At 36.7% G+C, this 56,436-nt stretch carries 52 protein-coding genes (1 of these 52 cut by a window edge); 31 read left to right on the top strand and 21 right to left on the bottom strand.

Annotation, left to right across the window (positions count from 1 at the left end):
- The 3 genes in view from FW778_RS17700 to FW778_RS17710 are tightly spaced (at most 42 nt apart) and all read left to right on the top strand, a layout consistent with a single transcriptional unit that may run on beyond the window.
- Positions 1 to 69, top strand: the final stretch of a protein-coding gene (locus FW778_RS17700; RefSeq protein WP_150416187.1) for a sensor histidine kinase. It extends 1,095 nt beyond the left edge of the window; the window shows 69 of its 1,164 coding nt (coding positions 1,096-1,164); its start codon lies beyond the left edge, outside the window; the stop codon is at positions 67 to 69.
- Between the two features lie 3 nt (positions 70 to 72).
- Positions 73 to 846, top strand: a complete 774-nt coding sequence (locus FW778_RS17705; RefSeq protein ID WP_150416188.1) for a LytR/AlgR family response regulator transcription factor — start codon at positions 73 to 75, stop codon at positions 844 to 846.
- Positions 847 to 888: 42 nt separating this feature from the next.
- Positions 889 to 1,974, top strand: a complete 1,086-nt coding sequence (locus FW778_RS17710; protein ID WP_150416189.1) for a hypothetical protein — start codon at positions 889 to 891, stop codon at positions 1,972 to 1,974.
- A gap of 100 nt (positions 1,975 to 2,074) precedes the next feature.
- Here FW778_RS17710 and FW778_RS17715 read toward each other — a convergent pair whose 3' ends face one another.
- Positions 2,075 to 2,887: an alpha/beta hydrolase gene (locus tag FW778_RS17715; protein WP_150416190.1), complete on the bottom strand. Its 813-nt coding sequence runs from the start codon at positions 2,885 to 2,887 to the stop codon at positions 2,075 to 2,077.
- 156 nt (positions 2,888 to 3,043) lie between these two features.
- On the opposite strand from FW778_RS17715, the gene FW778_RS17720 reads away from it, so the two are divergent.
- The 11 genes from FW778_RS17720 (at position 3,044) to FW778_RS17770 (ending at position 13,521) form a co-directional block, all read left to right on the top strand.
- Positions 3,044 to 3,997 carry an ATP-grasp domain-containing protein gene (locus FW778_RS17720; RefSeq protein ID WP_150416191.1) on the top strand — a complete coding sequence of 318 codons (954 nt, stop codon included), beginning with the start codon at positions 3,044 to 3,046 and terminating at the stop codon, positions 3,995 to 3,997.
- Between the two features lie 50 nt (positions 3,998 to 4,047).
- On the top strand, positions 4,048 to 5,160 hold the full coding sequence (locus tag FW778_RS17725; RefSeq protein ID WP_150416192.1) for a carboxylate-amine ligase: 1,113 nt from the start codon (positions 4,048 to 4,050) through the stop codon (positions 5,158 to 5,160).
- A gap of 66 nt (positions 5,161 to 5,226) precedes the next feature.
- Complete coding sequence (locus FW778_RS17730) at positions 5,227 to 5,628, top strand: ester cyclase (RefSeq protein WP_150416193.1); 402 nt, start codon at positions 5,227 to 5,229, stop codon at positions 5,626 to 5,628.
- A 13-nt stretch (positions 5,629 to 5,641) separates the two neighbouring features.
- Positions 5,642 to 6,454: an SDR family oxidoreductase gene (locus FW778_RS17735; protein WP_150416194.1), complete on the top strand. Its 813-nt coding sequence runs from the start codon at positions 5,642 to 5,644 to the stop codon at positions 6,452 to 6,454.
- 315 nt (positions 6,455 to 6,769) lie between these two features.
- Positions 6,770 to 7,096 carry a hypothetical protein gene (locus tag FW778_RS17740; RefSeq protein WP_150416195.1) on the top strand — a complete coding sequence of 109 codons (327 nt, stop codon included), beginning with the start codon at positions 6,770 to 6,772 and terminating at the stop codon, positions 7,094 to 7,096.
- A gap of 85 nt (positions 7,097 to 7,181) precedes the next feature.
- A complete protein-coding gene (locus FW778_RS17745) occupies positions 7,182 to 8,024 on the top strand; it encodes a type 1 glutamine amidotransferase (RefSeq protein WP_150416196.1) in 843 nt (280 codons plus the stop codon).
- 107 nt (positions 8,025 to 8,131) lie between these two features.
- On the top strand, positions 8,132 to 9,325 hold the full coding sequence (locus FW778_RS17750) for a hypothetical protein (RefSeq protein WP_150416197.1): 1,194 nt from the start codon (positions 8,132 to 8,134) through the stop codon (positions 9,323 to 9,325).
- Positions 9,326 to 9,461: 136 nt separating this feature from the next.
- Positions 9,462 to 10,007, top strand: a complete 546-nt coding sequence (locus FW778_RS17755; RefSeq protein WP_150416198.1) for an RNA polymerase sigma factor — start codon at positions 9,462 to 9,464, stop codon at positions 10,005 to 10,007.
- A 1-nt stretch (position 10,008) separates the two neighbouring features.
- Positions 10,009 to 10,812 carry an anti-sigma factor gene (locus tag FW778_RS17760; RefSeq protein ID WP_150416199.1) on the top strand — a complete coding sequence of 268 codons (804 nt, stop codon included), beginning with the start codon at positions 10,009 to 10,011 and terminating at the stop codon, positions 10,810 to 10,812.
- A gap of 328 nt (positions 10,813 to 11,140) precedes the next feature.
- Positions 11,141 to 11,884, top strand: a complete 744-nt coding sequence (locus FW778_RS17765; RefSeq protein ID WP_150416200.1) for a glycosyltransferase family 2 protein — start codon at positions 11,141 to 11,143, stop codon at positions 11,882 to 11,884.
- Complete coding sequence (locus FW778_RS17770; RefSeq protein WP_150416201.1) at positions 11,863 to 13,521, top strand: ArnT family glycosyltransferase; 1,659 nt, start codon at positions 11,863 to 11,865, stop codon at positions 13,519 to 13,521. Before FW778_RS17765 ends, FW778_RS17770 begins: the two co-directional genes overlap by 22 nt.
- Before the next feature lies 1 nt (position 13,522).
- Here FW778_RS17770 and sucC read toward each other — a convergent pair whose 3' ends face one another.
- The gene (sucC, locus tag FW778_RS17775) at positions 13,523 to 14,734 is read right to left on the bottom strand and encodes an ADP-forming succinate--CoA ligase subunit beta (protein ID WP_150416202.1); all 1,212 of its coding nucleotides are present in this window, start codon (positions 14,732 to 14,734) and stop codon (positions 13,523 to 13,525) included.
- A gap of 142 nt (positions 14,735 to 14,876) precedes the next feature.
- Here sucC and FW778_RS17780 point away from each other — a divergent pair, with 142 nt between their 5' ends.
- From FW778_RS17780 to FW778_RS17800, 6 genes are all read left to right on the top strand, one after another.
- Positions 14,877 to 15,716, top strand: coding sequence for a DUF2911 domain-containing protein (locus FW778_RS17780; RefSeq protein WP_150416203.1), 840 nt, complete (start codon positions 14,877 to 14,879; stop codon positions 15,714 to 15,716).
- A gap of 65 nt (positions 15,717 to 15,781) precedes the next feature.
- Positions 15,782 to 15,949, top strand: a complete 168-nt coding sequence (locus tag FW778_RS23255; protein ID WP_202552331.1) for a hypothetical protein — start codon at positions 15,782 to 15,784, stop codon at positions 15,947 to 15,949.
- A 6-nt stretch (positions 15,950 to 15,955) separates the two neighbouring features.
- Positions 15,956 to 16,615: a hypothetical protein gene (locus tag FW778_RS23260; protein WP_202552332.1), complete on the top strand. Its 660-nt coding sequence runs from the start codon at positions 15,956 to 15,958 to the stop codon at positions 16,613 to 16,615.
- Between the two features lie 169 nt (positions 16,616 to 16,784).
- Positions 16,785 to 17,597, top strand: coding sequence for a purine-nucleoside phosphorylase (locus FW778_RS17790; protein WP_150416204.1), 813 nt, complete (start codon positions 16,785 to 16,787; stop codon positions 17,595 to 17,597).
- Between the two features lie 11 nt (positions 17,598 to 17,608).
- Positions 17,609 to 19,762 carry a putative porin gene (locus FW778_RS17795; protein ID WP_150416205.1) on the top strand — a complete coding sequence of 718 codons (2,154 nt, stop codon included), beginning with the start codon at positions 17,609 to 17,611 and terminating at the stop codon, positions 19,760 to 19,762.
- Positions 19,763 to 19,808: 46 nt separating this feature from the next.
- Positions 19,809 to 20,297, top strand: coding sequence for a GNAT family N-acetyltransferase (locus tag FW778_RS17800; protein ID WP_235906399.1), 489 nt, complete (start codon positions 19,809 to 19,811; stop codon positions 20,295 to 20,297).
- Positions 20,298 to 20,420: 123 nt separating this feature from the next.
- On the opposite strand, the gene FW778_RS17805 is transcribed toward FW778_RS17800, so the two are convergent.
- The 5 genes from FW778_RS17805 to FW778_RS17825 all read right to left on the bottom strand — a co-directional run bounded on the left by FW778_RS17805 (position 20,421) and on the right by FW778_RS17825 (position 24,238).
- Positions 20,421 to 22,277, bottom strand: a complete 1,857-nt coding sequence (locus FW778_RS17805) for an ELWxxDGT repeat protein (protein ID WP_150416206.1) — start codon at positions 22,275 to 22,277, stop codon at positions 20,421 to 20,423.
- A gap of 313 nt (positions 22,278 to 22,590) precedes the next feature.
- Positions 22,591 to 23,223: a SprT-like domain-containing protein gene (locus tag FW778_RS17810; RefSeq protein WP_150416207.1), complete on the bottom strand. Its 633-nt coding sequence runs from the start codon at positions 23,221 to 23,223 to the stop codon at positions 22,591 to 22,593.
- Complete coding sequence (locus FW778_RS17815; protein ID WP_150416208.1) at positions 23,216 to 23,614, bottom strand: hypothetical protein; 399 nt, start codon at positions 23,612 to 23,614, stop codon at positions 23,216 to 23,218. The genes FW778_RS17810 and FW778_RS17815 overlap by 8 nt, the downstream gene beginning before the upstream one ends.
- Positions 23,611 to 23,823: an AtpZ/AtpI family protein gene (locus tag FW778_RS17820; protein WP_150416209.1), complete on the bottom strand. Its 213-nt coding sequence runs from the start codon at positions 23,821 to 23,823 to the stop codon at positions 23,611 to 23,613. The genes FW778_RS17815 and FW778_RS17820 overlap by 4 nt, the downstream gene beginning before the upstream one ends.
- Before the next feature lie 22 nt (positions 23,824 to 23,845).
- Entirely contained in the window at positions 23,846 to 24,238 is a 393-nt protein-coding gene (locus tag FW778_RS17825) for a hypothetical protein (protein ID WP_150416210.1), read from the bottom strand.
- A 160-nt stretch (positions 24,239 to 24,398) separates the two neighbouring features.
- On the opposite strand from FW778_RS17825, the gene porW reads away from it, so the two are divergent.
- From porW to FW778_RS17860, 6 genes are all read left to right on the top strand, one after another.
- Positions 24,399 to 27,422, top strand: a complete 3,024-nt coding sequence (gene porW, locus FW778_RS17830) for a type IX secretion system periplasmic lipoprotein PorW/SprE (RefSeq protein ID WP_150416211.1) — start codon at positions 24,399 to 24,401, stop codon at positions 27,420 to 27,422.
- Between the two features lie 41 nt (positions 27,423 to 27,463).
- Positions 27,464 to 29,932, top strand: coding sequence for a penicillin-binding protein 1A (locus FW778_RS17835; RefSeq protein ID WP_150416212.1), 2,469 nt, complete (start codon positions 27,464 to 27,466; stop codon positions 29,930 to 29,932).
- Positions 29,933 to 30,155: 223 nt separating this feature from the next.
- Positions 30,156 to 31,154 (top strand): zinc dependent phospholipase C family protein, encoded by a 999-nt coding sequence (locus FW778_RS17840; RefSeq protein WP_150416213.1) that lies wholly within the window; start codon positions 30,156 to 30,158, stop codon positions 31,152 to 31,154.
- A gap of 604 nt (positions 31,155 to 31,758) precedes the next feature.
- Positions 31,759 to 34,029: an aconitate hydratase gene (locus FW778_RS17850; RefSeq protein WP_150416215.1), complete on the top strand. Its 2,271-nt coding sequence runs from the start codon at positions 31,759 to 31,761 to the stop codon at positions 34,027 to 34,029.
- Positions 34,030 to 34,071: 42 nt separating this feature from the next.
- Complete coding sequence (locus FW778_RS23790) at positions 34,072 to 34,293, top strand: DUF4160 domain-containing protein (protein WP_394349805.1); 222 nt, start codon at positions 34,072 to 34,074, stop codon at positions 34,291 to 34,293.
- Positions 34,265 to 34,561 (top strand): DUF2442 domain-containing protein, encoded by a 297-nt coding sequence (locus tag FW778_RS17860; protein ID WP_150416216.1) that lies wholly within the window; start codon positions 34,265 to 34,267, stop codon positions 34,559 to 34,561. The genes FW778_RS23790 and FW778_RS17860 overlap by 29 nt, the downstream gene beginning before the upstream one ends.
- Positions 34,562 to 34,648: 87 nt before the next feature.
- Here FW778_RS17860 and FW778_RS17865 read toward each other — a convergent pair whose 3' ends face one another.
- The 4 genes from FW778_RS17865 to FW778_RS17880 form a co-directional block, all read right to left on the bottom strand.
- Positions 34,649 to 35,713 (bottom strand): winged helix DNA-binding domain-containing protein, encoded by a 1,065-nt coding sequence (locus tag FW778_RS17865; RefSeq protein WP_202552334.1) that lies wholly within the window; start codon positions 35,711 to 35,713, stop codon positions 34,649 to 34,651.
- A gap of 192 nt (positions 35,714 to 35,905) precedes the next feature.
- Positions 35,906 to 36,655 carry a Bax inhibitor-1/YccA family protein gene (locus tag FW778_RS17870; protein WP_150416218.1) on the bottom strand — a complete coding sequence of 250 codons (750 nt, stop codon included), beginning with the start codon at positions 36,653 to 36,655 and terminating at the stop codon, positions 35,906 to 35,908.
- 138 nt (positions 36,656 to 36,793) lie between these two features.
- Complete coding sequence (locus FW778_RS17875) at positions 36,794 to 38,893, bottom strand: glycoside hydrolase family 97 protein (protein WP_150416219.1); 2,100 nt, start codon at positions 38,891 to 38,893, stop codon at positions 36,794 to 36,796.
- A 101-nt stretch (positions 38,894 to 38,994) separates the two neighbouring features.
- Complete coding sequence (locus FW778_RS17880) at positions 38,995 to 39,378, bottom strand: SET domain-containing protein (protein ID WP_150416220.1); 384 nt, start codon at positions 39,376 to 39,378, stop codon at positions 38,995 to 38,997.
- 64 nt (positions 39,379 to 39,442) lie between these two features.
- On the opposite strand from FW778_RS17880, the gene mgtE reads away from it, so the two are divergent.
- The 3 genes from mgtE (at position 39,443) to FW778_RS17895 (ending at position 45,000) form a co-directional block, all read left to right on the top strand.
- On the top strand, positions 39,443 to 40,843 hold the full coding sequence (gene mgtE, locus FW778_RS17885; protein WP_150416221.1) for a magnesium transporter: 1,401 nt from the start codon (positions 39,443 to 39,445) through the stop codon (positions 40,841 to 40,843).
- Positions 40,844 to 40,897: 54 nt separating this feature from the next.
- Positions 40,898 to 42,736: a glutamine--fructose-6-phosphate transaminase (isomerizing) gene (gene glmS / locus FW778_RS17890; RefSeq protein WP_150416222.1), complete on the top strand. Its 1,839-nt coding sequence runs from the start codon at positions 40,898 to 40,900 to the stop codon at positions 42,734 to 42,736.
- 149 nt (positions 42,737 to 42,885) lie between these two features.
- Positions 42,886 to 45,000 carry a DUF4954 family protein gene (locus FW778_RS17895; protein ID WP_150416223.1) on the top strand — a complete coding sequence of 705 codons (2,115 nt, stop codon included), beginning with the start codon at positions 42,886 to 42,888 and terminating at the stop codon, positions 44,998 to 45,000.
- A 204-nt stretch (positions 45,001 to 45,204) separates the two neighbouring features.
- Here the strand turns inward: FW778_RS17895 and FW778_RS17900 are convergent, their stop codons facing one another.
- From FW778_RS17900 to FW778_RS17910, 3 genes are all read right to left on the bottom strand, one after another.
- Positions 45,205 to 45,393, bottom strand: a complete 189-nt coding sequence (locus FW778_RS17900; RefSeq protein WP_150416224.1) for a hypothetical protein — start codon at positions 45,391 to 45,393, stop codon at positions 45,205 to 45,207.
- Between the two features lie 22 nt (positions 45,394 to 45,415).
- Entirely contained in the window at positions 45,416 to 45,697 is a 282-nt protein-coding gene (locus FW778_RS17905; RefSeq protein ID WP_150416225.1) for a hypothetical protein, read from the bottom strand.
- A 296-nt stretch (positions 45,698 to 45,993) separates the two neighbouring features.
- A complete protein-coding gene (locus FW778_RS17910; RefSeq protein WP_150416226.1) occupies positions 45,994 to 46,677 on the bottom strand; it encodes a twin-arginine translocation signal domain-containing protein in 684 nt (227 codons plus the stop codon).
- 119 nt (positions 46,678 to 46,796) lie between these two features.
- Here FW778_RS17910 and FW778_RS17915 point away from each other — a divergent pair, with 119 nt between their 5' ends.
- Entirely contained in the window at positions 46,797 to 47,993 is a 1,197-nt protein-coding gene (locus FW778_RS17915) for an NAD(P)/FAD-dependent oxidoreductase (RefSeq protein ID WP_150416227.1), read from the top strand.
- 55 nt (positions 47,994 to 48,048) lie between these two features.
- On the opposite strand, the gene FW778_RS17920 is transcribed toward FW778_RS17915, so the two are convergent.
- From FW778_RS17920 to FW778_RS17930, 3 genes are all read right to left on the bottom strand, one after another.
- Positions 48,049 to 50,517: an outer membrane beta-barrel family protein gene (locus FW778_RS17920; RefSeq protein WP_150416228.1), complete on the bottom strand. Its 2,469-nt coding sequence runs from the start codon at positions 50,515 to 50,517 to the stop codon at positions 48,049 to 48,051.
- Between the two features lie 249 nt (positions 50,518 to 50,766).
- Entirely contained in the window at positions 50,767 to 52,104 is a 1,338-nt protein-coding gene (locus tag FW778_RS17925; protein ID WP_150416229.1) for a prolipoprotein diacylglyceryl transferase, read from the bottom strand.
- 124 nt (positions 52,105 to 52,228) lie between these two features.
- Positions 52,229 to 52,642: a BrxA/BrxB family bacilliredoxin gene (locus FW778_RS17930; protein WP_150416230.1), complete on the bottom strand. Its 414-nt coding sequence runs from the start codon at positions 52,640 to 52,642 to the stop codon at positions 52,229 to 52,231.
- Positions 52,643 to 52,835: 193 nt separating this feature from the next.
- Between FW778_RS17930 and FW778_RS17935 the strand changes: the two genes are divergently transcribed.
- Positions 52,836 to 53,261 carry an Hsp20/alpha crystallin family protein gene (locus FW778_RS17935; RefSeq protein ID WP_150416231.1) on the top strand — a complete coding sequence of 142 codons (426 nt, stop codon included), beginning with the start codon at positions 52,836 to 52,838 and terminating at the stop codon, positions 53,259 to 53,261.
- A 48-nt stretch (positions 53,262 to 53,309) separates the two neighbouring features.
- On the opposite strand, the gene FW778_RS17940 is transcribed toward FW778_RS17935, so the two are convergent.
- The 4 genes from FW778_RS17940 to FW778_RS17955 all read right to left on the bottom strand — a co-directional run bounded on the left by FW778_RS17940 (position 53,310) and on the right by FW778_RS17955 (position 56,333).
- Positions 53,310 to 54,707 carry a type III PLP-dependent enzyme domain-containing protein gene (locus FW778_RS17940; RefSeq protein WP_150416232.1) on the bottom strand — a complete coding sequence of 466 codons (1,398 nt, stop codon included), beginning with the start codon at positions 54,705 to 54,707 and terminating at the stop codon, positions 53,310 to 53,312.
- A 117-nt stretch (positions 54,708 to 54,824) separates the two neighbouring features.
- Complete coding sequence (gene rplT / locus FW778_RS17945) at positions 54,825 to 55,169, bottom strand: 50S ribosomal protein L20 (RefSeq protein WP_150416233.1); 345 nt, start codon at positions 55,167 to 55,169, stop codon at positions 54,825 to 54,827.
- Between the two features lie 79 nt (positions 55,170 to 55,248).
- Entirely contained in the window at positions 55,249 to 55,446 is a 198-nt protein-coding gene (gene rpmI / locus FW778_RS17950; protein WP_150416234.1) for a 50S ribosomal protein L35, read from the bottom strand.
- Between the two features lie 182 nt (positions 55,447 to 55,628).
- The gene (locus tag FW778_RS17955) at positions 55,629 to 56,333 is read right to left on the bottom strand and encodes a DUF4197 domain-containing protein (protein ID WP_150416235.1); all 705 of its coding nucleotides are present in this window, start codon (positions 56,331 to 56,333) and stop codon (positions 55,629 to 55,631) included.
- Positions 56,334 to 56,436: the final 103 nt, after the last annotated feature.

The following is a 56,436-nucleotide window of genomic DNA, read 5'->3' on the forward strand; positions in this document are numbered from 1 at the left end:
GTAAAACTTGAAACTCAATATCCTGCTGCCGAACAATACATGCATGCTTCAATCTTTAACAAAAATTAAGTTATGATCAATAAAAAAATAATGTGCCTTGCCGTAGATGATGAACCGCTTGCATTATCGGTATTAAAAAAATATATAAATTCTGTTGATTCGCTTGAGTTGGTAGGCAGTTGTGCTAATGCAGTGCAGGCATTACAAATGCTGCAACAGCACCACGTGGATATGATTTTTCTTGATATACAAATGCCCCAAATTATGGGCACGGATTTTATCCGCACGTTAAAGAAATCTCCCGAAATTATCTTCACCACGGCTTATCGGAAATATGCTGTTGAAGGTTTTGAGCTGGATGCGGTCGACTATTTATTAAAACCTATTTCGTTTGAACGTTTTCTTAAAGCGGTGAATAAAGTTTTCCAAACCGATATAGTAGCACCGGAATCTGTTTATCAAACCAACGAGCTAATTTCGGAAACATCTGCTCCGTGGTTATACGTAAGGGCTGACCGTAAAATGATAAAGGTTCTTTTAAATGATATTCTTTATATAGAAGCTTTAAGTGACTACGTAAAAATTATTACCAGCTCAAAAACGATTGTAACCAAACAACTCATATCGACCCTGGAAGAAACCTTAACGAAAGACAACTTTATTCGAATACACCGCTCATTTATAATTGCCATTAACAAAATTGATTCTTATAATGCTGACAGTATACAGGTGGGCAGTAAAGAATTACCGGTAAGCAGGCTTTTTAAACAAAATGTAAACAAGCTTTTAAATATATCGTCATTGCCATCTTCCAACGATAATAAAGGAATTAAAAAGAAGGCGTGAAGAACGAAAAAAATATTTATTAAAAATCATAAATCAACCAACATGAAAAGGGTTATCATTATTCTAAATGCCTTATTGTTAGTAGGGCATTTAGCAAAATCGCAAGGATGCATTATCGTCCGTAACGTGTCAGGGCTAGGACAATACAATGTAACCAGTAAATCATTTTCTATGGCTAACTGGCAAGTCAGCATCAATAACCGTTACTTTAAAGCCTATCGCGATTATAAAGGAAAAGTAGATTTAAAAACACCTCCTCGAAATCAAAATGTAATTGAATCTTTCTCAATGGATCTTGCCGTAACCAGATTGTTGCCTCATGGCTGGTCGCTTGATTTAGGTTTTCCTATTTCAGCAAACAGCCGTACTTCAAACGCAGAGCATGGCGGCCCAAACACCACAAGGCATACTACGAGCGCCTTTGGCATGGGCGATCTACAATTTACCGCATTGAAATGGTTGTTGAAGCCATCTGAGAATCGAAGAGGCAATATCCAGTTAGGATTTGGAATTAAGTTCCCCACTGGTGACTTTAAAAAGCAGGGATACTTTTACAGAAATGATACTACAAGAGTATTATCTATACTTAACCCTTCCATCGAATTGGGTGACGGAGGAACAGGAATTATCGCAGAATTAAATACTTATTATTTCCTCAATTCAAAAAAAAATATTAGTCTTTATGGCAACTTTTATTACCTGGCAAATCCTACCGATGTAAACGGGACGCAATATACAATGGGTAAACCAGAGACTGCAGCAAACATTTTGCTGGGAGCGTATGATGTGAGCGTGATTGATGTATTTTCAATACGTGCAGGCTTAAATTATGATGTAAAGAACTGGTCTTTTTCAGCAGGCATAAGAGATGAGGGCGCACCGGTTTATGACCTGATTGGAAAGAGTGATGGAATACGTCGTTCGGGTTATACATTCTCGGCGGAGCCCGGCGTAATCTATAAATTTAAAAGTGTATCTATTTATAGTTATGTCCCATTCTTACTTTCACATAAAGTAAAACAAAGCGCACTTGATAAAATTATAACAAAGGAAACGGGAGTTTACACAAGCAGTCCCGGTGGCTCAGGCGATTACCAAATTTTTATAGGAGCTCAATTTCAACTTTGATTTTTTTAGTGATTATATTCTGAAATTGTAAAACAAGTTATATTGAATACGAAACCAATGTTAACTAACGACCAGGGTTAAATGATTTTGCAGAATGGAACTACTTGCCCCACCGCCATCTTAAAAAATAGGGAAAAGCTTTGCCCCAGGTAGGAACATCATGTTTACCATCTTTCAGTTCCATATAGAGAATGTCTTCCTGGTCACGATAACCTTTTTTTACAAGTTCATCTATAAGAGAAATGGTGTCATCTATTGAGTCGATAATACCATTATTATTTCTATCGGCAGTTTCATCCATGGTTCCTGTTTCAAAAAAGAATTTTAGCCACGGATAATAATTACCCTTTCTTATTTGCGCTTGCATAATTCTATCGCTGTACTCATCAAACAAAGGATCATCCTGGCTAACGCTGCGCCACCAAAATGAGCCGCTGAATACACCCACATTTTTAAATTCTTCCGGGTGGTTCCAAACAATATCCAGGGCACTTAAGCCACCAAGGGAAAAACCACAAAAAGATTTTTCTTTAAAAGAAACGAATGTATAGTTGATCTTAATAAAAGGTAATAACTCTTCAAAAATAAACTGCTGGTATAATGCAGCTTTGTTGCCTCTCCCGGCATAATCTAAAATTTTTGCGGTACCATATTCGTTTTTCCGATTAGCTCCGCAACTAATGCCTGCAAAAAAAAGCGGTCGAATTTCCCTGTGATTATAAAGATTGGTAAGTATATTTTCAAAATTCATTGTTTCAAGATCCTGCCCGTCATTAATCAACAGCATCTCCATTTCGTGCAATGTATTGTTATAGGAAGGATAATACACGCTTAACGTAACTTCCCTGTCCAATAATTTTGATTGCAGAACATGGATTTCAGCAGTTATAAGGGCGGCTCTTTTTATATGCATATGCAGCCAAAAATAAATAAAATAGATTTTAAAATTGTAAATACAAGAAGAGGTTACTTGTTCTGAAATTTAATTTTACTAAATTGGGATTGAAAAAATTATGTAAGAAAATTCAATCATTATTACCAAAACAATCCATCACTCAAAAAAATACTCATGAAAAAAATTGGAATTTTATTCGGACAGGAACGAAGTTTTCCTGAAGCTTTTATTGAAAGAATTAACAGTAAAAATATAGATGGAATTACAGCGGAGCCTGTTCACATAAATAAAGTAATGCAGGGCGAAAGCAGCGGGTATTCGGTAATTATAGATCGCATATCGCAGGACATTCCTTTCTATCGGGCGTTTCTAAAAAATGCAGCATTATGTGGAACCGCAGTTATTAATAATCCCTTCTGGTGGAGTGCCGATGAAAAATTTTTTAATAATTGTCTTGCAACAAAAATAGAGGTGCCGGTTCCGAAAACGGTAATTCTTCCTTCTAAAAGTTTACCGGCAGATACCAGTGATCAATCTTTTTCTAACCTTGCCTACCCTTTGGATTGGGAGAGCATTTTTAGTTACATTGGCTTTCCTGCGTACATGAAACCTCATGCAGGCGGCGGCTGGAAGAATGTATATAAAGTAACTGACCCGCAGGACTTATTTAATAAACATGGCGAAACGGGTGAACTGATAATGATGCTGCAGGAGGAAATTGTATTTGATGAATATTACCGCTGCTATTGTATTGGCGGAAAGTATGTTCGCATAATGCCTTATGAACCACGCAATCCGCACCATTTAAGGTATGCAGCCGGTTTTAAACCTGATAATAAAAGGCTTGAGTTGATGACCGATATTGTTTTACGAATCAATAAATACCTGGGCTACGATTTCAATACGGTTGAACTTGCTTTACGTGATGGAGTGCCTTATGCCATTGATTTCTGTAATCCTGCACCTGATGCCGAGCTTAGCAGTGTTGGCAAAGAAAATTTTGACTGGGTAGTGGAAACCGCAGCAAATTATGCCATTGAAAAAGCCCAGGCTCACGAAGATGAAAAAGATAATTTAACCTGGGGCGAATATGTTAGAAGAAGTGCAGATGGAAAGAAGCTATATTAATTGATAATTGATAATTGATAATGAAAAATTCATAATTTTTAATTCAAAACATGTCAGGCATTTCCTATAAACATTTTACGTTAGGCGTAGAAGAAGAATACATGGTGATAGACCCTGTAACCCGTGAGCTTAAAAGCCATGAGCAGAAGATTGTGCAGGAAGGTGAAAAAGTTATTAAAGACAAAGTGAAAGCAGAGATGCACCAGGCCGTTGTAGAAGTAGGTACGGACATTTGCCGGGATATTGATGAGGCTTATGTGGATGTGGCTACGTTGCGTAAAACGATAAGCGCCATTGCAGGGAGCCTTGGCTTATGGGTGGGCGCTTCGGGTACGCATCCCTTCAGCCATTGGGAAAGCCAGTTGATTACTGATCACGCAAGGTATAGCCAAATAGTAAATGAGCTTCAGGAAGCTGCAAGGAGCAATCTTATTTTTGGCTTACATGTGCACGTAGGAATGGAAAACAGGGAAATGGCTATTCATATTGCCAATTCTGCCCGGTATTTTTTACCTCACATTTATGCATTAAGCACCAACTCCCCTTTTTGGGAGGGAAGACTTACCGGCTATAAATCTTTCCGCACAAAGGTTTTTGACAAGTTCCCACGGACAGGCATACCCGATTTTTTTGACAGTATAGAAGCGTATGATAATTATGTAAAGTTGCTGGTAAAAACCAATTGCATTGACAATGCAAAAAAGATCTGGTGGGATCTGCGTGTGCATCCCTTTTTTAACACGGTTGAGTTTCGAATATGCGATGTACCCATGACCGTTATGGAAACTATTACCATTGCGGCTTTATTCCAGGGAATATGCGCCAAGTTGTATAAACTGCGTACGCAGAATTTAAATTTCATCATTTACCCCCGTGCATTAATAAACGAAAACAAATGGCGTGCAGGCCGCTATGGCATCGAAGGCAGTATGATTGACTTTGGTAAAGAAACAGAAGTAAATACAAGAGTGCTTATTTATGAGTTGCTGGATTTTATTGATGACGTAACCGGCCCGCTTGGGATACGCAACGCCGTTAGTAACGTGCATAAAATGATGGAAGAAGGAACCGGCGCAGACAGGCAATTAAAAGTATATGAGCAAACCAATAGCCTCCCGGCTGTCGTTGATTATGTACATGACCAGTTTTTAGCGGGGCTGTAAAAGGGATAGTAGGTACATTGATAAGTATTTTTGTAAAATTTATATTTAATAATTACTGTAATTAAAATGTCAACAGAACAAAATAAGCAAGTCGTTCTTAGATTTAATAAAGAATTTATAGAAAAAGGAAATACAGAAGTATTAAAAGAAATTGTTGCAGATGATTTTAAGAATCATACCGCGGCAGGAAATGTTCGAAACGATGTAACAGGCTTAATACAGTTTATAGGAATGATACACAAAGGATTTAGTGATATTCGTATCGACATTTACGAGCAACTTGCAGAAAATGATTTAGTGACAACACGTAAAATAATTCATGCAAAACATACCGGTGAAATAATGGGACATGCAGCAACAGGTAAAGCTGTTGAAATGAATGTGATTGATATAGTTCGCTTACGCGACGGGAAATATGTTGACCATTGGGGCAGAAACGATATCATGCAGGTTATACAATCGTTATAAAAAAGCATAAATTATGAGCGCACAAACAATATTCATAACAGGCGCAACGGATGGCATAGGAAAGCTTACAGCCCGCGACCTTGCAAAACTAAATAAAGATGCTGCCATTCTTATTCATGGAAGAAATAAAATAAAGCTTGATAAAGTAATTGAAGAAATAAAATCTGCAAGTGGCAATCAAAATGTTGAAGGCTATATTGCTGATCTGTCGTCAATGGACGATGTTCGCAAACTTGCAAACGATGTGCTAGCAAAGCATGATAAAATTAATATTTTGATCAATAACGCAGGAGCAGGTTTTGCTGCGTCCCGTTATGGCAAAGATGGAACTGAAACAAGATTCACAGTCAACTATCTTGCGCCTTTCCTTTTAACCCATCTTTTGTTACCTGCAATAAAAAATGCAGCGCCTTCACGCATTATAAATGTTGCCTCAGCGGGCCAATCCCCTGTTAACTTTAAAGATATTATGCTTGAAAAAAGCTTTGATGGTCTTACAGCCTATACGCAAAGTAAGCTTGCACTTATTATGTTCACCATTGATCTTGCAGATGAATTAAAGAATGATAATGTTACAGTAAACAGTCTGCATCCCGGAACTTATCTTGATACAAACATGGTGCACGACGCTGGTATAAAGCCGCATGGCACAGCGCAAAGCGGAGCCGATGCAACAATTTATCTTGCAACATCTCCCACATTAAAAAATACTACGGGAGAATATTTCAATGTAAAGAATGAAGCAAAAGCAAATGCGCAGGCGTACGATATGGATGCAAGGAAGCAATTAAGAAATTTAAGTTTAAAGCTCACCAATCTTACTTAAATTATTTTTTTAAAGTATCGAAATTCACGTACTTCTACTATAATTTGCGGCCAATCTTGCAAATAAAAAAAATGTTTTTTAATTTTATCGCCACACAAGAACCTCTTCCTGAATTCCCATTATCTTTTTAAAAATCTTCGCTTACTTAATTACGTTGTCGCATACACGATAATCCTTCTGCCAATGTAATTTTTTAGCACTAATCCTTTATTTCGTGTTTTTATTTCATCAAAGTATTTAACACAATATTTTGGTTTTACTTTAAAACCTAACCGTATTTACAGGTCTTAATATTGAAAGCTTAAAATAAAGATTATGGAAACAAATTCTACACAACAGGAAATTTTATTAGTAACAGGAACAAGCTTTACTTCAGGTAAGTTTTGCGAAACCAGCGATGGACTTAGCTATAACCACCTTAGTGAAAAAGAGAAACTCGAGGTAGCCTGCTGGAACGGCCTTCTTCCTAAAATGCTGCCTGAAATATTTAATCAATATGCTGCCCATAAAAAGCTATACCTCTGGGAAATACGTGAAGGCGCCTCATTTATAGAGCTTGAACTCGGCGAGCAATACATGGAATTTGAAAAAAGATTTTCGATAGACCCGTATTCGTTTTTGCCCTTACAAATACTTTCCTGATAAATTAATAAACAAAATATCTACAGGCATAGCTCGAAAAGAATCGGATACCTTTTGAGTTTTATAAATAATTTATCTTTGCCCGATGAATTTAATTGACAAGCAAACCGTACGTATTGCTATTTTGGATTTATATGAAGGAGCGACTAACCAAGGCATGAGAGGTATCCGTGAAATAATTAAGCAGTTTGGCGAAATAAATCAACTAAATATTGAATTGCAGGAGTTTGATGTGCGTTTGCAACACAGCGTTCCTGATTTAAGTTATGATATATACATAAGTTCCGGGGGCCCGGGCAGCCCGCTGGAGAGCGAGGGTTCAGAATGGGAAAAAAAATATTTTGAATGGTTATCCGATGTAGAGAAGTGGAATGATGATGCCATGCAGTTGCAAAAGAAATATGTTTTCTTTATCTGTCATTCGTTTCAATTAGTATGCAGGCACTGGCAGCTCGCTACCGTATGCGCAAGAAAATCAACTTCGTTTGGCGTATTCCCTATACATCTTTTGGAAGAAGGAAAAGAAGAGCCGGTATTTAACGGAATGGCAGATCCTTTTTATGCGGTTGACAGCCGCGATTACCAGGTTATTGAGCCAAGGATGAACATACTTTATAAGGGAGCAAAAATATTATGCATTGAAAAAGACCGACCTCATTTGCCTTATGAAAGAGCGATTATGGGCATTCGGTTCAGCGATTATTTTATTGGCACCCAGTTTCATCCCGAAGCGGATGCAGTTGGTATGAGCATGTATTTGCAAACAGAAGAAAAAAAGAAAACGGTTATAGAAAATCATGGGGAACAAAAATGGAAATCTATGATTGAACAACTGAATGACCCTGAAAAAATATTGTGGACTTATGCGCATATTCTTCCCAACTTTTTAAATATTGCCCTCAATAGTTTCTCCCTGGTCCCTGCATAACACAGTCTCGTGTTTCATGAAATGTAAAATTTTGTTTTGCTCACCCCGTAATACATTTTTAATTTTCTTACCTTTCATTCATTCTTTTTTCTAAAATTAAAAATGCTATGATACCCGCACTCAGGGAACAATTCAATAAAAACTTTACGCAAAAAAAATATGAAGATTTTTTAAAAGATCTGGACAGTAAACACCCAGGCGCTATTGAATTTCGAATAGCCGAAACGCCGGTATTTATCCCCAAAGACTTTACCAATAAAATGCTCGGCGCCTGCGAGACTATTATCGATTTCATTAAAGATCCTGCGTTTAAAAAGCTTACTGATCGTGCAGTTCCCCGGGGTGAAAACGTACCCGGTGAGAATGACCATCCACATTGTATTGCGTTTGATTTTGGAATTTGTGAAAACAAAAATGGCGAACTGGAACCCCAGCTTATAGAAATGCAGGGTTTTCCTTCCTTATTCGGATTCCAGGTTTATTACCCGCAAATAATAGAAAAATATTATAATATACCTGCTGACTATAGCAACTATCTTAATGGATATAACGCTGATACGTACCTGCAGTTTTTAAGAGATATAATTTTAGGAAATCATAATCCCGAAAATGTTATTCTGCTTGAGATAAAACCGCATGAACAAAAAACGAGAATTGATTTCTATTGCACGCAGGATTATCTGAAAATACCCATCGTTTGCCTTACGGAATTGATACAGGAAGGGAAAAAATTATTCTATAAAAAAGATGAGAAGAAAATTGAAGTAAAAAGAATTTATAACCGGGTTATATTCGATGAACTTACACAGTTAAAAGAAAAACTGGGAAATATTGTTGACATAACGCAGCCACTTGATGTGGAATGGATACCGCACCCTAACTGGTTTTACCGTATCAGCAAATTCACTCTTCCGTTTATAAACCATCCTTATGTTCCGGAAACTTTTTTCCTTAATGAAGTGAAGCAATCACCCGGTGACCTGGAAAATTTTGTATTAAAACCGCTGTTTTCTTTTGCCGGCCAGGGCGTAATTATTGATGTAACAAAAGAGGATATTGAAAAAGTGGCTGATCCTGAAAACTGGATATTGCAACGCAAAGTAAAATATGCAGATGTAATTAAAACGCCCAACACCCCTGCAAAAGCCGAAATAAGAATCTTTTATTTCTGGAAAGACAATATGGAAAGGCCGGTTGCTGTTACTAACCTTGCAAGGCTTAGCAAGGGGAAAATGATTGGCGTAAGATATAATGCGGATAAAGACTGGGTGGGCGGCAGCGTTTGTTATTTTGAAAAATGAACAATATGTTTTTTAAAATGTTACCCATCTTTAACCGGAACATTAATCGAGTTTAATATTTTGATGAATTATAAAATATCATATCTTTAATTTTCCCGTTTTTAGCCAACCATTTTTTCATATTATATAAAAATTTTTGCAGGACGTAAAGAAATATAGCGAGGATGAACTTGTACACCTTTTGAAAAACAGGGATCAATCCGCATTTTCTTATTTGTACGATAATTATTCGTCCGTTTTATATGGCGTTATTTATAAAATGCTGGAAAATCACGAACTTTCAGAAGATGTATTGCAGGAAGCATTTATAAAAATCTGGAATAACTTTTCAAATTATGATAGTGATAAAGGAAGGTTATTTACGTGGATGTTAAATATAACAAGAAATTTAACCATCGATACCATTAGAAGTAAGGGATATAAGAAGCAATCTAAAATCCAAAATTCGGAGAATGCCGTAAATAATATCAGCGACAAAGCAAATACCGCTGAAAGCTTCGATGCACTTGGAATAAGAAAGCATTTAACCCTTCTCAAAAACGATCAGAAACAGATTATAGATCTTGCTTATTTTGGTGGATTAACGCAGGAGGAAATTTCAAAAACATTGGATATTCCACTGGGAACTGTAAAAACAAAAATGAGAACCGCAATTATTGAATTAAGAAAAGTGTTAAAATAAATTGAACAAAGAAGGCATCATATCATCTGGTTTACTTGAATTATACGCTATGGGTTTAACTTCAGCAGAAGAAACCCGCCAGGTAGAAGGTTGGGTAAATCAGTATCCTGAAATAAAGCAGGAACTTGATGCAATAGAAGCATCGCTTGAATCGTATGCAAAGGCACATGCAATAGTGCCATCTTCTTCTGTAAAAGATAAAATATTTTCTCACATAGCATCAGAGCAATCAGCGGATGCCAATAAGATTCCTTCAATTAAAGCTGCGCCTGCACCACAAAAAGTTTATCGCATACCAACTTACTTTAAAGTTGCTGCAGCGGCAATAATTATTGTATTAATTGGAAGTGTAGCGCTTAACTATTCGTATTATTCTAAATACCAGTCTGCAAATAATGAGTTGCAGGTGGCCCAGGAAAAATTAAGGCAAAATGAACAAGCTAACCTGGCCATGAAAACTGATATTAATGTAATGAGCGATAAAAATTCATTACCGGTTGTATTAAAAGGAACGCCTCATGCACCGGATGCGCTTGCAAAAATTTACTGGATGAAAAATACCGGCGAGGTTTATGTCGATCCTTCAAATTTACCTTCTGCGCCGGCCGGTAAGCAATACCAGTTATGGGCAATTATAGATGGCAAGCCCGTTGATGCGGGAATGATAAGCACCAAACAAGGCATTTATCATATACAAAAAATGAAAACATTTGGAAGCGCCCAGGCATTTGCCATTACTTTAGAAAAAGCTGGCGGCAGCCCCACCCCTACTATGGACCAGATGTATGTAATTGCCAAAATTTGATTTTAAATTTCTCTCCTGTCTCCTTACTTAAAGTTTATAAGGAGGATATCGTGTAACCATTACTGATAGTATTAGTATGAAATGAAATCCAATTGTACAATTCATTCGTACATAATATAAGCACCAATAATAACGGCACAATTCATGTTATAACTGAAGTGCTAAGTCCCAAATAATCGAATCCGTACCCCGTGAACTTTAAAGGGGAATCACCTATATAAAGCCGGCTTTGCCGGTTTTTTTTATAGAATTGAAACTATTAATTTATGAAGATTTAATTTTGGCGAATTTCCGAAGACCCGGACAGAAGATTTTATTTGCAAAAATTATGTATCAAAATAAAAAAGTAGTGGTTGTTCTTCCGGCCTATAACGCCGCAAATACAATTGAAAAGACAATTTCCGAAATTCCGCGTGATATAGTTGATGAAATTGTTTTGGTAGATGATAACAGCTCTGATAACACCATTGAAGTTGCCAGGAAAATAGGCCTGCAGCATATAATAAAGCATACCGAAAATAAAGGATATGGCGGTAATCAAAAAAGCTGCTATCATAAAGCGCTGGAATTAAACGCAGATATTGTCATCATGCTCCATCCGGATTATCAATATACCCCAAAGCTGCTGCTGGCAATGGTTTCCGTTATTGGCAACGATTTATACAAAGTTGTATTTGGAAGCCGCATTTTAGGAAAGGGCGCATTAAAGGGCGGGATGCCAATGTATAAATATATTTCAAACAGGTTTCTAACGCTGTTTCAAAATTTGCTAATGAACCAAAAGCTTTCTGAATATCACACAGGCTACAGGGCTTATCACAGCGATGTATTGAAAAAAATTAATTTCGATCAAAATTCTGATGACTTTATTTTTGACAATGAAATGGTAGCCCAGATTTTTTATAACAATTTTGAAATTGCTGAAATCACCTGCCCTACAAAATATTTTAAAGAAGCATCTTCTATAAATTTGAGAAGAAGTATAACTTATGGACTTGGAGTTTTAAAAGTTTCGGTGCTTTATTTTCTTACGAAGCTCAAAATATATAAATGGAAATTGCTCACCCCCTGAATAACCGGTTACAAAGCAAGACATACCTGACTATTATTATCCTGTCTGGCATTATTTTTTTTATTCCGTTTCTTGGAAGGGTTCACTTGTTCGATTGGGATGAAATCAATTTTGCTGAATCAGCAAGAGAGATGGTTGTTACCGGAAATTATCACCGCGTACAGATTAACTTTCAACCTTTCTGGGAAAAGCCACCGCTATTCTTTTGGCTGCAAGCGGGTTGTATGAAATTGTTTGGTGTAAACGAATTTGCAGCGAGACTACCAAACGCATTGTTTGGAATTATCACGCTTGTCACCCTTTTTGTTATCGGTAAAAAATATAAAAATCCACGGTTCGGATTCATCTGGGCCATTAGTTACCTCGGCACTTTTTTACCACACCTGTATTTTAAATCTGCCATTATAGATCCTGTATTCAATTACTTTATTTTTTTAGGCATCTATTTTATGTTCAAAGATGTAACCACTGAATCTTCCAAGAAAAGCCTATTGTATGCATCGTTAGCTGGTTTATTTATTGGCCTTTCAACTTTAACAAAAGGCCCGGTGGGACTACTCGTTTTCCTCATAGCGTTTTTGGTTTACTTTATTTTTAAGCGGTTTAAAAATTTTCCCAACATCAAAAAAATTCTTGTATTCGTTGCGCTATATGCTGTTGTTTGTTTTTTTTGGTTTGGCATAGAAGTAATCAATAACGGGTTCTGGTTTTTGAAGGAATTTCTGTCTTACCAGGCAGACCTTTTCTTACACCCGGTAGCGAGTCACGGAGAGCCATTTTATTATCATTTTGTAGTGGTGTTTATCGGCTGCTTTCCCATTTCGATTATTGCACTACCTGTTTTTTTCAATGGGCCAAAATATGGGAAAAACGATTTTAAATTGCTGATGAAAATTCTCTTCTGGACAGTAATGATCTTGTTTAGCATCACCACAACAAAAATTGTCCATTACTCTTCTCTTACGTACATGCCACTTGCGTTTCTTGCAACTGTTTATCTGGATTATACTTTAGAAAATAATATTAAAACAAAAAATTATGTAATTATATTATTGGTGTTTGGGGGATTTGTTTTTTCATTCTTGCTTGCTGCAGTTCCATATATAGCCATTCATAAAAATTTAATTATTCCGTACCTGCACGATCCGTTCGCGGTTGCTAGTCTTAATGTACCTGTAAAATGGAATGGCTACGAAAGCCTTATTGGCTTAGCTTATTTTGTATTGGTAATTGCTGCTATTATTATGTTTAATAAAAGAGAATACATGAAAGGCATGCTTTTTCTTTTTTACTCGACAGCCATTTGCCTTTTCGTGTATCTGTTGGCGGTAGTTCCAAAGATCGAACGGTATTCGCAGGGCCCTGCAATTGATTTTTATACAAGTTTGCAGGGAAAAAACGTGTACGTGTGGCCGATAGGCTTTAAAAGTTATGCGCAATATTTTTACGCAAAAAAAACAGCAACCCCTGTTTACGGAGAAAAAGATGAAGATTTCTTGCTGAAAGGAAATATCACACGGCCTGCTTATTTTGTGGTGAAGATAACCAACACAAAATTTGACAGCACCTGTAACGGATGCACGTTAATTAAACAGGAAGGCGGCTTTAATTTTTACATAAGAGAACCAGTAAAATAAATTAAGCTACTGCTTTATTTACCAAATCTGCAGCTTCACTCAATAAAATAGCAGATTGTACCTTTAGTCCGCTTTTATCAATAAGTTCTTTGGCAACTTCTGCATTGGTTCCCTGTAACCTTACAATAATGGGAATTTCAATATTGCCAATAGATTCATAAGCATCTATAACGCCCTGGGCTACACGATCGCAACGAACAATACCGCCAAAAATATTAATAAGAATTGCTTTTACTTTAGGGTCTTTTAAAATTATCCTGAAACCTGCTTCCACAGTTTGGGCATTAGCTGTACCACCTACATCCAAAAAATTGGCAGGCTCACCACCACTTAATTTTATCATGTCCATCGTTGCCATTGCAAGGCCAGCGCCGTTTACCATGCATCCAACATTTCCATCAAGCTTTACGAAATTTAGATTGAATTTTGCAGCTTCCACTTCTGTCGGGTCTTCTTCTGTTATATCACGCAGCGCAGCAACATCCGGGTGACGCATTAATGAATTGTCATCAATATTCATTTTACAATCAACGGCAATTATTTTATTATCGCTCGTTTTAAACAGAGGATTTATTTCGAGCATACTGCAATCGAGCCCAACATAAGCACTATATAAATTAGTTACAAATTTTACGCAATTTTTAAATGCATCTCCTTTAAGTCCAAGATTAAATCCGATCTTTCTTGCCTGGAATGAAGGTAATGCACCGCCCGGATGAACCCATTCTTTAAATATTTTTTCTGGAGTATCATGCGCTACATCTTCAATATTTACACCGCCTTCGGTGCTGTACATAATTACATTTTTACCTTTAGCCCTGTCAAGTAGAATGGATAAATATATTTCTTTTGTTTTATCGGGGCCCTCATAGTAAACATCCTGTGCAACCAATACTTTGCTTACCAATTTGCCCGCTTCACCAGTTTGCACTGTTACTAACGTTCCACCCAAAATGTTTCCTGCAATATTCTTTACGTCTTCAAGATTTTTGGCAACAGCAACCCCACGTTGATCTTTACCCTTGATAGTTCCTTTACCTCTTCCACCTGCATGAATCTGTGCTTTAATTACCACAAACCTGCTTCCATACTGGCTGTTAATATAACGGTATGCTTCTTCTGCTTCTGCAATAGTGCTGCAAGCGATTCCTTCCTGAACCGGAACATTATACTTTTTCAACAATTCTTTTGCCTGGTATTCATGTAAATTCATAATTAACTCTTTTAAGCGAAGATAACGGCTAATTGGTAAATTGAATAAAGTTTTGAAATATGATGAACATATAAACATTACCTGCTTTTCTTTTATATTATTATCTAGCCTAAGTTTCCTTACGTTTGCATAAATTATTGTTATGAAAAATATTTTAATTATTGCTTTTGCATTTCTAATGTTATCTATATCGGCTAATGCACAGGTTAAGATGCCTGCTCCAAGCCCTACCCAAACGATTATACAGGATTTTGGTCTTGGCCAAATTGAATTAACTTATAGCCGTCCGGGAATAAAAGGTCGCCCCGTATTTGGTGACAACAGCGAACTGGTTCCATTGGGCAAACCCTGGAGAACCGGCGCTAATGCTGCTACAAAAATTCATTTCAGCGATAATGTAACAATTGGTAATACACCACTCGATTCAGGAACATATGTTATTTATACGGTTCCTAACAAAACTAAATGGGATGTAGTATTTAGCAAAGGAACGGCTTACCCGGGCTCTGAAGGATTTAAGGAAAGTGATGATGTTTTGCATTATAAAGCTCCTGTAAACATTTCAAAGGAAAGGTTTGAAACATTTACCATGCAATTTTCAAATTTAAAAAATGAGAGCTGCGAATTACATTTAAGATGGGCCAATACCGATGTATTTGTTCCGATAAAAACAAACATTAAAGAGCGTATACGCCAACAGTTAGAAACCGCATTGCAAGGCGATAAAAAACCCTATTACCCGGCGGCTAATTTTTATTTCGAGTATGATAAAAATTATAAAAAAGCTTTGGAATATATTAATAATGCAACTGCTGAAAATCCAAAGGCTTATTATATGTTTTTACAAAAAGCAAAAATTCAAAAAGCTATGGGCGACAAAGCCGGAGCAAAAGCAAGCGCCCTTAAAACTATTGAATTAGCTAAGAAAGCAAAAAATGCTGACTATGTAAATTTTGGCAATAAACTGATACAACAGCTATAGAAATTTTCTTCCTGTTCTCAATCTTTTTTTGATAAACTAAAGACATTTTCTTTCAAGTCTAACGTATGAAACGTAGCGTTTTTACGGTTATCATTGTTATATGCATTTTCGCATGCAATTCGCCAAAGCACATTTCATTACCACAACGTTCATCAAATGATAAAACGGGAAGTGAATTCTATAAAAGTGTTTTTGCTATTGACCGGATAGGGCGGGAAGAAATTGAAAAGTAGGAAATCATGAATGGCAATGTTCCTTCATTCTTAAGGAAATTTGTAAAAATTAAAACTTCCATAACCACCTCTAAAGGGAAAAAAATCAATGCAGTTTATTTTGTGCTGCCTGATTATTTGTCTATCGGTTCTGATAAAGATTTCGCAAGGATACCGCTTACTCCCATGGCGGCGCAATCAATTGCAGATAGCCTGCATTGTTTTTTGCCCACAAGAAAAATGGTTAATGATATTTATAAAGCTGCAAAAATGAAACTCGAGCCTGTTCCTATGTATGCTTTTCGCGATAGCGCCGTCACTATGTACCAGCACAATCTTATTATTGAAGGCCAGCGAAGATTAAGAAAAGGATTAATAGCTGGTATTAAAAAAGATGTGGTGATCTCCGGTAAAATTATAAGAGACCACAAACCAAATCGAGTAGCCATTTATGGTTGGCATAAGTTGGATGGCAATCCTATACAGCCATTATACACCGGACATATAAATTGGTATGTAGATTATAGCCATGGTATACGTTTAGTATACAGTACAATTTATATAAATAAAAAACCAATGGATTATATTGATGTGTTGAAAGATAAAACCCTGCGCAATTTATTATGCGATGAAGATGATTGTGATTTTTACAGGTATGATACGAGTGATATACAGAAAATAAAATAACGCCGGCCCACATTTGCCACCAAATTATCCTTAATGAAAAAAAATCTAATTTTTTTTGGTCATAATTTACATACGCTCCTCGGAATGATTGTTACCTTATCAACCCATTAACAATTCATCCATTCAACCATTCAACCATTCACTTATCTTTGAAGCCATTTAAATGCTTATGCTGAAAAAAATTAATGAAGCCGTAGATTTTATTAAATCAAAATATAAAACCAAACCTGTTGTGGGTATCGTTTTAGGAAGCGGGCTGGGAAGTTTTACAGGAGAAATAAAGATTGAATTTGAAATTGCCTACAACGAGATACCGCACTTTCCGGTAAGTACCGTAGAAGGCCATAGTGGCAAACTAATTTTCGGTGAACTTTCAGGAAAAAAAGTTGTTGCGATGGCAGGTCGTTTTCACTATTATGAAGGCTATTCCACACAGGAAGTTGTTTTTCCCATAAGAGTTTTGAAATATTTAGGAGCAGAAACTTTGTTAATCAGCAATGCTGCGGGCGGCACTAATATCAATTTTTCTGTGGGAGATCTTATGGTAATTAAAGACCACATCAGTGTGCTTACCTTGAATCCGCTTCTCGGAAAAAATGATGACAACTTTGGGCCAAGGTTTCCCGATATGAGTGAGCCTTACAAAAAGTCCCTCATTAAAATAGCAAAAGATATTGCAGCCGAAAATAATATTGAGTTAAGAGAGGGGGTGTATGTTGGAGTTACCGGGCCTTCCTTTGAAACAAGAGCGGAATATAAAATGCTTCACATGCTGGGCGCCGATGCTGTGGGCATGAGCACTGTACAGGAAGTTATCGCTGCTGTTCATCTCGGGCTGCCCGTATTTGCTTTAAGTGTAATTACAGATTTGGGAATAAGAGAAGCAGAAAATAAGATAACACATGCAGAAGTGTTAGAAGCCGCACGGAATGCGGAGCCAAAACTTGCATTGATTTTTAAAGAATTAATTGCCCGGTTATAAAGGCATATTAAATGATCACTCAACCTCAAATAAAATTTCTCTTACCGGCATTGCAGCGACTAACACTGTTGCTTGCTATTATTTTAATTGCGCAGGGATTACATGCTCAACTACCGAATATCCTGAGAAACCGCCCGAATATTTCTTCTCCTTCCAGGTCTACTAACGCAAAAGGACAAACGAAAAGTGATTCACTTTCTTTTCAGCACCGGGATGATCTTGCCGATTCAATTACTATTTATTTCCGCTACCTTGACTCGATAAAAAATGATTACCTCGATTCTTCCCTCGATGATTTTAATAAATTTTATACTGTTCCCGCAGATTATGTAACGCTGGGCAACAATGGTACGGCAGCGTACCCCGTTCTATTTTCTCCGCTGCTAAAATCGGGTTGGGACGCCGGTTTTCACGCATTTGACATTTATAAATATTCGCTGGAAAATACGCGGTTCTTTAAAACAACGCGCCCTTTCACCCAAATGACTTATTTGCTTGGATCGGGCAAAGAGCAGGTAATTAAAGTGCTGCATACTCAAAATATAAAACCTAACTGGAACGCTGGTTTTGAATATGAATTGATATCGTCGCCCGGTATTTTCCAAACTCAAAATTCCAATATTAATAATTACCGGTTCTTCAGCAATTACCAGGGAAAAAGGAAAAGGTATGCTGCCTATTTTGTTCTTTTAGGAAATAAAATAAATGTTTCAGAAAACGGCGGCATACGCAATGATTCTTTTCTCCTCGATCCACAAAGGAAAAAGCGTTTTGCCGTTCCCGTTAATTTAGGAGGAGATGTAGGACAAACATTTAACGTGTTCTCCACTAAAGTTAATACCGGGGATTTGTACGGCAACTTCACCGCGCTCTTCAGGCAGAGCTACGATTTTGGTATTAAAGATTCTCTTATAATTAATGACAGCACGACGGAATATTTATTCTACCCAAAATTTCGCTTTCAGCATACGATCAATTATAGTTCTTATGGTTATCAATTCCAGGATAAAGTTTTAGGTTACCAAACTTATACAGGTATTAAAAATGCGGCTTTAGACTCTGCTTTTTTTCACGATCGATATGATACCACTTTGACTTTACGTGAAGATAGCTTGAATTTCAGGTTACAGGATAAATGGAAATTTGTTTCGAACGATTTTTCTATAAAACAATTTCCTGAAACAAAAAACCCTGCCCAATTTATTGAAGCCGGCATAAGACTTGAAAATTTCTCGGGTGAATTTCTGCGGGCAAAAATTTTACCTCAATTAGTAGTTTTACCGCCATACCGCCTGCAATTTTCATTTCTTAAAAAAACATTTTATAATGTGGTATTGCATGGCGAGTATCGCAACAAAACAAGAAATAAAAAATGGGATGCTTTGCTAAAAGGAGATTTTTACGCAACAGGTTTCAACGCCGGAGATTATAGCGCTTACGCCACCTTAACCCGCTTTCTTAACCCAAAGCTGGGAAATATACAGGTATCTTTTCAAAATGTAAACCGCTCCCCTTCTTATATATTTAATGGATTCTCGTCGTTCGATATTGATAACACTTCTCTCACTAAAAAAGAAAACCTCACGGTAATTTCTGCTTTGGCGTTCAACCCGAGATTCACCGTAATGGCAAGGAATATTTCTATTACAAACTATACTTATTTAAAAAATTATTACCAGACAGATCAATTTAACGGCCTTGTAAATATTACACAGGTTACAGCCTCAACAAAAAATAAACTTGTTGGTCACCTTAATTTGTACAGCGATTTTATTGTTCAGCAATCCACCGGTAACAATCCAATAAGAGTTCCGTTATTTTTTACAAGGCAACGCATGGCGTTTGAGGGAAACTTTTATAAAAATCTTTTTTTAAGCACCGGCCTGGATGTAAAATATAATACACCATATAAAGCATACAACTATTCACCGGTGATGGGGCATTTCTTTCCGCAGGATAGCGTTACGATAAGTAACCTTCCGGAGTTGGATTTTTATTTTGATTTCAGGATAAAAGCTTTTACAGGTGTAGTAAAACTTGAAAATTTAAATACCGTGAATTTTGCGAATGGATTTGATTTTACCAATAACAGTTTTGCAGCGCCTAATTATCCTACACCTGGATTAATTTTCCGGATTGGCGTGCAATGGAATTTTGTAAATTAATCTCAAAAAATTATTTTCAGCAATTTACATCCTAAACATAACCTTATTGAAAGATGAAATTATTATAAGAAAAATTATGGCGGGCGACAATCCAAAAATCGCAGCCATCATCCGCAGCTCGCTTGAAGACTTCAATGCAGTTAAACAAGGAACTGTATATTTCGATGAAACAACCGACCACCTGTGCGAATTATTTAAAAAAGAAAGGTCTTGCTACTTTATTGCAACATTAAATAATGAAGTGGTTGCAGGGGCCGGGATATTTCCTACCGAAGGCCTGCCGCCGACAACCTGCGAATTGGTAAAGATGTATGTATCATCAGCTGCACGGGGAAAAGGTTTGGGAAAAACATTATTACTGCAATGCTTACACGAAGCAAAAAACCAGGGCTTTAAAAAAATGTATATTGAAACCATGCCCGAACTTACCAATGCCATCGAGATGTATAAAAAATATGGATTCACATTTATTCCATCTTCACTGGGTAACAGCGGGCATAGCGGCTGCGATTTGTTTATGATTAGGGATATATAGTTTTTCTTATAAAACCTGAAAGGCTTAATAATAATATTAGGTTAACCAAACTGTAGACACCTCACAAAAAATATCTACCCCATTAACGAGAAACGATGAAGCAACAGGAATGATTTCCGGCACTCAGTTCACCACAAATTTCATTGATTGTGTTATATCTTTCGTCTTACAAACAATTACGTATGTCCCTCTAGCGGTATCGCTCAAAGGAATATTTATGATAGTATTCGGCGAACTTCCGCGGTTTATTAATGTACCGGCTGTTGAATATACCTGCCAGTTGCAGGTAGCGTTGGTTTTATTGCTAACCAATATCGATTTATAACTCTCCTGGTATATTATTTTGATGCCAATTGCATTTTCATGCTTCAATCTTATAACGGGTGAATAAGTAAAGGCGTTGTCAATATCAATCATTTTAAGCCTATAAAAGCCACCGGCATTGAGGGCGGAGTTTTGTTTAAAATTATACGCCCGGTTTATGGAACTATTCAGTGCTGCTTCAACCTGGCCTGCGGTTGTAAACATATTTCCATCGTTGCTTTGCTCAATTATAAAAGAAGACGTATTTATTTCATTAGCCGTTGTCCAATGCAAAACATCGCTATTACCGACAACCTCACCCGTAAACGAAATTAAATGTAGCGGAAGTGCACTCGCGGTAAGTTTACAAAGCTCATACCCCGTCGTAATGCCGGATACGCTAGCTTGCAAATAAAGTTCATTATGATATTCAAGGAAATAATTATCACTTCCAAATTGAGAATAATGCGCTATTGGAAATGTAGTATTATCAGCTCTCATGGGAATCGTACCGGCAATGGTTCCATTACTTTGATAAGTTGAAAAATCTGAACCCGAAATCATATACAAAGTATTATTCCAAATTGCTGAAAATATGGAAGAAGGAATTGAGCTCTTGACCAACACAGTATTGGCATCAGTGCCATCCGTTTTCCACAATTGCTGCGTTGCCCAGGTTATAAAATACAAGGTATCATTATAAACAGTTATCGCACGTGGCTGGCTACTATTCGATCCGGCCACTACATCTTTTACCATTTGTGTGCCTCCGGTCGTACCATCTGTTACCCATAACTCCTCGCCATTGACATCATCGCGTGCAGAAAAATAGATTTTATTATGATATACCTGGAAGTACATAGGTTCACCACTGCCTGCAGCACTGATATTTTTAACCAATTGTGTGCCACCGGCAGTACCATCTGTAACCCATAACTCATCTCCATTAATGTTATCAGTAACATTAAAATACATTTTGTTATTTATCACTGGAGAATTGCCATTAAAATTGGCCATTATAATACCAGCTTTTACCAGTGTAGTTCCGGCGACGGTGCCATCACTTTTCCACAACCCGCTTCCGGAGCCTGAACCATCATCACTTTCAAAATAAGCAAAATCGTTTAAAACAGCCATCGCTCTCTCGCCGTTAAAGCCATAAACTATGTTGTCTTTAACAACGATAGTATTAGCAGCCGTACCATCAGAAGCATATAGCCTTTGGGCTCCGTTAGTATTATTAGCTAAAAAGAAAAGCTTATTGCTGGCAACGGTAAAGTTTTTTGGATTAGAACCTGTGCTGCCGGGATAAATATCTTTAAGCATAACAGTACCCGCCGTAGTGCCATCGCTTACCCAGGGCTCCTGCCCGTTCACTCCGTCGCTATAAGCAAAATAAATTTTATTGTTGTAATTCTGAAGTTCCTGTATGCTGTTGCTAATACCACCAAATGGTCCTACGTTAGTTGTGGTAGCATCGGTGCCAAGTGTAACCCACAGGCTGTTGTAGTTGGTGGCATCCTGCGCAATAAAAAATAATTTATCGTTGGAAATGATAAGATCATGGGGGAAAGAACTTCCTGCTGTATTAATATCTTTAACGTTTACAATATCCTGCGCAGGGAGTAATGGTATTATATACAACATGGTTAACGCTAATAGTAAATATTTTTTCATAATAAGAAAGATCGTATAGACGCTAAAAAAGAGAAAAATAAATATGGCAACAAAATATTCCTTCCGGACTGTTGTACAATATTGAACGAATAATTTATTGAAGTTTAAATCTATTCATTCTGCCCTGTGTTGCATTAAACTATCCAGCAAGTGGGTTGTAAAACTTTTTAATTGGTGAAATTATACAGGTGACCGGGAGATTGTACAAGAACGAATGCGCATTCGTAGGAAATCATTGTTGTGAAAAGGAAAGCCAGCTGACGAGCCTGCATTGAAATTTAACCGTCGGATGAATCAAGAGAAGATAAATTCTTCATTCACTATTATCCTTTACCAATTCCACTTCCGCAACGGGACTAAATAGAAAAAGTCTTCCGGTAGCAACATCCTGGCATACATAACGCTTTCTTACCTTATTGCCTTTCTTAAAAGTTTTACCGCCCTTTACTTTGAATAAACTGTTTAATGAAAGTTCTTCCACGAAAAAAAATCCCGGCTTATCAGCATCATATCTTTTTAATATTCTTAATAAGCCATCCTCGGCACATGAGCTTGCCGATGGATTTTGAAGGCTTTGCAACAACTCGGCTTCAATATCAGGCGGGAATATTTTTTTTGTTATAAAGCGTGCAAGTATTTTACCGAATTCATTTTTCCATTGAGCACCATGGGGAGGTATTCTGTTTCCATGTTTCTCAAAAGCCAGCAGGTGGCCAAGTTCATGCAATAATGTTATCAGGAAAGAATATTTATTGAGGTTACCGTTTACACTTATCCGGTGGTTTTTATTAAAATGGCTGTTGCGGTAATCGCCTAAAACACTTTTACGTTCACGGGTAACCGTTAGGTGCACCTTATATTCATGAAGGTAAGACACTACATCATCGAATGAGCCTTCGGGTAAATAGGTGTTAAGCTGGTGAAGAGGGGATTCTTTTTTAGGCATCGGTTTTCTTACGGGAAATTTTCATTAACTGTCTTACTTCAATAGATGTGTACAAAATGTATAACCCCATCGCGGTAAAAAGAGAAGGCTTGTTTACTTTTCCTTTGATAACAAAAAGATAAATGCCCAAGGCAATGATCACTATAAATATTTTAAGCAATAAATTGACATATACGCCGCGGATAAAAGCATTAATATTAGACGATTTTATGGCCCGCATTTGTATAAAAAATCCAGCCGTTGTAAGCACGAATAACAACAGGTTTGCGATGAGTAAAAGTCTAATGCCAAATCCATGTTCATGTAAAAAGCCTTTAAACAGGAATGCTCCTGCATTTATCAAAATAAATAATACAATTACCGAAACAGATTTATTATAAATTTCTTTCATTTCTTTTTTGAGGTTTCTTTTAAAATATTATACAACAGTCCCACGATGATCAACAAGGGCAGCAACCACACTAATAAAGGAAACGAAATCTTTACCCATTTATCCACCTTTAAACCAATAAATACACCCAAGCCTATGCTTACCAAAAACTGCATAGCAAGGCTTGCGTAACGTAATAATTGTTTATTTCCTTCGTTCTTGTTAATCAAAATCTTTTATTTTTTATAACAGTCAGTCCCTGCTCTTTTCAATATTTTTCAACTTAAGCATGGTAGTATCGGGTGGCACAATTTTACCTTTTAAAACTTTTTCAATATTATCAATATATTCCTGTTTCTTAACCAGGTTCAGTTCAATTGAATCAGCTTTCATTTTCAGTACTTCATATTCTTTTGCTTTTTTCGCCTCACCATAGCCGGGAATATATAATTTAAGCGGAGTAAAGGCAATAAGCGCAACAGTAAGCCCAACCAATATTACAAACAATGTACTGAGCACTATATAAACACTTAACCGGGTTAATTTAAAAGCGACTACTTCATCATAGGTATCCTCGTTCATAACTACCAGCCGGTAACGGCTTCTGAGTCTTTTTAAAGATGTGTTGCCAACGGGCAGAGGCATGTCGTTTTTTTAGGTTGTTAAAATATAATCAGCACTATTCATTAAATGGAATATTAGCTCAAAATAACCGTATTTTTAAAATATTTTTGCAAAATAGAAGTTTCATACAAGAACAAATTACGTTTTGATATTTATACTCCTATAAAAATTTTAAATATTCATGAACCCCCGGATCCTAAAGTCTTTATCTATATTATTATTTTCCCTGTTTCTTTTACCGGAAGTTTATGCGCAATTAGGCAAAATCACTATTGATCTTGAAAAAGATAAACCTCAAAAATTTAAGACCAAAACATTAAAATCTGAAAAAACCGGCGAGAAGAAATTTACCGTTCCACGCAGGTTTGTTCAAAATACTGTTTCGCACTACAATTATTTTTATAACGCCAATAACAAATTAAACCAGGTTATTGAGAGGGCACGCATTGCCAATAAAGATGACTATACAAAACTCCTGCCTTTTTATGGCTACTCACTCGACAATACAGCTGCCCAAAAAACTGATCTTGATTCAGTAATTTACAAAGCTACCGCAGGAATTTTATTACACGACTTGCGAAGCAATTGGGTGGATAATTTTTACCTGTTGATTGGCGAAGCGTATTACCTCAGGAAAGACTATGATTCCGCTTCCATGACTTTCCAATTTATTAATTACAATCTTTTTCCTCATAAGAAAAAAGACGATGACCAGTTAGTTGTAGGAACAAATGAGAATGCCGAAAATAAAGCCATCAGTGTTTCAAGCAAAGAAGACAGGAATATTATTGCTAAAACATTTACCCGTCCGCCCAGCAGAAATGATGCCTTTATATGGCAAATAAGAACATTGATAGATATGGACCAGACAGGAGAAGCAGCGGGCCTTATCACAACATTGCAAAATGATCCTGCCTTTCCAGCAAGGCTAAGGCCTGCGCTCGAAGAAATGAGCGCCTATTGGTTTTTTAAACAACAGATGTATGACAGCACCTTGGCGCATCTCGAAAATTCTTTACCTAATGTAGCAGATTTGCAGGATAAAGCACGGCGCGAATTTTTAATAGCGCAGCTATTTGAAATGACCAATAAGCAGGACGAAGCAAAAGATTTTTATGATAAGGCGATGCATCATACCACCGACCCGTTGATGGATATTTATGCCAACCTTAATAAAGCTAAAATGCTTAAGAGTAACGATCCTGCTGAAATTGATAAAAGCATTGCTACACTTCTACGAATGTCAAAAAAAGATAAGTTTCAGCCCTATAGGGATATCATATTTTTTTCTGCTGCACAACTCGCTTTAATAAAACCCGATACGGCTGCTACGGTTTTTTTGTTTAAGAAAAGTACTTTCTATAACCAGGAAAATGTGCCAATAAAAAACCTGGCGTTCCTTAACCTTGCAGAAATTAGTTATAAGCAAAAGAAATATAAAGATGCCTATGCATTTTATGATAGTCTTCAGTTAACTGACACAACGCTCGGCGATATTGCTAAAATACAGCAAAGAAAAAACGCATTAGCAGTAATTGTTGGCAATATAAATATTATAGAACGCGAAGATAGTCTGCAGTCTATAGCTGCAATGACACCCGGCGATCGCGATGCGTTCATTAAAAAACTTTCAAAGAAATTGAGGAAAGAACAGGGAATTAAAGAGGGCGATTCTTTATATAGCAATCCGGCTGCCAATTATTTTGATTCGAAACATGCCTCTTCAGATATTTTTGGAAACGTTACTAGTAAAAATGGCGAGTGGTATTTTTATAATGCATCATTAAAATCGCAGGGTTATACAGAGTTTAAAAGAAAATGGGGCAAACGGCAGAACGTTGATAACTGGCGGCGTGCTTCGGCCTCAGGCAATGCCGTTGCTAATACAGCAAATGCGTTTGCCAATCCCGATGACAGCACTGGAAATAATAACCAGCTCGGTCAAAATGCTGATCCACTTATGGCGGCCACGGTTAATCCAACTGCTATTCCCGTTCAAACAGATTTTTCTATCGCGGGCCTGTTGGCAAATGTTCCGCTGACAAAGGATAAATTAGATGAATCCAATAAAAAAGTTTCAAAGTCACTGTTTCAATTAGGTAAAGATTACCAAAACCTACTTGAAGATTATAGCGCGGCTATTGATGCTTATGAAAATTCTTTAAAGCGTTTTCCTGATAGTTTGTATGCCGGCGAATTGTATTTAAACCTCTCCTATTGCTACAGGAAATTGGGAGATATTGCTAAAGCAGATTATTATAAAAATTTACTCATTAATAAATTTGATAAAAGTAAATTCACTCAGCTGGCGTTGCATCCTGAGGCAATGGAGCCTTCAAAGAAGGACCCTGCGGCAACAAAAAGATATGAAGATATTTATAATCTTTTTATAGAAGGTGATTTTGAAAAAGCAGTTGCTTTAAAAAAGCAAGCCGACAGTACTTATGGTGCAAATTACTGGAGTCCGCAGTTACTTTACATCGAGTCAGTTTATTATATCCGCAACCGGGATGACAGCACTGCAATTAATATTCTCAAGCAGATAATTACCCAATATCCAACTTCGCCTTTAAAGGCAAAAGCAGTAACGATGATTGATGTTTTAAAAAGGAGAAGTTCTATAGAAAGTTATTTAACCAAACTTAATGTGGTAAGGGAAAAAGAAGATTCCCAAATAGTTGTTTATAATGATCCTGCTATCATCAAACGGATGCAGCAGGATACTTCACGCATGCTTGCTGTTCATCCGAATAATACAATTATAACCCCGGGGAAAGTATATCTTGATTCTTCAAAAAGAGCTCCGGCAATCGCTAAAAATGCAACATTCATGATTGATCCGCTATCTACGCAATATGTAATGATGGTGTTAAACAAAGTTGATCCTGTTTATAGCACGGAAGCAAAAAATGCATTTACGAGATATAACAGTCAAAATTTTTATGCCCAAAAAATAGAGGTTACAAAAGATACTTTGGACAAAGACAGAACCCTTTTAATTTTTACTGAATTTTTAACGGCAGATGCTGCGATAAAATACATGGATAATTTAAAGAAAGCAGCGCCCATACAGATATCGTGGTTGCCTCCTGCGAAATATTCTTTCTATATTATATCTGGCTCAAATCTTGATCTTTTAAAACAAAATAAAAATTTGCAGAATTATATTGATTTATTAAGCAAAAAATTTCCCGGCAAATTTTAATTAAAAAATAAATTATTCTTGTTAAGAATAAAGTACGAAAAATGAAAAAAGAAATCTCACTTAATACGAAAAATAAACTGGGCAAAAAAGATAAAACGAAACCTGCCATAAAAATTTTATGGACACTCGTGTTGGGGGGCATAGCACTTGGATTTATCATATTTGCTTCCGCATGGTTTGGGCTCTTCGGGAAATTACCTTCGCTCCAGGAACTGGAAAATCCGCAGGCCAATCTTGCTTCAGAAATTTACGCAAATGATGGTACCACGTTAATGGGTAAAATTTATGCTGAAAACCGCAGTTCGGCAGATTTTCACGATATTTCAAAACATGTAATTGATGCACTTATTTCAACCGAAGATATTCGTTTTTACGACCACTCCGGTATTGATGCAATAGCCATTGGCCGTGCATTAAAAGGTTTTGGCAGCGAAGGCGGTGGCAGTACTATTACTCAACAACTCGCAAAAAATATGCTGGGCCAGGGTGGCGGTTGGGTAGGTAAAAGAATTATAGATAAACTGAAAGAATGGATTGTTGCACTCAAGCTTGAAAAGAATTTTACGAAGCAGGAAATTTTAGCATTGTACCTTAACAGGGTATCGTGGTTGAATGTGTATGGAATAAGAAATGCGGCTCGTGTCTATTTTCAAAAAGACCCATCAGAACTTACCACTGATGAATCCGCATTGCTCGTAGGTATGTTAAGCGGGCCCGGCAAATACGATCCAGTTAGAAATCCACAGGCTGCAACAGACAGAAGAAATTTAGTACTGGACCGAATGGTTACTAATGATGTTTTATCCAGTGCTGAAGCTGAGACTTTAAAGAGAAAACCGCTGGGAATAAAATATAAAAAGCTCGATGAAAGCCTTGGGATTGCACCCTATTTCCGTTCTGTATTATCAAAAAAATTAATTGACTGGTGTAAAACGCACAAAGACCCGGCAACCGGCAGAAATTATGATCTGTACCGAGACGGTCTTAAAATTTATACCACTATTGATCCCAAGATGCAATTATATGCAGAAGAAGCAGTGGTAAAGCACATGGCCAATATGCAGAAGAAATTTAATAGCCAGTTGCCGAAAAATGTATGGAAAGGGCATGAAGATATTTTAAACAGGGCAATGAGGGACAGTGAAAGATGGAAATACATGAAGGAAGCAGGTATAAAAGATGATGAAATCAAAAAGTCATTTTATGTGCCAGTTAAAATGAAAGTATTTGCATGGAACTCAAAGCGAGAAACTGATACAGTAATGACTCCTTTAGACTCCATAAAATATTTTAAACAAATGATGCAAACGTCATTTGCGGTAATGGATCCGATAACAGGCGAAGTTAAAGCATGGGTAGGTGGAATAGATTTTAAATGGTTTAAATACGATCACGTAACGGCTAACAGGCAGGTGGGCTCAGCGTTTAAGCCCTTATTGTATACACTTGCGCTTACAGATGCAGGGCTTACCCCGGAATCCCAACTCGGTGGAAAATCAATTACGTTAGCCAACAGAACTTTTTCAGGTCCGGGAGGAACTATGGCGTATTGCCTTGCTAAATCTTTAAACGTTGCAGCATGGGATTTGATGAGCCGTATAGGGCCTAAAAAAACTGCGGAGTTTGCACATCTTTGTGGCATTAAAAGTGATATACCTCTTGTGCCGTCAATTGCATTGGGTACAGCCGATATTCAACTATTAGAAATGCTAAGGGCTTATTCTATGTTTCCTAACAGGGGATTCAATACAGAGCCTATTTATATTTCAAGAATAGAAGATAAAAATGGCAATGTCCTTCAGAGTTTTGAATCTGAATCCAAACAGGTAATTAGCGAAGTGGACGCTTATACGATGTATAAGATGATGCAGGGAGTTGTTGATTATGGAACCGGCGGCGCTATGCGCTGGAAGTATGGAATAACGAGTGATATGGGTGGTAAAACGGGAACAACTAATGATAATACCGATGGTTGGTTTATGGGATATACTCCGCAGCTTCTTGCCGGCGCCTGGGTTGGATGTGATGATCCTTTTTTGCACTTGAGAAACGGGTGGACTAATGGAGGAAATGATATGGCGATGCCCGAATGGGCTTATTTTATGCAGAAAGTGTATGCCGATAAAAAGTTGGGAATTGATCCAAAAGCGGTTTTCCAAAAACCCGCAGAATTAAACAACGATCCTATTTTTGCAGATCAGAATTTTTCAAATATTGTAAAGGAAGGCCAGGGCAATGATTTTACGGAAGAAAATGGAAATGGCGATGCGGGAGACTATGAAACTACTCCCAATGTTCCTGTTGAATCTGAGTTTAATAAAGACCTTACAAAAGATCCGAACTCACCTCCTGAAAAAAAAGTGATAGGGCCCGTAAATATGATGGATGAGTTTAAAAAAGATACTTCTAAAACGCATCCGAAAAATACAGATCAAAATAAACTTAATAAAGACGCTGATAAATTAAAAAAACCATCTTCAAAACCTGCAAAAACGAGCAGTGATTATTAATTATAAACCTTATTATATTTTTAGTAACCGTATATAATTGTCCGCTGGAAGTGATTCCGTTGTCATTATCTATTCATTAACCAACGTTCCCTATACCGGTATGTTGACTAAATAAACATTTCAAAACTGTTGAATCACTAATCGCATTTCACCTCTTTTATGTTTATTAATATTTTAATACAATCACTAATATCGGCATATTTTTATACCAAATCTCTATACTTTGAAATCAAGAATAATTACAACGGCGTTCATCATTTTACTTATGACGGGAAGTATTAATTTACTATTTGCCTGGGGCGCGTGGGGGCACAAGCATATAAACAGCGCAGCCGTTTTCGCATTACCCGACAGCATGAGAAAGTTTTATTACAACCACATTGATTTTATTACAGAAGGAGCTGTGGTGCCCGATCTGAGGAGAGCACTCTTAAATGATAAAAACGAAAGTCCAAGGCATTATATAGATCTACAGGATTTCCATGAACCTGTTTCTTCACTTCCAAAAACAACGAAAGAAGCCTACGCAAAATTCGATAGCGCCTCTTTAAATAAGGCCGGTATACTGCCGTGGTATATCCAAAACATTATGGAAAAGCTAACGGCGGCTTTTAAAAAACGAAATAAGTCAGAAATACTTTTTCTATCAGCGGAGCTTGCCCATTATGTTGGCGATGCACATATGCCTTTGCATACCTCTTCCAATTTTAACGGGCAGCTTACTAACCAGAAAGGCATACACGCTTTATGGGAATCAGAAATACCCGAACTGTTTGGAAACAGTTATAATTTTAAAACAAACAGTGCCAAATATATTCCCGATGTTACTGCAGAAACATGGGATATAATTATTCATACACATTCATTGGAGGATACTTTATTATCTGACGAAAAAAAAGTAAGAAAAAGTTTTAACGCCGGCGACATGTATAAAAAAGATGCAACCGGTAATAATATTCTTTTTTATAACCAACCCATATTTTCAGATGAATATGCAAAGCAGTTTAACACTGCAATGAATGGAATGGTTGAAAAACAATTAAGGCTTTCCATACAGGATGTGGCTAATTACTGGTACACCGCTTGGATTAATGCCGGAAGCCCGGAATTACTATCTCTCGATGATGAACACATGACAAAACAAAATCAAAAAAATTATAAGATCGAATATAAGGCATGGGGCAAAGGAAAGCTGCTTAATCTATCAAATGAAAGGGAATAAAAAGCGCTGAAGTGTCGATCCTGACTAACTTCCTGGAAAGAAAAAGAGGTACAGAAAAAAATGGATTTAAAGCGGGTTTTAATTAGAAGTATAAATATAAATAACTATTCCGGTTAAACGCAAATATTTTAAAATATTTGTAAAATTTACACTTATTCAATGGATAGATCAACGAAAATACTAACGGACGATTATCCGCCCTTTACAAATAACGCAGTGGATTACGCCTTGACCTTTGTATATAATTTTTAATGTTGATCCAAAAAGCAAAAAACAAATAAAATATTACCGGCGAGCCAAGGGTCAAAAAAGATATATAAATGAAATATTTTCTTATAACGGAAGTGGCAATACCCATTTTTTCACCTATTGCCGTGCACACCCCAAAGACCTGCCACTCAATAAAGTGTTTTATTTTATACATACCCAAAGCTAAAAAATATTTACAATAAAACTATAACGACAAATAAATTTTAAGATTGTATTACAAACGACACATCGTGCATTTTTAAAATTTTAATGAAGATAATCTATAGTAAATCTTGATTTGATTTTAAGTAATTTTGCAAAAATTATCTTTTAAATACATCTAAAATAAAAGCAAATGGTATTTGATCTTGACATGATAAAAAAATTTTACGCCGGTTATGCAGGAAAATTAGCAGCAGCCCGTAAAGTTGTAAATCACCCGCTCACCCTAACAGAAAAAATTCTCTATACACACCTTTGGAAAGGTAATGCAGACGAGGCTTACGGAAGAGGAAAAGATTATGTTGATTTTGCACCTGACCGGGTTGCAATGCAGGATGCAACAGCCCAAATGGCCTTACTTCAGTTTATGCAATCGGGAAGAACCAAAGTATCGGTGCCATCAACTGTTCACTGCGATCATTTAATACAAGCGGAAACTGGCGCGGTTGCGGATTTGTCAAGAGCAAAATCTCAAAATAAAGAGGTATATGATTTTCTTTCTTCCGTTTCAAATAAATACGGAATAGGTTTCTGGAAACCCGGTGCCGGTATTATTCACCAGGTGGTCCTGGAAAATTATGCTTTCCCTGGTGGAATGATGATAGGAACAGACTCGCACACCGTTAATGCAGGCGGATTGGGAACTATTGCGATTGGCGTAGGCGGTGCAGACGCATGCGATGTTATGGCCGGCCTGCCCTGGGAATTAAAGTTTCCTAAACTGATAGGTGTTAAACTAACGGGCAAGCTTAGTGGCTGGACAGCATCAAAAGATATTATTTTAAAAGTTGCCGGTATTCTCACGGTGAAAGGTGGTACCGGTGCAATCCTTGAATATTTCGGGGAAGGCGCAACTTCGCTTTCATGCACCGGCAAAGGAACTATTTGTAATATGGGTGCAGAAATTGGAGCAACCACTTCTATTTTTGGATACGATAAAAAAATGGCAGAATACCTAAGAGGCACTGCCAGGGCAGAAGTAGCAGACGCTGCCGATAATCTTGCAAATGAACTTACCGGCGACCCGGAAGTATATGCAAATCCTGAAAAATATTTTGACCAGGTTATTGAAATAAATCTATCTGAATTAGAACCACATATTAATGGCCCTTTCACGCCGGACCTGGCATGGCCCATTTCAAAATTTGCTGATGCAGTCAGGGAGAATGGCTGGCCTGAAGTATTAGAGGTTGGATTAATTGGTTCCTGCACCAATTCTTCTTATGAAGATATTACGAGGGCTGCTTCAATAGCAGAGCAGGCAACTAGTAAAGGCTTAACTGCTAGATCAGAATTTACAATTACACCCGGCTCAGAGCAGGTAAGGTTTACCGTTGATAGAGATGGCTATTTAAAAACATTTGAAAAAATGGGTGGCGTTGTTCTTGCAAATGCCTGCGGGCCATGTATTGGGCAATGGGCAAGGCATTCCAAAGATCCAAATAAAAAGAATTCTATCGTAACCTCTTATAACAGGAATTTTGCTAAAAGAAATGACGGCAATGCCAACACGCATGCTTTTGTTGCCTCGCCGGAATTAACAACTGCTTTAGCGATTGCCGGTTCACTTACCTTTAATCCATTAACAGATTACCTGACGAATGATAAGGGTGAGAAAATAAAATTAGAAGAGCCCAAAGGAATTGAAATGCCGTTAAAAGGTTTTGCTGTTGATGATGCAGGTTATCAATCTCCCGCCGCAGATGGAAGTAAGATAGAAGTTTTGGTTTCTCCAACTTCCGACCGCCTTCAGATTTTAGATCCGTTTCCTGCATGGGAAGGAACAGATATTAATAATTTAAAATTGTTGATTAAGGCAAAAGGAAAATGTACAACGGATCATATTTCCATGGCTGGACCATGGCTTAAATACCGCGGTCATCTCGATAACATCAGCAATAATCTTTTAATTGGTGCAGTTAATTTCTTTAATGAAAAAACAAATTCTGTTAAGAACCAGCTTACTGGTGAATACGGTCCGTTACCGGAAACCCAAAGAGCTTATAAAGCTGATGGCATTGGTTCTGTAATCGTCGGCGATGAAAATTATGGAGAAGGTTCTTCCCGTGAACATGCGGCCATGGAACCGCGTCATTTGGGGGTAAGAGCTGTTCTTGTAAAATCCTTTGCACGCATACACGAAACCAATTTGAAGAAGCAAGGAATGCTTGCAATAACATTTGAAAATAAAGATGATTATAACAAAGTTCTTGAGGATGATTCAATTGATATAACAGGGTTAACTTCATTTAGCGTGAATAAACCGCTTGTAATTCATTTGAATCATAAAGACGGGACTTCAGAAAGTTTTTTAGTTAACCATACTTATAATGAACAACAGATTGAATGGTTTAAAGCCGGAGGAGCATTGAATATCATCAGGAAAGAATTTGAAAACCGTTGAGATTTATGTTATGCCGACTATCTTTTTTAAATTTGGACTTCGATTTTATTTTGTAGTTATTATTGCAGGGAGCCGGTACATATCCATGTAAGTGATGACAGAAAAAAAGTTTGCAAATTTTGGGTAAAAAGAGATGAAGTACTTTTAGCAGATAATTCAGGCTTTACAAAAAGAGAAGTAAATAAATTGGAAAAAGAAGTAAAACAAAATAGTACATTAATTATATCAACCTTCAATGAATTCTGTAAAAGAAATAAAAAATAAAAACCAGGCAATAAATTGGGTAAAGGATTTATCTTTTAATCAACTACCTAAGATTGAGAATGTAGCATTTATTAAAGATGAAATTGCTTTCATTTTAAACGATGGCAGAGTTATATATATACCTATAAGCTGGAGTAAAAAATTATTAAAAGCAACTATCAGTCAAAGACAAAATTTTAAAAATAATGGTATTCATGTTTTTTGGGATGATATTGATGAAATAATCGGAGTTAAAAATATTTTGTTTGGGAAAGAATTATTTTTATAAAAAGAATGTAACGTTAGATATTAAGCTACTTACTAAAAAAATAACAGCGAAGCTTAACTTAAATGGTTTCGCTTTTTTATATAGATATTATTGTTCATAAATTTTGCTAAACTTTACTTCCGGTTTCTTTTCTAAAAACTTTGCGAACCTATTAAATTTCTTTTCAATAGAAGCCATTAGTGTTTTGCTTGCTTTCTTAAAAAATTCAGCTTCCAGAATTACTTTATCTTTTTGAATGTTTCTTTTCCATAAGCCAATGGCTTTGCCGTTCATTACAATTGCAGGATGAAATATACCGTTACTTGTAAACGCTTTTGCTTGATGCTCTTGTGGCAACACCGCGGTTCTGTCTTTATAGCTGATAATAAATTCATCAAATGCTGGTAATAAATAAACAGAAGATTTCCTTTTTTCCGGAATAGAAAATGAGTCGGCAAACCAATATGTTTTGGATTTAATAGTTTCAGAAATAAAATTCTTTTTTATCATTTCCAATGCATGTTTCGCATCGGTAATATTTAATCCCGACCACCATGTAAAATCTTCTAATGTAGCAGGGCAATGGCTTCTAAAATATCTTTTGGCAAGTTTAGTAAGCGCTTCGTCTCTGTTTATTTGTTTTGCAATTTTTACTCTTTCTGCCAGCAAAGTATAGGTTTGATTACTACTGTTCACTTTTCCACTACAGATGATCCCGGATAACTCAGCATAAAACAATAAATGGGTTAGTCTTTGTTCATTGGTAGATATTTTTGCTTTTTCCAGCTTAACTCCCAGTTCTGTTCTTGTTAAATGTTTTCCACCGCTTAAAGCTTTTGTAATAATAGAATTGCTTTTTATAAAAACCTTTTCGTCTAGCCCTAACTGTTTGTCTCTTGATTTCATCGCACGTTTCATTTGAGGCGCGGAAAGTTCAAGCATCCAGTAAATATCTTCGGCAGAAACGATATGCCACGTTGGCCTTAAAACATGAGTTCTAAGAATTTCACCTTTGTTAAATGAGTCCTCAAATAATGCATAAGTTATTCCCAGCAAGCGAAGGCCAATAGCCCACTTAACCATCCTGTAGTCCTGCGCCTGCATGGCTCCCATCCAGCAAACAATTTCTTTGGGCGAAGTAAAAGTTGTGGCAGCAATTTGTTGAGTTATCAAACGAGTATTTGAAATATTTTTAAAATTCATCTTTATTAGTGAATAGCATTATTGATTTTTATTTAGACAAAAAAAAACGGAATACAACCACACAGGTTTTGGAAACCTGTGTGGTTTCATATTCAATAAAGAAAAATAAAAAACCCCGGTAAAGTTACTACCAGGGTTTAAAAAAAGTTTTTTACTAATTTCTTAATTTCTCCTGCTTCCAAACAAACGAAGTAAGAAAAGGAAGATGTTAATAAAGTCGAGGTACAATGTTAATGCACCAAGAACTGACATCTTTTTAGTATCTGCTGCGGAAACATCGCTATATTCCAAACCCTCTCCTATCCTTTTTAATTTTTGCACGTCATAGGCTGTAAGGCCTACAAAAACCATAACGCCAATAATGCTGATTAGATAATCTAATCCACTGCTGTGGAGAAAAAAGTTAATCACCATAGCGATTAAAATTCCAATTACACCCATCATCAGCAAGCGGCCGAATTTTGTAAGATCCTGGTTGGTGGTATATCCCATAAAAGCCATTACGCCAAACATGGCAGAAGCTGATAAGAAACAACCGGTAACTGAACTTGCAGTATAAGCAAGTAGTATGAAACTAAAAGTGATACCATTAATAATCGCATACGCGATGAACAAACCCATAAGCGCAGGAGCCGAAAGTCTCCTATAGCCAAAAGACATGAGAAGCACAAAACCAATAGGCGCAAACATAGTCACCATTCCTAAACCGGTTAGTCCACCTGTTGTTGGAACAATAAGGTAACTTAATAAATTTGCGTTTACAGAAAATTGCCATGCGAATAACGCTGAAACTCCAAGCGCAATAAACATCAGCAAGAACACATTAGCAAGAAACGATCTCGTGCGTGAGGCTTCACCGGTTGGCGTATAAGTTATTGGATTTAAATTCTGATTGTTGTTTATAATTTCCATTGTGTTTTAAATTTTAGTAAAAGTAATTATGATTGACGGTATTAATATTGCCGATTGTAAAATTTAAGTTTTTTCTAGCGAAAATTCTTAATAATAACTCCAAATACGAGCGTTTATTATTTACCGTAACAGAAAAATCTACCGGGGAACAATAGAAACCGCAGCCCCGCCTCCCGGAGCAAGTTTAAGCAATAAATGAGTGGTGCTATTCACAACCATTTTCTTTATCGTATACGCTTCCGGATTGGTTTTCCAATCGGCATCGGCAGCATCGGCATAGTTAGTTGCCGTGTATTGTCTATTTTTATCGAGAAAAGAAAGGTCGGCTGTTAGCTGCCTTGCGTTTTCATCAGTAATAGCTCCTAAAAACCAGTTATTACTTTCTTTTCCTTTTCTTGCAATTGCAATGTAATCTCCGGGTTCAGCAGCAAGAATTTTTGTATCATCCCAATCGACCGGCACATCTTTTATAAATTGAAAAGCATCCATGTGTGCTTCATAATTTTCAGGAAGATCGGCAGCCATTTGAAGCGGGCTGTACAACGTTACATATAATGCAAGTTGCTTGGCAAGCGTTGTATGAACCCGCCTTGTTTTATCTGCTGTATAATTTCTTAATTTAAAAATTCCCGGCGTATAATCCATTGGTCCGCCCATTAATCTTGTAAATGGCAAAATGGTTTCATGTTCCGGTGCATTGCCATCGCTGAAAGCATTGTACTCGTTGCCTCTGGCTGCTTCGCAAGCCAGGAAGTTGGGCCATGTTCTTTGCAAACCCGTTGGCCGTACTGGTTCATGTATATCAATCATTACATGATAAGAAGCCGCTTTTTCAATAGAACGCAAGTAATGATTAACCATCCATTGTCCGTCATGATGTTCGCCACGCGGAATTATTTTTCCTACGTAACCTGTTTTAACGGCCTTGTGTCCAAATTGATTCATGAAACGAAAAGCAGTATCCATCTGCCTTTCATAATTAGTTGCAAAGGCCGATGTTTCATTATGCATGATCATTTCAACACCTTTTGCTTTCGCATAATTTGAAATTTCTTTTACATCGAAATCGGGATATGGAGTTACAAAGTCAAATACATTTTCTTTCCAATTACCAAACCAATCCTCCCACCCGGTGTTCCAGCCTTCAACCAATAATCCTTTAATTCCATTTTTAGATGCAAAGTCAATGTATCTCTTCACATTGGCGGTATTAGCGCTATGCCTGCCGTTAGGAATAGGTTTTCCGTGTGCATCGGCGCTATCGGGATAATCGGAATAACTCCAGGTTCCTTTACCGGTTTGCATTTCCCACCATACACCTACAAATTTCATAGGCTTAATCCATGAAGTATTTTTTATTGCGGAAGGATCGTTGAGATTAAGAATCATCTTTGAAGCAAGAATATCTTCTGCTTTATTACTTACGATTATAGTTCGCCATGGAGTATGAAAGGATGCATGTAAGTAAGCTTTGTTGCCTAGCGCATCAGGCACCAGCCTGGCCGATAACTGATAGGTGCTGTCATTCACATGCAATTGCATTGCAGAGTAATTTACGAGCGCAGCTTCGTGTATATTGATATACAACCCATCATCTGTCTTCAACATCAAAGGGGTTTGCACAGCATAACGGTCAGGGGCCACTCGAACTGCAATTGCAGTGCTCTTTTCAACCAGCTCTTCATTATCTATTTCACTTAATTTGGAAGTCGCGTATGGATATTCGTTAGTCTCATAATCACCTGGTATCCAGAATGCTTTGTGATCACCTGTTAAATTAAATTGTGTCAATTCATCCGTAACAATAAAATATTTTACTGCCGGTTGTTTAGGAAATTCGTAACGAAATCCGACACCATCTGCAAAAACCCTGAAAACTATATCCAGTAAGCGATTAGTGCCGACCTGTTTTAAATGCACCGTTACCTGCCCGTAATGATTTCTTATTTCATTTACTTCTCCCCAAACAGGTTTCCAGGTCTCATCAATTGATTTTTTTTCTGAACCTAATATTTCAAAATTACTGTAGAAATTGTCATTATTAGCAAGTATAAAACCAAGCGTCGATTGTTGAATGATTGGCTTTTGATCATAAGAAACTGAATAAACCGGGACGCCGCCTTTATTCAATGTAAAAACCATTTTTAGTTTTTGCAACTCTGCTGTAATGTTCTGTCCTGAAACTCCGGTAAATAAGAAAACAGAGAACAAAACAGTGATAGCTTTCTTCGAAAACATGATATTCATAGTTTACTTATTAGGAAAACAGAAAAGATGGAAAGTAAGTTAACCAAAAATGAAATTATTATTATCATTTAACCTTTGAAACCTGAGACTCTTTATTGGACTTCAAACCATACCTTTTTATCATCGTTCCAGTTGCCGTTATAGTTTATGGTGAGTTCTTCGCCTTTATTGATGGGCCTTACTGTTTTAATCTGAATCGATTCTTCATCAAAGTCCATAAAATATTCACAATTACTTTCATAACTATGATTGTACATTGAAACCAACCCCAATGCCATACAACATTTATCTTTATCTTTTCCCCATTCAAAAATATAATCATGAAGCAACGTTCTATCAAGAAGAACCCTGTCTTCGGCGCCCATTACTATCACGGGTGATTTCTCTATGACAATATTCGCTTCAATTTTCTCTTTGGTAAAAACACCTCTCCCTTTTTCATTTATTTCTTTTAAATATAAATATTGTTTTAGCATTTATTAAGAAGATAACTATTGTAAAATAAATTAATTTGCGACATAATCGGTACACCAAATTCAAATGGCAGAAGAAGAAGTAACCATACATGATCAATATGAAGAAATTCTTCAGAGCGGAAATGATGCTGCTATAAGCGATTTTCTGAACCAGCAGAATATAAGTGACCTTGCTGAAATAATTGAGCAGAACGAAGAAAGAGAACTGGGAATTTTCCAACATCTTTCTATACACCGTGCGGCAAGCCTATTCAAGATACTGGAACATTCCAACCAAAAAAGAGTTATTAAAGATCTACCCCCGGTAAAAAGTGCTGAATTGCTTAATGCCATGCAGCCGGATGACCGTACAGATTTTCTTGAAGATTTACCCAATGAAGTAGTGAGAGAGTTGGTAAAAACGCTAACGCCAGAAGAAAGAAAGATTACTCTTTCATTACTTGGCTATCCCGAAAACAGCGTAGGAAGATTGATGACACCCGATTATGTTTATGTGCATGAATATAACACCGTGGCTGAAGTAATTGACATCATCAGGCATGTAGGTAAGGATACTGAAACGATCGATGTAATTTATGTAATTAATGATCATGGAGAATTACTTGATGATATAAGAATAAGAGAATTTATTTTGGCTCATCCCGATAAGAAAGTGAGCGAAATGATGGACGGACGGTTTATTGAGCTGAATGTAAACGACGACCAGGAAAAGGCCAATGAAGTTTTTAAAATGAATAATCGGGTAGCCCTCCCCGTTGTAGATGACTATAATGTATTGTTAGGTATTGTAACTATCGATGATGTTCTCTGGGTGGCTAATGAAGAATTTAGCGAAGACATTCAAAAAATAGGTGGTGCCGAAGCACTTGATCAGCCATATTTGGAAACGCCTTTCTTTGGCCTTATTAAAAAAAGAGTAGGTTGGCTCATCATACTTTTTTTAAGCGAAATGCTTACAGCTACGGCTATGGCATACTACAATGATGAACTCGCAAAAGTAATAGTGCTTACCAACTTTATTCCACTTATTATGAGCAGTGGGGGCAACAGCGGTTCACAGGCGTCTTCATTAATTATACAGGCAATGGCACTTGGCGAGGTAACGCTGGCCGATTGGTGGCGTGTTATGCGCCGTGAAATTTTATCTGGATTCGTACTTGGCGCTATATTAGGTTGTATCGGCTTTATGAGAATTTCATTATGGAGCATGCTGATGCACCATGGAATTATGACGGATATTTATGGCCTTCATTGGTTTTTAATTGCACTTTCAGTAAGTTTTTCATTAGTGGGCGTTGTTCTTTGGGGATCATTTGCAGGAAGTATGCTTCCTATACTTTTAAAAAAATTAGGTGCCGATCCGGCCTCATCTTCAGCACCCTTTGTTGCTACGCTGGTAGATGTAACGGGATTAATTATATTTTTTAATGTAGCATTATTCTTTCTAAAAGGAAATGGATTATAACTATTATGGTTAAACGCCTTTCATATAAAATATCATTTAATAAAAACTTAATTTATGTGTGGAATTGTTGGCTACATTGGGCCTAGAGAAGCTTACCCGATTATTATTACCGGCCTCAAAAGGCAGGAGTACCGTGGGTATGACAGTACCGGAGTTGCGTTAATAAATGATGAAGGGCTTTTAATCTATAAGCAAAAAGGTAAAGTTGCTGAGTTGGAAGAAACATTAATTGGTAAGAGCCTGCACGCAAACATTGGAATAGGGCATACACGCTGGGCTACACATGGAGAGCCTAGTGATGTAAATGCACATCCCCATAAGAGCGCCGGGGGTAAATTGGCCATGATTCATAATGGTATTATTGAAAATTATGCCCAGCTTAAAAAAGAATTGATAAATAAAGGATATACTTTTAGAAGTGAAACAGATACCGAAGTACTGCTAAACTTCATCGAGGAAATTCAAAAAAATTCAAAATGTGATTTAGAGGAAGCAGTAAGAATTGCGTTGAAAAGAGTTTCCGGTGCGTATGTTATCCTGTTACTCGATCAGGATAATCCAGATACAATTATTGCAGCCCGAAAAGGCAGTCCTCTTGTTATAGGAATTGGTAAAGGTGAGCATTTTCTTGGCTCAGACGCCACTCCAATGCTTGAATACACAAAAGAAGTGGTTTATGTAAATGATTATGAAATTGCCGTTATAAAAGCAGATCAGCTTATTCTTAAAAATCTTGGAAATGAAAAACAAACGCCTTACATATCCAAACTGGATATAGAATTGGCCGCCATTGAAAAAGGTGGTTACGATCATTTCATGTTAAAAGAAATTCATGAACAGCCTTCAACTATTTATGATTGCTTACGTGGCAGGTTAGACGCAGAGAAAGGCACTATAACTATGAAAGGCATTCAGGATAATATCCAGGCCCTTATAACAGCGCCACGTTATATTATTATTGCCTGCGGCACAAGCTGGCATGCCGCGCTTGTTGCAGAATATGTAATTGAAGAACTATGCCGCATCCCTGTTGAAGTGGAGTATGCTTCTGAATTTAGATACCGGAATCCGATTATTAATAAAGGCGATGTTATTATTGCAATTTCGCAAAGCGGCGAAACAGCAGATACGTTAGTTGCTATTGAAAAAGCAAAAGAGCAGGGCGCATTTATTTTTGGAATTGTGAATGTGGTAGGTTCTTCCATCTCACGGGCTTCTCACGCCGGCGCCTACACGCATGCGGGTCCGGAAATCGGAGTTGCATCAACAAAAGCATTCACAGCACAGTTAGCTGTTTTATTAATGATAGCTTTGAAAATTGCAAAAGAGAAGGGCACGATTGATAATACAAAATATTCCAGGTTACTTGTAGAAATGCATGAACTTCCCGAAAAGGTTGAAGCCATACTAAAAAATGCATCACAATTAAAATTAATCGCAGAAAAATATAAGCATTCTGTAAATGCGTTATACCTGGGAAGAGGATATAATTTTCCGATTGCGCTGGAAGGTGCATTAAAGCTTAAAGAAATTTCCTACATACATGCCGAAGGTTATCCTGCAGCTGAAATGAAACATGGGCCTATTGCGCTGGTTGATGATCAACTTCCGGTAATTTTTGTTGCAACAAAAGACGAATACCATGCAAAAATTGTAAGCAACATCCAGGAAATAAAAGCACGTAAAGGAAAAGTAATTGCCATCATAACTGAAGGCGATGAAATAATTCCGTCAATGGCTGATGATATTTTTATGGTTCCTCCTGCTGATGAAATTGTTGCACCGGTATTAAGCGTTATTCCATTGCAATTACTCTCGTACTATGTCGGCGTTGCAAAAGGTTGTGATGTAGATAAACCTAGGAACCTTGCGAAGTCAGTAACGGTTGAATAGTTACCCATAGCGGCTAAAGGCGAATTCATAATCGCAATGCATTAATTTGAAAGACGTTGAATCTTGCTTATAAAGAGTTAAAAAAAAATTACTTTACATTGCGGGTTTATTGAATAATATAATTAAAAGACCTTTATGGTTCTGAGGCTATGAATATAATTACTAAACATCCGGTTAACAACTTAGGTTATAATTTTATCGATCAAAAATATTTGCCTAAAGGGGAAGACGAATATTATCTCCGGAATAAACAGAATAAGAACAGCGGCAACTACCGCAGCCTTACCACGAGGGAAAAAGAAATTCTTATACGAAGTGATAACAGTTCCGACGACTGGGGTAAAATTCTTGTATCAGATGCATTTGATCCGGTACTTGTAAAAAATTGTAAATTTTTCGGATTGGTACGAATCGGAAAATTAGAACCTTACTATCTCGAGTTTCACAATCTTCGCATGCCGGTGGGTATTTATAACAGTACAATTATCAGTTGCGATTTCGGGGACAATGTTTGCATTGATAATGCCCATTATTTAAGCCATTATATTATTGGCAACGAAGTGATGATTGCAAACGTAAATGAACTTGCTGCAACAGATTATTCAAAATTTGGAAATGGAATTTTAAAAGAAGGCGAAACAGAATTAACAAGAGTATGGATGGAAGTTCGCAGTGAAACCGGTGGCAGGCGTGTAATTCCATTTGAAAGTATGTTACCCGGGGACGCTTATTTATGGAGCAGCAACCGCAACGACAAAGAATTAATGGAAAGATTTATTGAACTCACTCAAAAAGAGTTTGATAAGAAACGTGGTTATTATGGAACAATCGGCGATCGTTGCGTTTTAAAAGATTGTAACATTATTAAAGATGTATGTATCGGTTCAGATGCATATTTGAAAGGCGCTAACAAATTAAAAAATCTTACAATCAACAGTGATGAAGAACGTACCTCACAAATTGGTGAAGGTTGTGAAATAGTAAATGGAATTATCGGTTATGGTTGTAAAATTTTTTATGGGGTTAAAGCGGTAAGATTCGTAATGGCTTCTCATTCACAACTCAAATACGGAGCCAGGCTTATTAATTCTTATCTTGGAAACAACTCAACTATTTCCTGTTGCGAAGTATTGAATTCACTTATTTTTCCTGCGCATGAACAACATCATAATAATTCTTTTTTATGTGCATCATTAATAATGGGGCAGAGCAACATCGCGGCCGGTGCTACCATCGGAAGCAATCATAACAGTCGTGGTGCAGACGGCGAAATTATTGCTGGACGCGGCTTCTGGCCTGGATTGTGTGTAAGCCTTAAACATAATTCCAAATTTGCTTCTTTTACAATTTTATCAAAAGCAGACTTTCCTTATGAATTAAATATATCATTACCGTTTTGTCTTGTAAGTAATGATGTTGCAAATGATAAACTTGTTTTAATGCCGGGTTATTGGTTCATGTACAATATGTATGCATTGGCACGCAATAGCTGGAAGTTTGCAGACAGGGATCAAAGAACAGAAAGAATTCAACACATAGAACATGATTACCTTGCACCGGATACAATCAATGAGATGTTTGATGCGATAGAAATGTTATTAAGGTTAAAAGCAGATAAAGATGGAAATTATTTTGCAACAGGTTTCGAAAACAGTGATCGCAAAACTGAAATATTAAAAGTTCCGCAGGTTATCAGTTTATTTAAAGAGTTGATAACATTTTATGGAATTACACAAATTACAGATCATATTACCCGCAATAAATTTTCATCGTTTGAAGAATTGAAAAAGAGTATTCAAGTAAAAATTCAACGGGCAAAATGGATTAACGTGGGTGGGCAATTAATTTGCGCTGCTGATGTTGATAAACTAAAAAATGACATTAAAAGAAATAAAGTTAATTCATGGACCCAGGTACATAATTACTACAGGCAAAAAGGCTCTGATTATGAAAAAGATAAATTAATTCACGCTTATACTTCGCTGCTTGAAACTGAAAATATAACGTCGAAACAGTTTACCAAAGATGTTTTTATCGAACTGCTTGAAAGTTCCATTGCCACCAAAACACGGATGGGTAAAGACATTTACACCTCGAGAGCTAAGGACTATACCAATCCATTCAGGAAAATGGTATATGATAGCAATGATGAAATGAATGCCGTAATTGGCCGGTTGGAAGACAACCAGTTTATACAAGATCAATTGGCAGAAACTGACCGGTATAAAAAAATGATAAAGGGAATCATTAAAAAAATGAAATAAAAAAGATTGCCTACTTGATTGATAACAAAAGTTATTTTTTCTTACCGCTTCTATTTTTTCCAAAGCTTCAACTGAACTTATATTGAAAGGATATTTTTCCAAAGCTAGTTTGTAATACTTTTTAGCATTGGCTTTGTCATCGGTATTTAAATAAAATTCTCACATTGAATCATAAGAACTACAGCTATTACGATACATCGCAATTTATTTTTCAAAATATTGTTCTGCTTCGGCAGTATCTTTTTTAACCTGTAGACTCATATAATCCATGATATTGTATGCCGATGCCTCGTCAGGAAATTTTTTCATAAAATCCCTGGCGGCAGAACATTCTTCCGGAGTTGCACGTGTATTTACATATAAGGAAGCCAGCATAACTCCATCCGGAAACATAGTATGAAGTTTCGCAATAATATCAGCACGATCTGCCCTGGTATTTTTTCATCGGCAAGGCAAGCAAATAATTTTTCACCTTCCGTTTTTCGGGAGGCACTTTCAAGGGTACTTTTAGCGTACATTTTTTCGGTTTCTCCGGTCGTAAGATCGGTCGATAATGAAAGGCAATAGTAAAATCGGGATTGAGTTTTACCGCAGCCAAAATATCACTATACGCCTGCGCAAACTCTGCATTCATCAAATGATCTGCTCCACTAGCTGCGAGATTTTTTGCTTCATTGGATTTTGTCGTCCAGCTCATTTTTTGTGAAATCCCAGAAACAGTTGTAAATAACAATAGCATGCACATGGATGCTCCCAATAAATTTTCTCATGTTAATTTTTTTAACCGATGAATAATAAATCACCGGGCACGAACGAAGTGCAAATAATACATTAGCTAAACTGTGGAGGGAGAGTGCGGTATAAGATAACTGTTTTAATCAGATAAAGAAACTAAAACAGTTATCTTATTAATTCGTATTTCGGTTGTATAATATTAAGGACCTTTGCATCTATATTAATCAGAAAAGTATAACGATGTTCCTTTAATTATAATTAGCCAGCAAAGCAATAAGCACAACCGTGTTCGTGAGCTCTGCCTACTGCCCAAACCCCGGAAGGAACAATTTGTATACCGGGCAATATGCCGGAAACCCAGTCTTTATAAACTTCTTTCGCATCCATGTTCACGTTCTTGGCGGCAACGGCACTCATTACGGTTAGCGCCATATTGCATGCGCAAAACATTACGCCATCGGATTGCAAATCATTTATCCCTATTTGAACTGGTCCGACTCCGGGTACCTGGAAGTCATCATGTCCGGGCTGCCAAAACATATTTCTAACTGAAGGAGCTTTTGTTTTTGGATCATCAATTTTAAAGAATTCACCAAATTTATATTTCTCCCAAAGGCGACTTTCCATTGCATACGCAATAGCGTCGTGTCTTAAGATTACCACTACGCCAGTATCTTTTCCGCCATTAGTTAATACAAAAATTTTTGGCCACGCAAACGGAAGAATCTCGTTGGGTTTGGTAACGTCAAAAGCAATGCGATGTTTCCCTTTAATCTTATTAAACCATGCGTCGGCATCGTCCCCTGGATCGGAATCTGAAGGGGCAGCAGACAAATTAAATGGAGGTGCAAAAATTGATAGACTTAATGCAGCAGCGCCAGTGGCTAAATTCTTTAAAAAATCGCGGCGCTCATTAACGTGATTCGTAATCTCCTGTTTCATGTTTTTATGAAATTTTAAGATGAAGAAATCGCGGTTTCAGAAATGAAAAATTAATATATTTTTAATTTAAATTATAATATTTCACCTAAATTTTTTAATGGTAAAATCTAAATGTAAAAATGATATTCGATTATATTGTTATTGGGAAAGGATTGATAGGTTCTGCAGCATCAAGATATTTAAGTCATTCGCAGAAAAAAATTGCTGTTATCGGTCCAGACGAACACTCCGATCCTGAGAAGGCTGTTGTATTTTCAAGTCATTACGACCAGGCAAGAATTCAAAGAATTATCGGAACTGATTCCACATGGACGCTGCTTAACCTTCAATCTTCAGCCGAATATAATTTTATTGAAAAAGAAAGTGGCATCAGGTTTTACTCGGGAGTTGGCTGTCTTTATGTAAATCCGCATGGCAGCGACGATTACCTCAGCCAAATTGAAAGACAGGCGAATGAATTTAATTTGACGTATAAGTTTTTTGAAAACGGTGACGCCATTTGTAAAATGTTTCGTGATCTGCATTTACCAAAAACATCAAAAGGCATCTTTGAATTTTCTCCTTCAGGTTATATAAATCCAAGACTATTAATTAAAGCTCAATTAGATCTGTTTCAAAAAAATAATGGTACAGTAATCAATGAAATCGCAAATGAAATCGGTAATGAAAAAAATTATGTTCGGGTAACAACATTAGATGGGAATATTTACCGTGCCAAGCAAGTTCTGCTGTGTCCCGGCGCCTTTATTAATTTTTTTAATCTCACAAAAAATAAATTAGCACTTTCATTAAAGGGCGAAACTACATTATGGGCGAATGTAACTTCAAAAGAGGCAGAGCGGTTGTCAAAGCTTCCTTCCTTATTGTATGAAATAGATATAGCCGCGTATAAAAATATTTACCTTATTCAGCCCGTTCAGTATCCGGACGGAAAATATTATCTAAAAATGGGATGCAATTTACCAGGGGATATTTACTTCGATACTATTGAAGAAATTCAGCATTGGTTTAGAACTGGAAAAAGTGACGAAAATTTGGAGGTACAGAAAGATGCATTATTAAAAATTATTCCCAGCCTACAGGCAAAAGAATATTTCACAAAAAGATGCATTGTAACTTTCACCAAACACCGGAAACCTTACGTTGGCGCTTTGAACGATCGCGGGCTTTTTGTTGCCTGCGGTGGCAACGGATATGGCGCAATGTGCTCCGACGCGTTAGGCAGAATTGCTGCTAATTTATTAACCGAAGGTTCCTTCCCCGAAGAATATTCACCGGAATCTTTCAGGCCAATATTCACCGAAAATTTACATTAAAAAAGTCGTTTCAAAATCGAAACGGCTTCTACGAGTACATGTATACGTTAGCTAATTAGTTTCCACCTGTTTTCACCCTGCTTTGCTCATCTGATGCACCACCGATCTTTCTTCCTTGCTGATTCTGCAATGATTTACCGAAGCGGTAGCTAAAAGTTAAAGATGCGTTTGTGTTATCATGCCGGTTTTTTATATACACATCTATATCCTGGTAATTAACATAACCTGAAAAATTTTGTGAGGAAAAAATATCTCTCACGCTCAGTTTAAGAGATCCTTTGTCTTTAAGAACCTGTTTCTGCAACCCGGCATCAATGCGCCACATCGGGTTCATAATTATTTGCCCCTCTATACCTTTGCTCCTGTAGAATCCACTTAATTCAGCGCTCCACCCTTTTTTAAATTTTAACTGGTTACTCATATTACCAAAGAAAGTTGTTCCGTTTGCATGAAGATAACCTCCATCAAGCGCTCCCTTATAACTATCATGAATAACGTTGGTGTAGATATTGGTCGTTAAAAATTTGGTAACAGGAAAGTAAGCGCTTACAGCCAGGCCGTAGTTTGTCCTGATCGCAATATTTTCTTTGGTTTGAAATGTTTTTCTTTCACTCGTAATTTGTTTGAGCACATCAGTAAAAACATTTTTTGTATTGCTATAATTTATTGTTGTGGTTAAAAAGCCGCCATAAGTGTGAGACAATTCTATATTATCAGTGAATTGCGGTTGTAAGAAAGTATTTCCAACTTCATAAGTATATTCATCAAGGAAATAGTAAAATGGATTTAAATCCTGGTAAGCGGGTCGATCAATTCTGCGACCATAATTTATAGAAAAAGTATTTTTCTTATTTGCTTCATAACTTATATAAACTGTTGGAAAAAGATTTATATAATTTTTTGTAAAAGATGAATCGGCCCTTGTTGTATCTCCAACCTGGTGACCTTGTGCATTGGTATTTTCTGCACGCAGCCCTGCCTGTAACCCGAATTTTTTAATTTGCCTGCTATAATTAAAGTAGGCAGCGTTAATGTTTTCTTTATAAATAAAATGATTTGTTTTTCCTTCATCTGTAACATAACCTGCTGCGGTGTTATTTTGATATAACGCATTGTTATCTGTTGTTACATAACTGCTTTTTAAACCAGTTTCAATCTTTCCTGTTTTCTTAAGCGGAAATGTAAAATCAGTTTTTGCTGAATATATATTTATCGTTGCCGGTAAAGTTCCTTTCAATTCATTTTGCGCACGTCGTGTACTGTAATCAGGATTCAAATATTGATTAATGAGTAACTGATCTTTTGTTTGATAATAAGTGAGATAATCCACATCAACAGAAAACTCTTTACCGGTAGTGTCAAATGAATGGCGCAGATTAAAATTTGCAGAAAAATTATTCGACTTTCCTTTATCAGAATTATTGGCAACCACAATTGAATCGGTAATATTATCCGCATTCTTTAGAAGTGTTGTGTTTACTCCAGGATGGCAGGACGGATTAACAAAACCTGAAAAGACAACACCTGCAATAGTTTTTTTATTGGCGTAAAAATCCATGCCTACTTTAAGATTTTGATATTGACCACTATACCGCATAAACGATTTCTGATCAAAAATGGTTTCTAAATTTTTTGTAACGGAATTTCTAAATTTTCTAAGAATATATAAATCATTATAACCATTCCAATAAGAATAATTATAATTTCCAAAGAGATTTATTTTACCAGTGCGGTAGTTAAGGTTTACACTGTTGTTGGACTTCGTATATCTGCCTTGTATAACGCCAACGCTTACACTACCGTTCATTCCTTTTAATTTATTTTTCTTCGTTTTAATATTAATAATTCCGGAATTGCCCGCTGCGTCATATTTCGCGGACGGATTAGTCATAATCTCAATTTGGTCTATGGCAGATGATGGCATATTCTTTAAGACATTCGCCAATTCCTGTCCGCTCAAATAAGAAGGCCGTCCATCCATCATAATCATTACTCCTTGTTTACCTTTCAGGCTCACATTCCCATCTTTGTCGACAGTTACACCGGGAGATTTTTCCAAAACTTCCAGCGCTGTCGTACCGGCGTTGGTTATAGCGGCATCCACATTAATAATAGTGCGATCAATTTTTCTTTCGATAAAAGGCTTTTTTATGGGTGCATTTATATTTACGGCCGCGAGTGTTTTTGCATTATCCGTTAATTTCAAAGTACCGGCATTAACTGTTGAATTACCTGCAACATCCAGCATTGGGCTATAAGTTTGAATATGCCCGGTAGATGTGGCTAACAGGTAATATTTGCCGGAAGGTATATGCTCAAATAAAAAATTGCCGGCTTTGTCTGCCAGGTTTATTTTAACTAAAGAAGAATCTTTTGCTTTAAAAAGAGAAATAGTGGCGGCATCTATAATTTTTTGATTTCCTCCGTCAATTACGTTTCCGGATATACTACCTTCTAAACTCTGGGCGGTTAATAATTTTGAAAAAAATAAAAAAGATACTGTTAAGAGGGTTAATCTGGTCATTTTCTGAAGTATTACTATGTTTTAAATATTACATAACAAAACTAAGTACTTTGCTTAGCATAGTACATAATTATACATGGAAGGCAAAATTTCTTTATGACCGGCGCATTTAAAGAATCTACTACGTGAAAGGTTTTGCAAAAGTTACTTAAGCGAGGGTATAAATTTTCAGGCAGTTTCTATTTCGGCTACGTTTATCCGTTAGATTGCGTTGTTGGAATTTTTAATACTTCAGGATTTAGATAATTATTATATAGAACCCGGTTTAGGAACATACCTTTTTCTAAGTACTGCAATTCCTATTAGGCCTGTAATAACAAGCGATGCCGAAATAAGTTCCGCCTGGGTGGGGTGAATTCCAAAAATTGAGTAAGTGGTATTTACACGAATTGTTTCTACAAAAAATCTTTCAACTCCATTTACAATAAGGTAAATGCAAAACATTATGCCGGGTATTTTTATTCTTCGTCTTATCAACCATAGAAAAAGAAATAATAAGGTACACGCTATAGTTTCATAAAAAGGTGTGGGAAATACCGGTTGTGGCAATGCCCTGCAATATTTACCCTCACAGTTTTTTAATAAAATTCCGTCCTCATTTACATTATGAGGATAAGTAAAAGCAAACATCCACGTCGGTAAAAAATCAGGTCCTTTAAAACTCTTATGAGGCACCTTTTCCAACGATTCTGAATGCCGGTCAGTAACATTCATAGTAACGCCAACGGAGTCTGTAACAGAACCGCTTAAAAAATAAGTTGCGTTTTCTCCTAATTTCTCATTGAACTGCTGGGGTGTTGAAGCCACCACATGGCCCGGAACATCGCTTATGTAAGCGCTGTTATATATCCCCCAGTCGCCATCTCCTGCAACCTGGCAGCCAATACGACCAATGGCATAAGCAATCATAAGTGCAGGTGCCGCCGCATCAGTCAGATGTAATATATTAATACCTTTTTTATAAGCATAGATGCAAATTGCAGTAGCGGCAAAAATAAGACCGCCATAAAAAGTAAGGCCGCTTGGTGAGATTAAATTACCTATAGGATTCTGTATAAAACGATCCCAGTTTTCAAGATTATCAAATAGCTTGGCACCAATAATTCCAAATATGAGAGCAAAGATAACGATGTCGCCTACCCTGTCGTGAGGCCAAATTCTAATAATGCGTTTTTCAGGCGTAGCAAGCTTTTGTTTATTTTTCTCCCGGTATTTAAAGTAAATCAATATTGCGGCTAATACTAGTCCCCCGCCCCAGCTTCCTCCTGAAGAAAAAATATAATCCTGAATATCTATGCTATGAGAACGGCTTGCAATGAAGGCTCCTATAAGTTTATAACCAAAAATAAAGCCTACCAGGCCGTTTATAAAAAGGTCAAAAAAAGAAGCTGGCTTGCCTGCAGTGATAGTTTCTTCCCTTGGCTGAAGAAGGCCCTGTTTTTCTTTTCGTTTAAGCTCAAGCGTTAGAAAGTAGGCTCCGGCTATAAAACCTAATGCAACAAAAATTCCGAAAGTATAAAAAATCTTTAATGCGTTGATTTTCCATCCAAACCAATCGTTAATAGCATAATATAAATTTGGATACATTAGCAGCCGTTTAATTTAGATAAAAAAATTGCATCAGTTAAATTTGCTTCGTAAAATATCGGGTGAAAGTATAGTAAAAAATCCCTTCAATTATAAGGTATGAAAATTTAAAGAAAACTATGACTTAACAATATTCTTCAAATGCAGCAGTAAGATTATTTGCAATCATTTGAGCCGACCTTCCTTCAATGTTGTGTCTTTCAATAAAATGAACCAGCTTACCATCTTTGAAGAGAGCTATCGATGGAGAGGAAGGAGTATAAGGCAATAAATGTTTACGAATATGCTTAACAGCTTCAATATCAAAACCCGCAAAACTTGTGGTTAAGTGGTCAGGCTTTTTTGCGCTTGTCCCAACAGCGTGCAGCACTCCCGGCCTTGCTGTACCAGCAGAACAGCCACACACTGAATTAATAACTACCAAAGTAGTTCCGTTTTCAGCCAGGGCTTTGTCAACTTGTTCATTCGTTATTAATTCAGTAAACCCATTGCTAGTCAATTCTTCTTTCATAGGTTTTACAATTTGCTCCGGATACATTTTTTTAAAAATTTAGATTGCAAATTTACAGCACTTGACTATTATACAATCATTGTTTTTTTAAACGTTTGTGAAATTTTGTCGGTAAATAAAAAGTTTTGCGTCATACTGTCTTCTAAAACATTCCAGTTGACACAAACAAAACGGGTGGTATTTAATTTGATCTGGTTAAATAAATTAAAAAATAAAAATTATGACATACGTAAAATTTAACCAACCTTCAATGAGAACTTTAGATAGTTTTCTTGACAACCTTTTAAACGAAACTCCATCAGTTCAGAACAATGGCTTTAATTTTCCACCGGTAAATATTTTTGAAACAAAAGAAAATTTTGAACTGGAATTTAATGTGCCAGGAAGAAACAAAGGAGATTTTAAAATAACAGTTGATAAAAACATCCTTACGGTTTCTTTTGAGAAGAAAGAAGAACCTAAAGACGAAAACAAAAAGCAGGTAAAAAAGGAATTTACATTGCAGCCGTTTAAAAGATCTTTCACTTTAGATGAAAAAGTGAATTCGGAAAATATTGCCGCGAAATATGAAAATGGATTACTTGTTTTAACCATTCCTAAAAAAGAAGAAGTGAAAGTTGAAGCAAAACAAATTGCAGTAAACTAAGTTTTTGAATAGTGTTAGGGTTAAAGCCTTCCGAAATCGGGAGGCTTTTTATTTATATCCCAGAATCTTCAACATGCTTTGAGCGCTTTGTTCCTTTGCATAAACCCAATCTATTAATTTCCCGTTCTTATCACGATCCAAAACAATATATTTTGGTGAAGGAATTAAACAATGCTTAATTCCGCCGTAGCCACTTATCTGGTCCTGGTACGCACCTGTGTGAAAAAAGCCAACATATAATGGTTCGCCATTTTCAATTTTGGGTAAAAAAACTTCGTTTATGTGTTCTTCCGAATCGTAATAATCATGGCTGTCACAGGTTATACCTCCAAGGGTTACACGCTGGTATTCACTGTTCCATTTATTGATGGGCAACATTAAAAATTTTTCGCCAATACCCCATGTATCAGGCAGGGTTGTAATAAACGAAGAATCTATCATATACCACGTTTCCCGGTCGTTTTGCTTTTTTTCTTTTTCAACACTGTAAATATGCGCCATGCTTTCGCCTACCGTGTAACTTCCAAATTCAGTGAAAATATTAGGCATTGGAACCTTGCTTCTCTTGCACGCAACTTTTATATTACGCACGATCTCGTTAATCATAAACTGGTAGTCGTATTCGAAACCGAGAGAATGTTTTATAGGAAAACCACCACCAATATTTATAGAATCAAGCTCGGGACAAATTTTTCTTAACTGGCAATAGAGGTTAATTATTTTATTTAATTCGCTCCAATAATAAATATCATCTTTTATTCCTTTGTTTAAAAAGATATGCAACATTTTTAGCTCAAACCTGTGTTCGTTCCCTTCAATTTCATCCACGTAAAATTCAAGAATATCTTTACTGCGTATGCCAAGCCTTGAGGTATAAAACGGGAAAGTAGGTTCCTCTTCCGCGGCAACCCTGATGCCTATTTTAAAAGGAACTCTTACCGATTTACGGTAACCTTTTAATTCATCTTTATTATCAAGAACCGGGATAACATTTTTAAATCCGGTATTAAGTAATCTTGCAATACGGCTTATGTAAGGCTTTTGCTTAAAGCCGTTGCAAATGATGAAAGTATCTTTATTTATTTTTTTTGCTTCATATAGTTTATTAATAATCTCAATGTCGTACGCATAAGATGTTTCAAGATGAATATTGTTCTTCAATGCTTCTTCTACAATAAAAGAAAAATGAGAACTTTTTGTACAATAGCAATAGAAATACTTGCCCTCGTACTTATGTTTTTTAAAAGCATTGGCAAACATTTTTTTTGCCTTGTTTATTTGTTGTCCAATCTTAGGCAGGTAGGTAAATTTTAAAGGAGTTCCATATTTGTCAATCAAAGCTTTTACATCAACATCGTTATACTGCAGGTAATCATCTTTTAAATTATAATCTTCCTGCGGAAAATTAAAGGTTTGATTAACGAGATCGAGGTAACTATTATTCATTGATTTACTTTAAGCTGTTTAAAATTTTTACAAATGTAACAGAATGATATATTTAATAAACAAAAAAAACCGCCCTGATTTTTTCCAGGACGGTTTCTAAAAAATATATTCCGGTTTTTATTTAACGGAAAGAATAAGATTTTTAAAACTTTCAGGCTCATTCATTGCCATATCTGCAAGAATCTTCCTGTTGAGATCGATATTTTTTTCGGAAAGTTTATGGATAAACTGGCTATACGTCATTCCTTCTGCTCTTACAGCAGCGTTGATACGTGCAATCCATAAAGTTCTGTATTCGCGTTTTTTAAGTTTACGGCCTACGTAACTGTAGGTCATACCTTTTTCCATTACATTTTTTGCAACGGTATATACATTTTTTCTTTTACCGTAATAACCTTTAGCGGCTTTAAGAATTCTTTTTCTTCTTGCTCTTGATGCGACTGCATTTACTGAACGTGGCATAATTAATATTTTTGATTGTAGGCTTGCTTATAAACAAGCTGACTTTTTAATTTTTTTTTACCTAATTAGGATTCCGGGATTATTTCATCCTTAATAAGCGCATTACAAACGGCCTGTTAGCATCGCTTACCATGCCCTTCTTACGTAAACTGCGTTTACGCTTGGTAGTTTTCTTTGTTAAGATGTGGCGTTTGTAGGCCTTTTGAAAAGTAATTTCACCGGTACCGGTTACTTTAAAGCGCTTCTTGGCGCTGGAGTTGGTTTTAACCTTTGGCATTATTTTAATATTTTATTTTTACACCCTCGCCGGCGTCCCGAACAGACGGGAACTTATGGAGCCATGTGGGCAATATGCTTTTAAGAAAACCCGTTGAGCCAAAACATAAAATTCCAAACGGGGTGCAAATGTAGTAATTTATTTCGAGAAAATGTATATGCGCTGGTCTCTCGCGAAAGCTTTTACCGGTTTTGGTTAGCAAATACTTTTTTCAAAATGTCAGTAACCCGCGCAGCAGGATCCTGGCGGATCTTTTGTTCTTCCAGGCCAATTTGGTAAAACAAACCATCAAGTGCTTTTTGTGTTACATAGCCTGTAAGATCAGTATTCACAGGATTTTTACTAAAACGATTGTACGCTGTAAACACATCCTTCCAATATTTAGTAGCATTGGTATTGTCTAGCGATTTCGATATAACAGGAGTAAAAGCCGTTATAAGTTCAGGCGTTGATTTTTGTTTCAGATAATCAGTAGCTGCAAAATTTCCTCCTCGTAATATTCCAAATGCATCTTGAATGGTCATTTGCTTTATGGCGTTCAAAAATATATTACCTACAGATTTTGATGCGTCCTCTGCGGCCCGGTTCATGGATAATATGGCCTTATCAACAACGCTTCCAAAGCCAACATCCCTCAATGTCTTTTCAACTTTTTGCGCTTCCGGCGGCATTAATATTTTTATTGCTGCATCTTTATAAAATCCATTTAATAGACTTAAACGGTGCGCTGATGAATCTGTTCCTACTTTTAATGCTTCTTTCAGGCCATGCACTACTTCGTCGTTTGTAAGATTACCATTATTGATACTTCCTATAATACTTTTAGCGGTATCACATCCGCTTAAAAACAATAAAAACATGAAACTCAGAAGGGATAATTTTTTCATAAATAGCTTTTTAAATTAACTCATTCTGACTCGTCCTAAAAAAAGTTTACAGGTTAAAAGATAAATTCTGCAATAGGTTTACAGGATAATTTTCATTTTTCTT

Source organism: Ginsengibacter hankyongi (assembly GCF_008710285.1).
Taxonomy (GTDB): domain Bacteria; phylum Bacteroidota; class Bacteroidia; order Chitinophagales; family Chitinophagaceae; genus Ginsengibacter; species Ginsengibacter hankyongi.

Bases quoted from the DNA above. Each gene is read 5' to 3' on its own strand.
- FW778_RS17705 (WP_150416188.1), top strand. From the start codon at position 73: ATGATCAATAAAAAAATAATGTGCCTTGCCGTAGATGATGAACCGCTT.
- FW778_RS17710 (WP_150416189.1), top strand. From the start codon at position 889: ATGAAAAGGGTTATCATTATTCTAAATGCCTTATTGTTAGTAGGGCAT.
- FW778_RS17715 (WP_150416190.1), bottom strand. From the start codon at position 2,887: ATGCATATAAAAAGAGCCGCCCTTATAACTGCTGAAATCCATGTTCTG.
- FW778_RS17720 (WP_150416191.1), top strand. From the start codon at position 3,044: ATGAAAAAAATTGGAATTTTATTCGGACAGGAACGAAGTTTTCCTGAA.
- FW778_RS17725 (WP_150416192.1), top strand. From the start codon at position 4,048: ATGTCAGGCATTTCCTATAAACATTTTACGTTAGGCGTAGAAGAAGAA.
- FW778_RS17730 (WP_150416193.1), top strand. From the start codon at position 5,227: ATGTCAACAGAACAAAATAAGCAAGTCGTTCTTAGATTTAATAAAGAA.
- FW778_RS17735 (WP_150416194.1), top strand. From the start codon at position 5,642: ATGAGCGCACAAACAATATTCATAACAGGCGCAACGGATGGCATAGGA.
- FW778_RS17740 (WP_150416195.1), top strand. From the start codon at position 6,770: ATGGAAACAAATTCTACACAACAGGAAATTTTATTAGTAACAGGAACA.
- FW778_RS17745 (WP_150416196.1), top strand. From the start codon at position 7,182: ATGAATTTAATTGACAAGCAAACCGTACGTATTGCTATTTTGGATTTA.
- FW778_RS17750 (WP_150416197.1), top strand. From the start codon at position 8,132: ATGATACCCGCACTCAGGGAACAATTCAATAAAAACTTTACGCAAAAA.
- FW778_RS17765 (WP_150416200.1), top strand. From the start codon at position 11,141: ATGTATCAAAATAAAAAAGTAGTGGTTGTTCTTCCGGCCTATAACGCC.
- FW778_RS17770 (WP_150416201.1), top strand. From the start codon at position 11,863: ATGGAAATTGCTCACCCCCTGAATAACCGGTTACAAAGCAAGACATAC.
- sucC (WP_150416202.1), bottom strand. From the start codon at position 14,734: ATGAATTTACATGAATACCAGGCAAAAGAATTGTTGAAAAAGTATAAT.
- FW778_RS17780 (WP_150416203.1), top strand. From the start codon at position 14,877: ATGAAAAATATTTTAATTATTGCTTTTGCATTTCTAATGTTATCTATA.
- FW778_RS23255 (WP_202552331.1), top strand. From the start codon at position 15,782: ATGAAACGTAGCGTTTTTACGGTTATCATTGTTATATGCATTTTCGCA.
- FW778_RS23260 (WP_202552332.1), top strand. From the start codon at position 15,956: ATGAATGGCAATGTTCCTTCATTCTTAAGGAAATTTGTAAAAATTAAA.
- FW778_RS17790 (WP_150416204.1), top strand. From the start codon at position 16,785: ATGCTGAAAAAAATTAATGAAGCCGTAGATTTTATTAAATCAAAATAT.
- FW778_RS17795 (WP_150416205.1), top strand. From the start codon at position 17,609: ATGATCACTCAACCTCAAATAAAATTTCTCTTACCGGCATTGCAGCGA.
- FW778_RS17805 (WP_150416206.1), bottom strand. From the start codon at position 22,277: ATGAAAAAATATTTACTATTAGCGTTAACCATGTTGTATATAATACCA.
- FW778_RS17810 (WP_150416207.1), bottom strand. From the start codon at position 23,223: ATGCCTAAAAAAGAATCCCCTCTTCACCAGCTTAACACCTATTTACCC.
- FW778_RS17815 (WP_150416208.1), bottom strand. From the start codon at position 23,614: ATGAAAGAAATTTATAATAAATCTGTTTCGGTAATTGTATTATTTATT.
- FW778_RS17825 (WP_150416210.1), bottom strand. From the start codon at position 24,238: ATGCCTCTGCCCGTTGGCAACACATCTTTAAAAAGACTCAGAAGCCGT.
- porW (WP_150416211.1), top strand. From the start codon at position 24,399: ATGAACCCCCGGATCCTAAAGTCTTTATCTATATTATTATTTTCCCTG.
- FW778_RS17835 (WP_150416212.1), top strand. From the start codon at position 27,464: ATGAAAAAAGAAATCTCACTTAATACGAAAAATAAACTGGGCAAAAAA.
- FW778_RS17850 (WP_150416215.1), top strand. From the start codon at position 31,759: ATGGTATTTGATCTTGACATGATAAAAAAATTTTACGCCGGTTATGCA.
- FW778_RS17860 (WP_150416216.1), top strand. From the start codon at position 34,265: ATGAATTCTGTAAAAGAAATAAAAAATAAAAACCAGGCAATAAATTGG.
- FW778_RS17870 (WP_150416218.1), bottom strand. From the start codon at position 36,655: ATGGAAATTATAAACAACAATCAGAATTTAAATCCAATAACTTATACG.
- FW778_RS17875 (WP_150416219.1), bottom strand. From the start codon at position 38,893: ATGTTTTCGAAGAAAGCTATCACTGTTTTGTTCTCTGTTTTCTTATTT.
- FW778_RS17880 (WP_150416220.1), bottom strand. From the start codon at position 39,378: ATGCTAAAACAATATTTATATTTAAAAGAAATAAATGAAAAAGGGAGA.
- mgtE (WP_150416221.1), top strand. From the start codon at position 39,443: ATGGCAGAAGAAGAAGTAACCATACATGATCAATATGAAGAAATTCTT.
- glmS (WP_150416222.1), top strand. From the start codon at position 40,898: ATGTGTGGAATTGTTGGCTACATTGGGCCTAGAGAAGCTTACCCGATT.
- FW778_RS17895 (WP_150416223.1), top strand. From the start codon at position 42,886: ATGAATATAATTACTAAACATCCGGTTAACAACTTAGGTTATAATTTT.
- FW778_RS17900 (WP_150416224.1), bottom strand. From the start codon at position 45,393: ATGTTTCCGGATGGAGTTATGCTGGCTTCCTTATATGTAAATACACGT.
- FW778_RS17905 (WP_150416225.1), bottom strand. From the start codon at position 45,697: ATGAGCTGGACGACAAAATCCAATGAAGCAAAAAATCTCGCAGCTAGT.
- FW778_RS17910 (WP_150416226.1), bottom strand. From the start codon at position 46,677: ATGAAACAGGAGATTACGAATCACGTTAATGAGCGCCGCGATTTTTTA.
- FW778_RS17915 (WP_150416227.1), top strand. From the start codon at position 46,797: ATGATATTCGATTATATTGTTATTGGGAAAGGATTGATAGGTTCTGCA.
- FW778_RS17920 (WP_150416228.1), bottom strand. From the start codon at position 50,517: ATGACCAGATTAACCCTCTTAACAGTATCTTTTTTATTTTTTTCAAAA.
- FW778_RS17925 (WP_150416229.1), bottom strand. From the start codon at position 52,104: ATGTATCCAAATTTATATTATGCTATTAACGATTGGTTTGGATGGAAA.
- FW778_RS17930 (WP_150416230.1), bottom strand. From the start codon at position 52,642: ATGTATCCGGAGCAAATTGTAAAACCTATGAAAGAAGAATTGACTAGC.
- FW778_RS17935 (WP_150416231.1), top strand. From the start codon at position 52,836: ATGACATACGTAAAATTTAACCAACCTTCAATGAGAACTTTAGATAGT.
- FW778_RS17940 (WP_150416232.1), bottom strand. From the start codon at position 54,707: ATGAATAATAGTTACCTCGATCTCGTTAATCAAACCTTTAATTTTCCG.
- rplT (WP_150416233.1), bottom strand. From the start codon at position 55,169: ATGCCACGTTCAGTAAATGCAGTCGCATCAAGAGCAAGAAGAAAAAGA.
- rpmI (WP_150416234.1), bottom strand. From the start codon at position 55,446: ATGCCAAAGGTTAAAACCAACTCCAGCGCCAAGAAGCGCTTTAAAGTA.
- FW778_RS17955 (WP_150416235.1), bottom strand. From the start codon at position 56,333: ATGAAAAAATTATCCCTTCTGAGTTTCATGTTTTTATTGTTTTTAAGC.